Origin of the sequence: Collinsella aerofaciens (assembly GCF_015561195.1) — a bacterium.
GTDB lineage: Bacteria > Actinomycetota > Coriobacteriia > Coriobacteriales > Coriobacteriaceae > Collinsella > Collinsella aerofaciens_AC.
In genome coordinates this window covers 299,358-357,028 of sequence record NZ_JADMSU010000002.1, presented here as the reverse complement: position 1 = coordinate 357,028, position 57,671 = coordinate 299,358, and the positions used below count along the sequence as shown (strand labels likewise).

Here is a 57,671-nt window from a genome sequence, read left to right as displayed (position 1 = left end):
CGCTCGTGCCGGCGCAGGCGACGACGATGCGTCCGTTGCCGGTAGGGGAGGGCTTGCCGCCCACGAGGGCGAGCTGTGCGTCCGGGACATACCCCAGGTCGATGCCGTTGCCAAGAAGCTCAGCGGTGCGCGCGGCTTTTTCGGCATCCAGGCGCGTGACCAGGATGCGCTCCTGGCCGGCATCGTGCAGTGCTTCGATAATGGCGGCAATCTGATCGGCGGTTTTACCGGCCCCGTAGACAACCTCGCCGGCTCCCTGGCGCACCCCGCGCGAAAGATCGAGCTGCGCAAAGCCCAAATCGGCGGTCGGAGCCGTCTGGATGCGCGTGAGGGCGTCGGCAGGGGTGACTGCTCCGCCGGCAACATCGCTCAGCAATTGCTCAAGATCTCGCTTATCCATATATGTTCCCTTCGACGGCGCAAAGTCTAGCACTCAAAGGGTATATTTCCGAACACTAAGACAAAATTGTTCGGAAACTATAGGACAGACTGATTCAACTGTTAGACGGATCGACTAGTCGCGCAGGATGATGTCCATGGCGAGCATCAGGTTGCGCTCGTCGATGGTAAACGGGGCGGCCTCGCGCGTCTTGGGCTTGGCACAAAACGCGATGCCCGTGCCTGCGGCCTGGATCATGGGGATGTCGTTGGCGCCGTCGCCGATTGCCACGGTGTGTGCCATATCGACGCCGCACTCAACTGCCCAGTCCAGCAGCTGGATGAGCTTGGACTCCTTGGTCACAATGTCGGCAGCCAACTTACCGGTGAGCTTGCCGTCCACGACCTCCAGACGATTGGCCAGGCAAAAATCGATGCCCGTGGCAGCCACGATCTTGTCGGCGACCTCGTGAAAGCCGCCGCTCACCACGCCGACCTTCCAGCCCTTGCTGTGCGCTGAGCGCACAAGCTCCAACGCGCCGGGGGTAAATGTCACGCGCTCAAAGGTGCGCTCGAACACGCTCTCGTCCAGGCCGGCGAGCAGCCCCACGCGCTCCTCGAGCGCCTGCTTAAAGTCAAGCTCGCCGCGCATGGCGCGTTCGGTGATCTGTGCCACCTGCTCGCCCACGCCGGCCTCTTCGCCCAACAGGTCGATGACCTCCTGGTTGATGAGCGTGGAGTCGATATCCATAACGATGAGGCGTGCAGTCATGGCGGGCCTTTCCGAGTGCTGTTTTATTGGGGCATATTGTCGCACGCGGCGCGCCTTGGCGACGGCCACGGCGCGTCAATTGTTTCGTCTCCGTCAAGTCTTTGGGCAGGAGCTACTTTTCCGCGGCACATCGACACAGGTGCGATAAGATAGGACGCCATGTCTGGCTGCGCGGTTTACGCAGGCCGGGCAAATCTGTACGACGCCGCCCGGAACGACACGGGGCGGCACAGATCCATAAAGGAGGATCACTGGTATGAGCCAGACCCGTCCCATCGACGAGCATTCCATGCACACCCGTACCTGCGGCGAGCTTCGCCGCGAGAACGTGGGCGAAGAGGTCACCCTCACCGGTTGGGTGAGCCGTCGCCGCGACCACGGCGGCCTTATTTTCTGCGACCTTCGCGACCGCGAGGGCATCACGCAGCTCACCTTCGACCCCGAGCACTCCGACGGCGACGCCTTTAAGATCGCCGAGACTATGCGTCCCGAGTGGCCCATCAAGATCCATGGCGTCGTGCGCGCCCGTGGCGAGGAGACCACCAACACCAAGCTCGCGACCGGCGAGATCGAGGTCCTGACCGATCATGCCGAGGTGCTCAACACTTCCGTCACCCCGCCGTTCCAGATCGAGGACGGCATCGAGACCAGCGAGGACACCCGCCTGCGCTATCGTTATCTGGACCTTCGTCGTCCCGAGATGATGGCCAACCTCAAGCTGCGCTCCGACTTCACCTTTGCCATTCGCGAGGCGCTGCACAACCGTGAGTTCATGGAGGTCGAGACGCCCTCCCTGTTTAAGTCCACGCCCGAGGGCGCTCGCGACTTCATCGTTCCCAGCCGTATTCAGCCGGGCAACTTCTACGCCCTGCCGCAGTCCCCGCAGCTTCTGAAGCAGCTGCTCATGGTCGGTGGCGTCGAGCGCTACTACCAGGTTGCCAAGTGCTTCCGCGACGAGGACCTGCGTGCCGACCGTCAGCCCGAGTTCACCCAGGTCGATATCGAGATGTCCTTCGTGGACCAGAATGACGTTATGAGCGCGCTCGAGGAGGTCCTGGCCGACGCCTTCGGCCGCATGGGTGTCGAGATGCCCACGCCGCTGCGTCGCATGGACTACTGGGAGGCCATGGACACCTATGGCTCCGACAAGCCCGATACTCGCTACGGCATGCACCTGGTCGACCTGACCGACATCTTTGCCAACTCCAAGTTCAAGGTCTTTGCGACTGCCGCAAACGAGGAGGGCTCTGTCGTCAAGGCCATCAACGCCAAGGGCGCCGGTGCCTGGGCACGTGCCAAGATCGATAAGCTCGCCGGCGTGGCCTCCACGTTTGGCGCCAAGGGCCTGGCCTGGATCGCTTTCCGCGAGGATGGCTCCATCAACAGCCCCATCGTCAAGTTCTTCTCGGACGAGGAGATGGCGGCTCTGCGTGAGCGCATGAACGTCGAGCCCGGCGACCTTGTGATGTTCGCCGCCGGTCCGCGCCTGCTCTCTGACGAGATCCTGGGCGGCATGCGTTCCCACATGGCTAACGCGCTCGAGATCAAGCGCGAGGGCCACGACTTCCTGTGGGTCGTCAACTTCCCGCTGTTCCACTGGGATGAGGACCGCAAGGCCTACGCTGCCGAGCACCAGCCCTTTACCCTGCCGACCGAGACCGACATCGCCAAGATCGAGGCCGACCCGCTGGCAGCCGGTTCGTGCACCTACGACTTTGTCATGGACGGCTTTGAGGCCGGCGGCGGCGGTATGCGTATCCACAACGCCGAGATGCAGATGTCCATGCTCAAGCTCCTGGGCTTTACCGAGGAGCGCGCCGAGTCGCAGTTCGGCTTCCTCATGGAGGCTCTCAAGTTTGGTGCGCCCCCGATGGGCGGCTTCGCCCTGGGCCTGGACCGCGTGTGCATGCTGCTCACCGGCTCCGACTCCATTCGCGACGTCATGGCGTTCCCCAAGACGGCCAGCGGCTCCGACCTCATGTCGGGCGCTCCGAGTGCCGTTTCCGGCGCCCAGCTCAAGGACGTCAGCCTGCGCTTGATGTAGGCAAGCGGCTACCTATTGCCTGTAACGAGGGAAGGACGTGTGCCTTCCCTCGTTTTTTGTGGGACGGGGGTGCGCCGGTAACGTACAATAACTACCACGTGGCTGGGTTTGCCGGCCGAATGTGCGATGCCGCGGGAGGGGACATGGTCGAGTTTACAAAGACGATTAAAGATCCGTTGGGACTGCATGCCCGCCCGGTTGCGCTGCTTTACGACATCATTGCCAAGCATCGTAGCAACGTATCGGTCAGTATCGGCGATCGCCATACCGACGGCCGCGATGTAATGGGGCTCATGGCTCTCTACGGCGAGTGCGGCGAGGACATCATCTTCCGCGTTTCGGGCGTAGACGAGGCTTCCTGCGTCACATCGATCAGAAACCTCTCGCTCTAAGCATGACAGGGCGCGGCAAAGGACAGCTCTTTGCCGCGCCTTTTTGTTTCGTATAGGAAACTTTTTCGAAATCTAAATGGGGACCCTTTCCAAAAAGTTAACCACGTGCTAGTTTACTATAGCGAACATAGACGTGGTTAACTTTTGCTGCGTCGATGTTGAGGACGAACTGACGTTAGGAGCTCACTCATGTCTTGCGGACCGCAGATGCCGGCTATGCCGCTTTCGATGGTAAAAGCGGGCGAAACCGTGCGCGTGTCTCGCGTAAAGGGCAATGAGGATATGAAGCACCATCTCAAGGACCTCGGCTTTGTCGAGGGCAACGAGATCCACGTGGTGAGCTCGAGCGGCGCCAATATCATCGTCACGGTGCTGGGCGCACGCTTTGGCATCGATTCCAAGGTTGCCATGCACATCATGACCGTCGGTTAGTCCGCAGCATTTCATAAAAACCGAAAGGGGGACAAGAGGATGAAGACGTTGGGTGACGTTAAGGTGGGCGAGAGCTCTACCATCGTCAAGCTTCACGGTGAGGGCGCGCTGCGCCGCCACCTTATGGACCTGGGGCTCATCAAGGGCACTTCGTTCAAGGTCGTAAAGGTTGCACCGCTCGGTGATCCGGTCGAGATCAACGTGCGCGGCTACGAGCTTTCCATCCGCAAGGAGGAGGCTGCCGTCGTCGAGGTCCAGTAAGGGCCGACGGCGAATATTTCTGCAGATAAAGTTAGGTTTTTCTAACTCAAACTTGCAGCGTTGAAGCACATTATCCAGCCCGCGCGGAGAAGGTACGCGGGCATACAAGGAAGAAGGATTGAATGGCGGATTCTCAGATCCATGTCGCGCTGGCGGGTAACCCCAACTGCGGCAAGACCACGCTTTTCAACCTGATCACCGGCGCCAACGGCTACGTTGGCAACTGGCCGGGCGTCACGGTTGAGAAAAAGGAAGCCAAGCTCCTGAGCGACAAGAGCGTCACGATTACGGACCTCCCCGGCATCTACTCGCTTTCCCCCTATAGCCCCGAGGAGCAGTGCTCGCGCGACTACCTTATGAGCGGCGAGCCCGACGTCGTCGTCCAGGTGGTCGACGCTACCAACTTGGAGCGCAACCTGTACCTGGCGCTTCAGGTTATCGAGACCGGCCTGCCCGTGGTCGTTGCCCTCAACATGGCCGACCTGGTCGAGAAGAACGGCGACAAGATTGACACGGACAAGCTTTCCAAGAAGCTCGGCTGCCCGGTCATGATGATCTCGGCCCTTAAGAACAAGGGCATTAAGGAGCTGTTCGAGCAGGTCAAGAAGTCCGCTGCTTCCAAGGGCCAGGTGCCGGAGCATAAGTTCGATTCCTCCATCGAGGACGTTCTGGACCACATCGAGAACAACCTGCCGGCGAGCGTTTCCGCCAACAAGCGTCGCTACTACGCCGTCAAGCTGTTCGAGCGCGACGCGGACGCCTGCAAGCTTATTAACCTCACCAAGGAGAAGGCCGCTCGCGTGGAGCAGCTGGTCGCCCAGTGCGAGCAGGACTGCGACGACGATGCCGAGTCCATCATCACCGGTGAGCGCTATGGCGTGATTGCCCACATCATCGACGAGTGCCTCACCAAGGCTCCGGCCAAGATGAGCACCTCCGAGAAGATCGACCGCGTGGTTACCAACCGTATCCTGGGCCTGCCGATCTTCGTGGTCATCATGTTCTGCGTGTACTACATCGCCGTTTCCACCCTGGGCGGCACGGTGACCGACTTCACCAACGACCAGCTCTTCGGTACCGACGGCTGGTACGTGCTCGGTCAGGGTCGCGACGCCTATGACGCAGCTGTTGAGGCTGCGGGCGACAATGCCGACTCGGTCGACCCGGCACAGTACGGTCCCTATGTCCCGGGTATCACCACCATGGTGCACGACGCCCTCGTGGCGGGCGGCACCGAGGACGGCGGCCTGGTCGATTCGCTGGTCTGCGACGGCATCGTCGGCGGCCTGGGCGCCATCTTCGGCTTTGTGCCGCAGATGTTCCTGCTGTTCGTGATGCTGTCTTTCCTGGAGGACTGCGGCTACATGGCCCGCGTCGCCTTCATCATGGACCGCGTGTTCCGCCGCTTTGGCCTGTCCGGTAAGTCCTTTATCCCCATGCTCGTGTCCTCGGGCTGCGGCGTCCCCGGTGTCATGGCCACCAAGACCATCGAGAACGAGAAGGACCGTCGCATGACGGTCATGACGACCACGTTCATTCCCTGTGGCGCCAAGCTGCCGATCATCGCCCTGCTCATGGGTTCCATCATCGGCGATTCTTCCACCACCGCCGCGTGGATCAGCCCGCTCTTCTACTTCCTGGGCGTCTTTGCCGTCATCGCCTCGGGCCTCATGCTCAAGAAGACCAAGCTCTTCGCCGGTCGTCCGACGCCGTTTGTTATGGAGCTTCCTGCCTACCACTTCCCGGCGATCCGCTCTTGGGCGCTGCATGTATGGGAGCGCTGCTGGGCCTTTATCAAGAAGGCCGGCACGGTCATCTTCGCCTCTACCGTCGTGGTTTGGTTCCTCTCCAACTTTGGTAGCTACAACGGTTCCTTTGGCTTCCTGCCTGCTATGGACGGCATCCCCGAGGAGTTCATGGACTACTCCGTGCTTGCCATGCTCGGCAACCTGGTCGCCTGGATTTTCGCCCCGCTCGGCTTTAGCACCTGGCAGGCAACTGCGCTGACTGTCTCTGGCCTCGTCGCCAAGGAGAACGTCGTCGCCACTGCCGGCTCGCTGCTGTCCGTTGCCGACGCTGCCGAGACCGACCCGAGCCTGTGGACCGCGTTTGCCGGCATGTTCCCGACTATGGGCGCTTGCGTTGCCTTTGGCGCCTTCAACCTGCTGTGCGCTCCGTGCTTTGCTGCCATGGGCACCATCCGCAACCAGATGGACTCCGGCAAGTGGACCGCGATTGCCATCGGCTACGAGTGCGCCTTTGCTTGGGTGATCGGCCTGTTCATCAACCAGTTCTACAACCTGCTTGTCCTTGGCCAGTTTGGTATTTGGACGGTTGTAGCCATCGTTCTGCTGGTTGCGATGCTCTTCCAGATCTTCCGTCCCATGCCTAAGCACGCCTGGACCGATGAGGACGAGACCAACACCGCTTCCGCCGCAGTTTCCGCTTAAGTCCGAATAAGGATTAGCCCCTTTCCACGAGCCCGGGTGTCCCAGCGACACTCGGGCTTTTTGGTGGGGGAGATGTGACGTTTCCGCAGATAAAACCGACCAAAATAAACCTGTCCCTTTTTGGCAGGTGGAGAATGGGGTAAAGTAAGTGGTGGTTAACTAGAGGAGGCTTGCTATGGCACCTATCGATATTGTTGTACTGGCCGTTATCGCCATTGCGTTTGTCGCCGTGTGCGTGCGCATTTATCGCAAGGGCACCTGCGCCGACTGCGCTCAAGGTGGCGTTTGCACAGGACATTGCTCCAACAAAAAGACCTGCGCCGCACTTAAGGGCGTAGACAAAATCGCCGAAGACTTGGGCCGCGGCATCAAATAAAGGTCCAGGCACCCAAGCGCCTCGCGAGCATCCGTTCGCGGGGCGCTTTGCACATTTGGGGGAGAGCGCGGCGAGTTGAAGAGTCATTTTGGGGTATCGTTACCTGTACTGTTAATTGGCAACTTATCTATAACGGAGTAACCCCATGAGCGCTCGCGTAACCATGAAGGACATAGCCGCCGAGCTTGGCGTTTCCATCAATACCGTGCACAAGGCCCTGACGGGTAAGGCCGGCGTGAGCGAATCCGTGCGCTCCAAGGTGAATGCTAAGGCCGAGGCCATGGGTTACCACCGCAACACAAGTGCCTCGAGCCTGCGCCGCAAGGATATCAACCTGGTGTTTTGCCTGCCCCGCGCATCGCGCGAGGGGGCGTACTTTTTCCGTTACCTGTGGGAAGGCTGCAACCGCTTTGAGCAGGAGGTCATCGACCGGGGTATTACGGTTGAGCGTGTTGAATTTGGCGTGGGCGGCTACGCCGATGCGCTCGAGCAGATTGATGAGCGCCTGCAGGTAGGGGAGAAAATCGACGGTCTGCTTGCCTATGTTCCGGGCGATGACCGCGCGACCGAGCTTTTGAGGCAGATTGCTGAGGCGGGCGTGGCGATCGAGCTCGTCGACGGCGATCGCCCGCACCTCGATCGCCTGGGTGCCAGTTTGGCGGACTATTCCACGGCAGGCAGCCTTATGGCAGAGCAGGCGGCTAACCTGGTCCACGCTTCTGGGGCTGACGCCCGCGTGCTCCTGTTGGCGGGCGACCCTTATACCGACTCGCACTATCTGACCGCCCGCGCCTTTCATAATTACCTGCGCGAACACGATATTCCATGGCAAGTTGAGGACCTTGCCGGCGCCCATGCGCAAGTCAAACAGCTCGAGCGGGAGCTTGAGCAGCGCTTGAGTGCGCCGGATGCTCCCGAGCTCATCTGTAGCGTTTTTGCCGTTGGTTCCGAAGTGGTCGCCGACGCGCTTGTTTCGAGCGGCAAGGCCGGCCAGGTCATGGTAATCGGCAACGACCTGTTCCCCGAGAGCGCCCTGGCCTTACGCCGCGGCATTTTTACCAATATCGTCTATAAGGACCCGGTGAGCTTGGCCTACCGTGGTGCCAAGACCTTGGGCGAGTATCTGCTGTGGGGTAAAACTCCGGCGGAGCCCGTGCAGAAGGGTGCTGTGGAGATGGTGTTTGCCAGCAACGTCGACCGCTACTGCGAGCTTGCGGGAATTTAGCTGTTTAGTCAGGTACCCCCTCTTGCGACGTGCATTTATTGGAGTATTCAGCAATGGCGTGTCCCGAAAGAGGCTAGGACGACTGTTTTCAGTGCCCCCGATGGCGTAATTCGCCATCGGGGGCACTTATTTATGCCGATTGGGCGCAATATGAGCATCAGATAGGGCTTCGAAGACGGTGCGCGGTGCGCTCCGATGCTGAATACTCCCAAAAATGCACGGCGGAACATGACCCACCTGGCCAAAGCGCTCAAGTTCGGTATTCGGGGACCCCTGCCAATTCGCAATACATACAAGTCACGGCTCCAGTAACCGTTGAACGGGCAAAATCGACCGTTCACCCCATGGTGGTTAGGTGAACGTTCACCTTTTAAGTCGCAATGAATTAGTATAGTGAACGTTCACCTAGAGGATAACGAGCGCATCGTGCGCCCGCTCCGCCAACAAAGGGGTTGTTTGATGAAAAACTTCATGGACGATCAGGATTTCCTGCTGAGCACCAAGACCGGTGAGGAGCTGTTCCACAACTTTGCCGAGGGCATGCCCATCGTTGACTACCACTGCCACATTTCTCCCAAGGAGATCTGGGACGACAAGCGTTTTGAGAACATCACCGAGGTTTGGCTGGGCGGCGACCACTACAAGTGGCGTCTGATGCGTGCCAACGGCGTTGACGAGCGCTTCATTACCGGCGATGCTCCTGCTCGCGAGAAGTTCCAGAAGTGGGCCGAGACCCTGGGCCGCTGCGTGGGCAACCCCGTCTTTGAGTGGAGCCACCTGGAGCTTAAGCGTTACTTTGGCTACGAGGGCGTCCTGAACGGCAAAACCGCTCAGGAGGTCTGGGACCTTGCCAACGCCAAGCTCGCTGAGGCCAGCTTTACCTGCCGCAACCTGATCAAGCAGTCCAACGTCCGCATGATCTGCACTACCGACGACCCCGCCGACAGCTTTGAGTGGCACAAGAAGATTGCCGCCGACGACAGCTTTGACGTCCAGGTCGTTCCCGCCATGCGCCCCGATGCCGCCCTGCGCATCGAGCGTGGCCAGGAGTTCGCCGACTACTGCAAGCATCTCTCCGAGGTTGCCGGCGTTGAGATCAGCGACTTCGAGGGCATGAAGGCCGCCATCTCCAAGCGCTACGACGTTGCCCACGAGCTGGGCTGCCGCGCTTCCGACCACGCGCTCGACTACGTTATGTACGTTCCGGCTACCGCCGACGAGATCGAGACTATCTTTGCCAAGGGCCTTGCCGCCGAGCCGCTTGCCGAGGACGAGGTCCTCAAGTACAAGACGGCCTTTATGCAGTTCGTCGCCGGCGAGTATGTCCGTCTGGGTTGGGCCATGCAGCTGCACTTTGGCTGCAAGCGTGACAACAACCGCGCTATGTTCGCCAATCTCGGTCCCGACACCGGCTACGACTGCATCTCCAACTACACGCCGTCCGACCAGCTGGCCGATTTCCTCAACTCCATCCAGGAGTCCACGGGTCTGCCCAAGACCATCCTGTACAGCCTGAACCCCATCGACAACACCATGATCGATACCGTGATGGGCTGCTTCCAGGAGGCTCCGACTGCCGGCAAGATCCAGAACGGCTCTGCCTGGTGGTTCAACGACAACGAGGTCGGTATGCGCGAGCAGCTCACGGCTCTGGCTAACGAGGGCGTGCTGGGCAACTTTGTGGGCATGCTTACCGATTCCCGCTCCTTCCTGTCCTACCCGCGTCACGAGTACTTCCGTCGCGTGCTGTGCGGCGTGATCGGCGAGTGGGTCGAGCAGGGCAAGTATCCGGCCGACATGGAGCTGCTGGGAGCCATCGTGCGCGACATCAGCTACAACAACGCGGTCCGCTACTTTGGCTTTGACCTGGATACCGTCGAGGCCTAAACCCGCATCGAACCACACCGAACTCGGAAGCGCCGTTGCCACACGCGGCGCCCCCGTTTTGCCTGCACGCTAACAGCAATCTAAGGAGAGACATCGATGGAGAACATCAGCTACGAGACGCTCGAGAAGATTGGCTACAAGGGCTACCTGCTGCCCAAGGACGCGCCCGAGAAGGTTCTGCAGTTTGGCGAGGGCAATTTCCTGCGCGCCTTCGTCGACCGCTTCTTTGACATGGGCAACGAGGCAACCGGCTGGAACGGCAAGGTTGTCATGGTCCAGCCCATCAGCGGCGCCTTTGGCTTTGCCGATGGCATTAACTCTCAGGATGACCTGTACACCGTGCTGGTGCGCGGCAAGGAGAGCGGCAACACGGTCGACGAGTCCCGTGTGATCAGCGCCTGCAGCCGCTGCCTCAATCCGTATCGTGAGGACGACTACCGCGCCATGATGGAGGTCGCCGTCTCCGACGATTTGGAGATTATCGTCTCCAACACCACCGAGGCCGGCATTGCCTACGACCCGTCCTGCAAGGCCGACGACATGCCGCCCGCGAGCTTTCCCGCCAAGCTTGTCCAGGTCCTTCACACTCGCTGGGCTGCCGGCAAGCCGGGCGTCATCGTGCTCGCCTGCGAGCTCATCGATCACAACGGCGAGGAGCTGCTGCGCATCATGAACCAGTACGTGAACGACTGGGGCTGGGAGGACGAGTTTGCGCAGTGGATGGCCAACGACTGCACCGTCTGCACCACGCTCGTCGACACTATCGTCCCCGGCCGCATCCGCGACCCCAAGGAGGCCGCTGCCGTGGCCGAGCGCCTGGGCTACGAGGATCCTTTCCTGGCCGTGCGCGAGCCCTTCCAGATGTGGGGCATCCAGGGCGACGAGTCGCTTGCCGAGAAGCTTCCCTTCGTGAAGGCCGGCCTGCCGGGCGTCTTTGTGACCCCCGATGTCACCCCGTACAAGAAGCGTAAGGTCCGCATCCTCAATGGTGCCCACACCGCCTTCGTTCCGGGCTCCTGGGTTGCCGGCTTTGATATCGTGCGCGATTGCATGCACGACGAGACCGTTCGCGGCTTCATGAACACCATGCTCTACGACGAGGTCATCCCGACGCTTGCCGCCGATCTGGATGTCGAGGACTGCAAGGCCTTTGCCGCCGCCGTCGAGAACCGCTTCGACAACCCGTTTATCGACCACGCGCTGCTCTCCATTTGCCTCAACTCCACGGCCAAGTGGCGCGCTCGCGACCTGCCCACGCTCAAGGACTATGTTGCCGAGACCGGCAGCCTGCCCAAGTGCCTGGCCACGAGCCTCGCTACGCTCATCGCCTTCTATACGCAGGAACTTGTTGCTCGCGAGGGCGATGGCCTGCACCTGCGCCGTGCCGACGGCACCGAGTACACCGCTCAGGACGACGCCTTCGTGCTCGACTTCTACGCCGCCCACGCCGGTGCAGACGATGCCGAGCTGGTGCACGACGTGCTCAGCAACGAGCAGATGTGGGGCGAAGACCTTACGCAGATTGCCGGCCTTGAGGAGTTTGTCGTCAACGCGCTTGCCGTCGTGCGCGTCGAGGGCGCCATGCAGGCCTTCGCCAACGCCCAGGCCTAAATCCTTCTGTGCGCCCGCCGGGTAACTGGCGGGCGCCCGCTGACTTCTGCTCAACCTGTAGGGTTAGGACTCTTTGTAATGAATACTATCCAGATCAATCCGGCCGACAACGTGATCGTTGCGCTGTCGCCGCTTGCCAAGGGCACCGCCGTCGCGGTTCCCGGGGTGGGCGAGGTCGTGGCCGCGGAGGATATTCCGCAGGGCCACAAGATGGCCGTGCGCGCCATTGCGGCGGGGGAGGACGTCGTCAAGTACGGTCTTCCTATCGGCCACGTGACGGGCGACATCCAGCCCGGTCAGTGGCTTCATACACATAACGTCAAGACCAACCTTTCGGGCGAGGTCGAGTACGCTTACAACCCGACGCATCCGGTCGTTGAGCCGGTTGAGCCCGAGACCTTTATGGGCTTCCGCCGCGCTGACGGCCGCGCCGCCACGCGCAACGAGCTGTGGATCATCCCCACGGTCGGCTGCGTCAACGAGGTCGCGCGTGCCATGTGCGAGCAGGCCCAGGATCTGGTCGAGGGTTCGCTGGAGGGCGTCTACTACTTCCCGCATCCCTTTGGCTGCTCCCAGACCGGTGCCGACCACGCCCAGACACGCCGTCTGCTGGTGGCGCTCTCGCGTCACGCAAACGCTGCGGGCGTGCTGTTCCTGTCGCTCGGTTGCGAAAACTGCACGCACCAGCAGGTGCTCGACGAGCTCGGTGACTTCGATCACGAGCGCGTTCGCTTCCTCACCTGCCAGGATGTTGCCGACGAGCAGGTCGAGGGCCACAAGATTCTGTCCGAGCTGGCCGACCTGGCCAAGCAGGCCAAGCGTGAGCCCATTCCGGCCTCCGAGCTGGTCATTGGCCTTAAGTGCGGTGGCTCTGACGGTCTTTCGGGCATTACCGCCAACCCCACGATCGGTCGCGTGAGCGATATGGTTGTCGCTCGCGGCGGCACGTCGGTGCTCACCGAGGTTCCCGAGATGTTTGGTGCCGAGAGCATTCTGCTCGATCGCTGCGAGAACGAGCAGGTCTTTAGCGCCGCCTCCGACATGCTCAATGGCTTTAAGGACTACTTTATCAGCCATGGCGAGGTCGTCTATGAGAACCCGAGCCCCGGTAACAAGGATGGCGGCATTACCACGCTCGAGGACAAGAGCTGCGGCTGCGTGCAAAAGGGCGGATCTGCCCCCATCGTCGACGTACTGCCGTATGCCGGTCAGGCTACCAAGCATGGCCTGAACATGCTGTGCGGTCCGGGCAACGACATGGTATCCACCACGGCCCTGACGGCTGCCGGCTGCCACGTAATCCTGTTCTCGACCGGCCGCGGCACGCCGTTTGGCGCGCCGGCGCCCACGCTCAAGGTGTTCACCAACCAGCGTCTGTGTGACCACAAGGCCAACTGGATGGACTTTAACGCCGGCGTGGTGGCTACGGGCGAGCGCACGCTCGATGAGGCTGCCGACGATCTGTATCAGATGGTGCTGGACACGGCGAGCGGCAAGCTTACGAGTGCCGAGCGTCGCGGCTGCCACGAGATCAGCATTTGGAAGGATGGCGTCTGCCTGTAGCGGTAAATGGGTTCGCATAGGGCGCTATTGACCATGGCCCCGTCGGGAGTGTTCCCGGCGGGGCCATGTTTGTTCTGTCTGTTCGGGCGTGTCTTTCTGAGGGTACGGGAGCGGCGAAAACAATAAACGTTCACCTAATCGACCTCAAATTTAAACCCACTCAATACCCATGTAATCGTGATTTTTTTTCAAGTCAGATGTCCGTTTAACGGCAAAAAACGACCGTTCAAGGATAATATACAAGTGAACGTTCACCTTTCATAAGCAATCGCGCATAATCTAGCTAAACGTTCACCCTGAACGGCATGCAGACAGACGTCGGTATGGACTCCAATGTCTTGTTCCAAGACAATCGAGAAAAGAGAGGGAGCTCGATGACTAACAAGATCGGTAAAAAGCGCAAGATCACATTCTGGACGCGCTTGGGCTTTGGTATGGGCGGCATGCTCAACTCCGGTGCCCTGAGCTTTACGCACAGCTACATGGTGCTGTTCCTGTCCACGGAGTGCGGTCTGTCCGCAGGCGAGGCTGCGCTGATCAGCTCGTTCGCCATCTATCTCAACGCCATTCTGTGCCCGCTCATGGGCTTTGTGGCCGATAACTTCTATGCCACCAAGGTCGGCCGCATCTTTGGCCGCCGCCGTTTCTGGATCTTGCTGGCTATCCCGATGATGGTCGCCGAGCCGCTCATCTTTGTGGCTACGCCGTTCGGTTTCCCGTACTACTTTGTGCTGTACCTGATCTACAACGTCGCGTACACGTTCTGCACCGCCAACCTGTCGCCGCTTACCATCGAGATGACCGATGACTTCAAGGAGCGTACGTACCTCACCGGCTACAAGCACCTCTTTGGTAACGCCGCCGGCTTCCTGATGGCAGCTCTCGTCGGCTTTGGCTTTGGCACCTTCGGCGAGACCAACCCGTTCAGCTACTTCATCATCGCTACGATCAACGCTTCGGTCATGGCAATCTCGCTGCTGTGCGTGTACCTGTCCACGTGGGAGCACACCCCCGAGGAGGTCGCTCAGGAGAAGATCGAGAGCGTCGGCGAGGGTATCAAGAAGTTCTTCATCGACGTTGTCTCCACCTTCCGCAACAAGTCCTTCCGCAAGGTCCTGTATGCACAGGTCTCCACGAAGCTCGCTGCTGCCTGCTGGTCTGCCTGCCTGTCCTTCTTCATCGTCTACTGCCTGCAGATTCCTAAGTCCTACGAGTCTGTGATGGAGATGCCCGGCAAGGTCGTCGCTATTGTCTGCACTGCCATCTGGGTCGCCCTCATGGCCAAGAAGGGCTTCCACAAGTCTTGGTACCTGGCAAACGTCGGTTGCGCCGCGTGCATCATCGCCTACAACTACTTCGCCTTTGGTCAGATTAACGGCACCTCCACGGTCGCCATCGCCATGATCGCCTACCCCATCATCTTCGCCATCTGGAAGTTCTTCTACGTTGGCTTCCAGTATCTGCCCGATGTTCTGCTCAACTACATCCCCGATGTCGATGAGCTCATCACCCTGCGTCGTCGCGAGGGCATCTACAGCTCCGCACAGCAGCTCTGCCAGCAGATTGCCCAGGCTGTTGCCGTCAACGCATGGGCCATCGTCCTTGCTGCCTTCGGCTTCATTCAGACTGCCGGCAACAGCGACGCCGTGACCCAGCCCGCCACCGTGCCTCTGTACATCTGCGGCTACATGCTCATCGGCTGCGCCGGCTTCTTCCTGCTCGCGGCCGTCCTTGCCCGCGGCATCAAGATCGACAAGGAGCAGTGCGACGTCCTTTGCGACGAGATTCGCCGCGTCAAGGAGGGTGGCAAGATGGCCGACGTCAAGCCCGAGGTCAAGGCGCTTTGCGAGGAGCTCTCCGGCTTTAAGTACGAGGACTGCTTCGCCCACAACAATGTTGGCTTCCAGGACGGCAGCGTAATTCCCGCCGAGTAGGGCAGGCGCATCGTCCAAACCACAGGGCCGTGCCACCGGAGATCCACCGGCGGGTACGGCCCTTTTTTAAAAACGAGTAGTATGAACTTCTGATTACATTTGAGGGAGAGACCCATGGAGACGAACGTTATCTGGCGCAATGCCCGCGCGGCCGTTATCGAGCTCGACGATGGCGGCTACTTTACCTGTGCCGATACGTGGGAGATCTTTGTCAACGATGAGCCCGCCGGTACCACGAATACGGTCGAGACCTATGTTGACGGCCTGGTTCCCGGCAAGCGCAACCTGATCCGCTTTGTCTGCGGCGAGCGCGAGTTGAGCGTAGGCGTCACCACGCCGGCGGAGCCCTTTACCATCAACGTTCGCGACTGCGGAGCCAAGGGCGATGCCGAACACGACGACACCACCAATATCCAGGCTGCTATCATGGCCTGCCCCAAGGGCGGGCGCGTGCTGATTCCCGCCGGTAGCTATCGCATCAAGTCCCTCTTCCTTAAGAGCAATATCAACATCGAGCTTGCCGAGGGCGCGGTGCTGCTGGCCCGTCACGACCGCGCGGCGCTTGCCTACATTCCGGGCACGGTCACGGGCGACGAGGGCGCCGGGTATGCCGGCACCGACATGCTGCCCCTGGGCCGCTGGGAGGGCGAGAGCTTCTCGACCTACTGTTCGACCTTTACGGGCCTGAGCGTGCACGACGTGTGCATCTATGGTCGCGGCGCCATCGACGGCCAGACCGATTTTGCCGAGGACAACTGGTGGAACAAGGACTTTAAGAACATCTTCCGTCCCGAGGAGGGCCGCGAGGTCGCCCGCCCGCGCATGATCTTCCTGTCCGAGTGCGAAAACGTGAGCCTTGCCGGCTTTACCGTACGCAACAGCCCGGCGTGGAATATCCATCCTATCCTGTGCGAGCACGTCGATGCGCTCTGCCTGTCAATCGAAGGTCCCAAGAACTCCCACAACACCGACGGCTTCGATCCCGAGAGCTGCGGTTTTGTCCGCATCCTTGGCTGTCAGTTCTCGGTGGGCGACGACTGCATCGCCATCAAGAGCGGCAAACTGGGCATTGAACCCGAGCTCCGTCCCGCCACGCACGACGTGCTGATCTCGCACTGCTACATGCACGACGGCCACGGCGCCGTGGTGCTGGGATCCGAGGCCGCCGGCGGCATCAAGGACCTCACCGTGAGCAAGTGCCTCTTTGAGCGCACCGACCGCGGCCTGCGCGTCAAGACACGCCGCGGACGCGGCAAGGACGCCGTCAACGAGGGCATCACCTTCGAGCACATTCGCATGGATAAGGTGCTCACGCCCTTCGTGGTCAACTCGTTCTACTTCTGCGACAAGGACGGCAAGACCGACTACGTGCAGTCTCGCGAGGCGCTGCCCGTCGACGACCGTACGCCCGGCTTTGGCGCCACGACGTTTTGCGATATCGAGGCCACCAACTGCCATGCGGCCGCGGCCTATATCACGGGCCTTCCCGAGAGCAAGGTGACGCGCCTGACGTTCCAGGATGTCCATGTGACCTTTGCCGCCGATGCCGAGCCCTTTGTGCCGGCCATGGCCTGCGGCGTGGAGCCCATGGTGCGCCAGGGCATCATCGCGCAGAACGTGAAAGTCCTCGACTTGCAGAACGTGCGCATCGAGGGTCAGGATGGCGACGAGCTGCAGCTGCAAAACGTCGACAAGGTTATCCGCGCGTAGGGTAGTGCTCCTGCACAAGTGAATACGGCATGTTGAGGCGTGCGACGGTCGGGTCTGCCCGGCTGTCGCACGCAATCTATAGGTGCCGGTATTGCATGGTGGGTGTTCTGTAACAGAAAGCGTAATGACAGATGAGTGGTAAAGAACAGCTCTTTGAGGTATCGCTCGAACGCGAAGGCGCGTATCGCAGCATTTCGGCGGCGCTTGAGGCGGCGGAGCGGTGCGTGCCCGATACGACCGTGCCGGTACGCGTGCTGGTGGCGCCGGGTGAGTACCGCGAGCAGGTCGAAATTCGTCGTCCGCATGTGACGCTCGAGGGCGAGACGGCCGACAGCGTGCGTATCGTGGGAGGCCTGGGTGCCAAGATGCCTTCGGAAGATGGTAGCGGCCAGGATGGAAGACTCGGCACCTTCCGTACGTACACGGTGCTGGTCGATGCCGACGACGTGACGCTTGCGGGTCTAACAATCGAAAACAACGCCGGTGATGGGCGCGAGGTCGGCCAGGCGATTGCCCTGTATGCCGATGGTGACCGCCTGGTTGTCGATGCCTGCTGCATTAAGGGACACCAGGACACGCTCTTTTTGGGGCCGCTGCCGCCGCGCGAGGCCAAGCCGGGCGGCTTTATAGGCCCCAAGCAGTTCGCCCCGCGCCGTGTGGGGCAGCAGTATTTTCGACGTTGCCGGATCGAGGGCGATGTCGACTTTATCTTTGGCGGCGCGCGTGCCTACTTTGAGGGGTGTGAGATTCGCTCGCTCAGCCGCGATATGGATGTCAACGGGTATGTAACGGCAGCCTCCACGCCTCAGGGCGAGCCGTACGGATTTGTGTTTCATGGCTGTTCGTTTACAGCCGATGAGGGCATTGCCCTCGGATCGGTCTATCTGGGTCGTCCATGGCGCGAGTGGGCCCAGACCGTTTTGCTCGAATGCTGGCTGGGCCCCCATATTTCACTCGAGGGCTGGTGGGATTGGAATAAGCCAGCGGCACATGACGGCACCCTGTATGCCGGCGGTACCCTGTTTGGCCCGGCGGGTGATGCTGCCGCTTGGGTGCCGTGGGCGCATTGCCTGACCGGTCAGGATTCCGAACGCTATGCGCGTGACCGAGTGCTTGCCGGCACGGATGGTTGGGATCCCGAGGGCGGCGACGGTGATGCAGTAGAGACGGCCGGGCTATCTGCCAATGGCCGCACCGTGCACATCGAGACGTACTACGAGGACGAACCTGCGCTGCGCGCCCGACTGAGGCGCGAAGGGCGCTCGGCCGCATTTACGGGCAAGACTCCCACAGACTTTGAGGCATGGAAGGCTGCGACCAGGACTCGTCTATACGATATTTTGGGTCTTTCGCTTATGGACCGCGCCCCGATTGAGATTCGTGAGCTCAATCGCGTGCGGGTTGCCGGCAGCATCGTGCGTACTCATGCGGCGTTGCAGGTTGAGCACGATGTGTGGATGCCGTTTTACCTGTTGGAGCCGTCCCGCCCCAAGCTTGACGAGCGGGGACTCAAGTGCTGCTATATCTGCCCGCATGGTCACCAGGGGGCGGGTGCTGCAAGCATAGCCGGCGTTGCGGGCGTGCCGGCGGTCGACGATGCCGTGCGTAGATTCAATTACGACTACGGTCTGCGTTTGGCGCGCATGGGTTACGTGACCGTCTGCCCCGATGCGCGTGGTTGGGGATACCGTCGTGACTGGAAGGGTCAGGGCGACGACGAGAACAGCTACCTGCGCGGTACGTGTCTGAATCAAGCACGTATGGCCGAGCCGCTGGGTCTTACGGTCGCGGGCCTCAACGCCTGGGACAACATGCGCTTGATTGATTACTTGGAGACACGCGGTGACATTGCCATGGACGACCTGGGCTGCTTTGGCTTCTCAGGCGGTGGGTACATGACGCTCTATCTGGCCGCGCTCGACCCGCGCGTGCGCAAGGCGTTTGTCTCGGGCTATCTGTACGGTGTCGATGATTCGCTGCTGCACCTCAACGGCAATTGCAGCTGTAATTACACGCCTGGACTTTGGCGTCTGCTCGATATGGGCGACATTGCATCGCTTGTCGCGCCACGGCCGTTGTTGGTCCAAAGTTGCGAAGAGGATCATCTGAATGGGGTACGCGGGCTCAAAAATGTTGACGAGCAACTCAAAATCGTGCGCGATGCCTACGAGTTGCTGGGCCGCAGTGGAGGTCTTCGGCACGAGGTCTGCCCGGGTGGACACCATCTTGGCGTGGCGCATCTTGCCGAGGATATCGAATGGCTCGATTCGCAAGTTGCGGAATGCGCCCACGCATAGCCCCTCGGCATGTTGCGAATGAACGGTATGTACCTGTATGACCGCCGGTGTGCGGGTGAGGAGAAGAATGTGGAAACGAAAAACCTGAGCGAATCGACCATCTGTGCCTTTGGCGACTCGACCACCTGGGGCGATAACGGATGCGGCGGGGGAGGCAACGACATCTCTTGGACCTCGCACCTGGGTGCGCTGCTGGGCGGCGCTACGATCGAGAACTTTGGTATTAAGGGTTCGCGTATTGCCGTCAAGGCCGACCGTAGCGATTCGTTTGTTGAGCGTTTGGACGGCATCGATGATGCGGCCGATATCTACATCGTCTTTGGCGGCGTCAACGACTTTAGCCGTAACGTGCCGCTTGGAGAGCTGGGCAGCACGGACGTGCACGAGTTCTATGGCGCGCTCGATTATCTCATCCACACCATCACGGCGCGCTCGCCTCGGGCAAAGCTGGTGTTTATGACGCCATGCAAGACGAGTGGTAAGCACGAGAAGGATATTCCGGCAAGCAACGAGGCCAACCATCTGGGCCTGACGCAAGACGCCTATGTGCGCGCGATGCTGGAGGTTTGCGATTGCTACTCGGTGCCGGTGATCGACCTGTATGCGCAAAGCGGCATCAGCCCGTTTTTGCCGGAGCACCGCGAGCTCTACATGCCGGACGGTCTGCATTACAGCCCTGCCGGCTATGAGCGCCTGGCGCATCGCATCGCCGCGGGCCTCACCGCCGTTTGCCGTTAAAAGTCTGCCGTTTACGGGGATTATAGGGTTAACGTTCACCCTATAATCCCCGTTCGCGTTACACTAGGGTTAACGTTCACCCATCAATAACGTCAGAGGGGACAGCAATGGGTTGCAATCAGATTCTGGACCGTTATATCGAGCAGTTGATCGAGACCTCTACGCCTCAGGCGCCGGCCTGGAACATCGAAAAGCTTCGAGCCGGCAAGGAGAACACCTGGAATTACATTGACGGCTGCATGATCAAGGCACTCATCGAGCTGTACGAGATCACCGGCGAGCAGCGCTACCTGACTTTTGCCGATGACTACATCGATTTCTTTGTCCAGGACGATGGCACCATCAAGCATTACAATCCCCAGGAGTACAACCTCGACAACGTCAACGCGGGCAAAACCCTCTACAAACTCTATGACCTGGTAGGCAAGCCCAAGTACCGTGCCGCCATGGATACCATCTATCGTCAGCTTGAGACCCAGCCGCGTACCAAAGAGGGTGTGTTTTGGCACAAAGCCGTCTACCCCAACCAGATCTGGCTCGACGGCATGTACATGGCGCAGCCGTTCTACATGCAGTACGAGCTGAGCTTCCACAACCGCCGTGCCTGCTCGGATAGCTTCCATATGTTCCAGGTCGTGCATGACCTGATGCGCAACCCCCTCAACGGTCTGTACTATCACGCCTACGACGCGAGCCGCAAGCAGTTCTGGTGCGATCCCGTCACCGGTCTTTCGGCCAACTTCTGGCTGCGCGCCGAGGGCTGGTTCGCCATGGCGCTCATCGATACCTGGGAGCTCATGCCGCCCTCGATGTCGGCCGAGAAGGACGAGATCCGCAAGATGTTCCACGACCTGATCGACGCCATGCTGCCGTATCAGGACGAGAAGACCGGCATGTGGCACCAGGTCATCAACCTGCCCAACATCGCCCCCAACTATCTGGAGGAGTCGGGCAGCGCCATCTTCGCCAACGCCATCATGAAGGGCGTGCGCCTGGGCGTGCTGGGCGAGCGCTACTACCAGTACGGCCGCCGTGCGTTTGACGGCATCTGCGACACGTGCCTGTCCGAGCGCGACGGACAGCTGGCGCTCGACAACATCTGCCTGGTGGCGGGTCTTGGCAACACCGCGCACCGCGAGGGCACGTTTGGCTACTACATGAGCGAGCCCGTCGTCAAAAACGACGCGAAGGGCGTGGCGCCGCTGGTGCTCGCCTATATCGAGACCATGCATCATGACAAGCTTGCCGGTAAGCGCGATCCGCTCGCCCCTTCGGGCGTGTGCTCCATCGATGACCCGTTTGGCGGCTACACCCCGGGCATCAATGCGTGCAAGGAGGTCTAGGCATGGCACAGTCGAAAGGCGCGTTGAGCGTCGGTGTGCGCCTGCACGACCTGCCCGAGGGCACGGTCGAGGAGCGCATTCGCATGGCGGGCAAACTGGGTTTCTCGTGCATTCAGCTGCCGAGCAAAGTACTCTACAAGTCCTTTGGCATTAACCGTTCCGGCCTTACGCACGAGCTCGCCGACCATCTGCGCGAGGTGCTCGACGCCAGCGGCGTGCAGGTGGCGGTGCTCGGCTGCTATAAAAACCTGGCAACGCCCGATCAGAATCAGCTGGTGGATACCTATGCCGAGTACGAGGCGTGCCTGAGGTTCGCGCGCTGGCTTGGGGGCTGTCCGGTAGGGACCGAGACGGGGCGCCCCAACGCGCAGAACAAGATGGCCGATGACCGTTTTTCGGCCGCTGCGCTCGATACGTTTTGCAAAGGACTCGCACGCGTGTGCTCGATGGCCGAAAAGGAGGGCGGCGAGCTTCTGATCGAGCCCGGCTGGAACGAGATCGTCAATACGCCCGAGCGCAGCCGCGAGGTTCTGGAGCGCGTTTCGAGCACTGCACTCGGTGTGATCTACGATCCGGTGTCGCTGCTGCATCCCATGATCGTCGGTGAGGCTTCCGAGCAGGTGTCGCGCATGCTGCATTTGTGCGGCAGCAAGATTCGCGTGCTGCATGCCAAGGACTACGAGATCGTAGACAACGAGGACCAGGATGGCTGGTGTGATGGCTCGGGCTCTCGTTTGGTATGCCACGGCGCCTGTACGTGCGGAAACTTTGATTTTGAGGCTATTGCCGCTTGGGCCGCGGCCGCGCGACCGGGCATTATGACCGTTATCGAGAACAGCACGCCGTCCACGGTCGAGCGTTCGCGCGACGAGCTGCTGCGCATGGGGCACAGCGTGATGTGCGAGCACGTGATTCTGTAACAAAGCAGGCTGGGCGAAAGAGATTGCCGTAGAGGTCAAAGAGGGGTACCGATGGCTATTCATATTGTTGAGGAAGCGAACCGCTGTCTTGGGTGCAAAAAGGCGTTCTGCCAGCTTAAAGGCTGCCCGGTGCAGACGCCTATTCCGCAGGTCATTGACTTGTTCAAGCAGCGTCGTCTGGAAGAGGCGGGTGAGCTACTGTTCCAGAACAACCCCATGAGCGCGGTCTGCTCCATGATCTGCAACCATTCGGGCCAGTGCGAGGGCGCGTGCATCCAGGGCCGCAAGGGCACACCGGTGCATTTTTCGAGTATCGAGAACTATGTCTCGACTGCATATTTGGACCGCAAGGAGTGGAAGCCCGCGCCGTCGTGCGGCAAGCAGGTTGCCGTGGTCGGTTCCGGTCCTGCCGGCATTACCGTGGCCATTAAGATGGCCCAGCTGGGCTGTGCCGTCACGGTGTTTGAGCAGCGCCCCGAGATCGGCGGCGTGCTGGAGTACGGCATCCCCGAGTTTCGCCTGCCCCGTGCGCTCGTGCAAAAGTACCGTCACGTGATGTGCTCGCTTGGCGTACGCGTCCGTCCCTCGACCACCATTGGCGGCGCGCTGCATATCGACGACCTGCTGCGCGACGGCTACGATGCGGTCTTTGTCGGTACCGGTACCTGGCGCGCCCGCAAGCTGGGTATTCCCGGCGAGTCGCGCGGCAACGTGCTGTTTGGTATCGATTACCTGGTCGATCCTACGAGCGTGGCAATCGGGCAGAACGTGGCGGTTATCGGCGCCGGCAACGTGGCCATGGATGTTGCCCGCACGGCTCTGCGTTCGGGCGCTCGCAAGGTTACCGTGTATGCCCGATCGCGCCATATCTCGGCCATCGATGACGAGGTGGAGCTGACCGAGCTTGACGGTGCCGAGATCGTGCGCGGCAAGGCGATCTGCGCCATCGACGATAACGGTCCGGTGTTCGAGACGGCTATCTTTGACGAGGACGACAACGTGGTGGGCTACGAGGAAGAACTTGACCATGTGCCCGCCGACACGGTTGTGATTGCGGCCTCGCAGGTGCCCAAGGACAAACTGGTGCTTACGACGGGCGGCCTGGAGACCGATCATCGCGGCCTTCTTTCGGTCGATGAGCACGGCATGACCACCGTGCCGGGCGTCTTTGCCGCCGGCGACGTGGTCAACGGCCCGCTCACCGTGGTCCATGCTGTAGCCGGCGCCAAGCTCGCCGTCGAAGGCATGACCAGCTACCTGGGCATCTAACCCATCCCATCCATCAGTTGCGGTGAAATAGTTCCTGTTTGGCGCGCCAAGAGCCTCATTCAGGAACTATTCCACCGCAACTTTTTTGTGGGTCGAACAGAAGCTGGGGGAGCGCGTGCGGTCGGGTACTGTGCAGTTGCTGATACAATAGGTACGTTAGCAACTGCCGCCGAGCGGCTCAAACGAAAGGAACCCTGTATGGAGTCCTCCGCCTATCCAATGCTCTTTAGCCCGATCAAGGTCGGTACGACCGAGGTCAAGAACCGCGTCTTTATGCCGCCGGTATCTACCAATCTGGCCGATCACGGCTATGTGACCGACGACTTGGTCGATCATTACCGTGCCCGCGCCAAGGGCGGCGTGGGCCTCATCATCACCGAGGTCGTGACGGTCGAGTCTACCTATACCTATCTGCCGGGTGACATGTGCTGCTACGACGACACATTTATCCCTGGCTGGGAAAAGCTCGCCGCCGCCGTCCACGAGTATGGCTGCAAGATCATGCCGCAGCTCTTCCACCCCGCCTACATGGCCTTTAACATTCCGGGCACGCCGCGCCTCATCGCCCCGTCCTTTGTGGGCCCGTCCTATGCCCGTGAGGCGCCGCGCCCCATCACCATCGACGAGATCCACGAGCTCACGCATCAGTTCGGCGACGCTGCCGTGCGTATGCAGAAGGCTGGCGTCGATGGCGTCGAGGTCCATGCGGCGCACGCCCACGGTATGCTCGGCGGCTTTTTGACCCCGCTCTACAACAAACGCACTGACGAGTACGGCGGCTCGCTCGACGCCCGCATGCGCTTTTTGCTCGAGGTCATCGCCGAGATTCGCGAGCGCTGCGGCAAGGACTTTATCATCGACGTCCGCATCTCGGGCGATGAGTACACCGATGGCGGTCTGACCCTCAACGACATGATCTACGTTTCGCGTCGCCTGGAGAAGGCCGGCGTCGACATGATTCACATGTCGGGCGGTACCACCATCAAGCGCGGCTCCGCGATTCCCGCCGCTGGTACGCAGCAGGCCTCGCACGCCGCCTGTTCGCGCGAGATCAAGAAGCACGTCAACATTCCCGTCGCCACCGTCGGCCGCATCAACGAGGCCTGGATCGCCGAGGAGCTGATCGAGGACGGCGCCGCCGACATCTGCATGATGGGCCGCGCCAATCTGTGCGATGCCGAGTTCTGCAACAAGGCAGCCGCCGGCAACGCCGACGACATCCGCCCCTGCATTGGCTGCCTGCGCTGCCTGAACGGCATTATGTTCGGCAAGCGCATCTCCTGCACCGTCAACCCGGACGTGGAGCGCGACGAGGCCGGCTACGAGCCTGCCGCCGAGGCCAAGAACGTGCTCGTTGTGGGCGCTGGTCCTGCGGGCATGGAAGCAGCCTACATTGCCGCCAAGCGCGGCCACAACGTGGTGCTCGTGGATAAGCAGGACGAACCGGGCGGCGAGATGCGCATCGCGGCCGTTCCGCCGGCAAAGCAGGAGCTCACCCGCGTGATCAAGTATCAGTACCGTCGCCTGGCCGAGGCGGGCGTCACGTGCGTATTTGGCACCGAGCTTACTGCCGAGGACATTCAGCGCGACTATGCGGGCTACGAGGTTGTCTTGGCTTATGGCGCCGAGCCCATCGCGCCGGCATTCATGCAGGGCTTTAAGCAGGTTATGACGGCCGACGACCTGCTGGGCGGCAAGGCTTTCCCGGGTAAGAAGATCGTCATTGTGGGCGGTGGTACCGTTGGCTGCGAGACGGCCGATTACCTGGCCCCGCTGGTCAACGACCTGTCGCCGGCCAATCGCGATGTCACCGTCATCGAGATGACCAAGACACTCGCCGCCAACGAGGGCGGTGCCGGTCGCGCGGTGCTCGTCACGCGTATGCTTTCCAAGGGCGTTCACGTGCTGACCGAGGCCAAGGTGACCGAGATCACCGAGGACGCCATCAGATACGAGAAGGACGGCGAGGTCCACACCATCACCGGTGCCGATACGCTGGTGCTTGCCATGGGCTATCGTCCCAACACCAAGCTGGCCGACGATCTTGTCGCTGCCGGCGTTGCCATCCACGTGCTGGGCGATGCCCAGAAGTGCGGCAACATCCGCGACGCCATCGGCGATGGCTACAAGGTCGCCTGCGAGCTGTAGGCTCTTGGCAAATAGGGGAGCGGCCGCCTTGCGGTGACTCAAGCGATAGCCAATCTAAAAAGGCGCCGCGACACATGGATCGTCGCGGCGCCTTTTGTCTGGCGGTTTGTTGGGGGTCGGTGCGCCCCGTGGGCCTTATTACAGACCCAAGAGCTCCTTGACCTTGGCGATGATGGCCTCGTCGGTGGCGTTGGCAAAGAAGTACTCCTGGAAGTGCTCACCAGCGAGGGCGCCCTTCACCAGATCCTGATCGATCTCGCCCAGGACGTCGACGAGCGGACGCATGGTCACAGCGCGCACGCCGTCGAGGATCTTCTTGTTGCGCTGCTCGGGCTCAACGCGCTCGGCGGGGTAGCCGTTGCCCGAGCCAAAGCCAAAGAGCTTCTCGAAGGTGTACTCGAGGTTGAGCTCCTGGCCCCAGCCGTTCTTGAGCGCGAAGGGCATGGCGACGGCGTTGCCATCGTTGACCTGGGCAAAGGTGTAGGCATCCAGCGGGTCGGCAACATGGCCGCACAGCACGCCGGGGAAGGAGTTGCAGGCGAGCATGGCGCCCTCGCCGGTGCCGCAGCCGGTCACGACATAGTCGGCAGCGCCGGAGTTGAGCAGCACGGCGGCAAGGATGCCGTTCTGCACGTAGGTGAGGGGCTTGGAGTCGGCGTCGGCATACATGCCATAGTTAAAGACGGTGTGGCCCATGGGCTCGACAACCTTCTTAAGGGCAGCCTCGATCATAGGGTTCTTAGAGTTCTGAGAATTCTCGTTGATTAGAGCGATCTTCATTTGAGTTAACCTTTCAACCAAATGTTTCTTTTTTTGTTTCTGTATGCGGGCGGCGGCTAATCCGACCCGCGATGAGCTGTGCGGGCGGTCGGCAGTTAAGTCTGTCGCGAGTTCCGCACGCAAAGGAAAGCACTTAATGTGCTTTCCGTCTTGCGCAGGACTGTCCGAGCAGCAGACTTAACTGCCGACCGCCTCGCCCAGTTTCCTTACTGTGGCTGTTTGCCGATGTACGCGAGGATGCCGCCGTCCACGTACAGAATGTGCCCGTTGACGAAGTTCGATGCGTCGGAAGCCAGGAACACGGCGGGGCCCTTCAGGTCCTCGGGCGTGCCCCAACGGGCGGCCGGCGTCTTGGCAATGATGAACTGGTCAAACGGGTGGCGGCTGCCGTCGGGCTGCGTCTCGCGCAGCGGTGCGGTCTGCGGCGTGGCGATGTAGCCGGGCCCAATGCCGTTGCACTGGATATTGGCCTCGCCAAACTCGGAGCAGATGTTCTTGGTGAGCATCTTGAGTCCGCCCTTGGCGGCGGCATAGCCGGCGATGGTCTCGCGGCCGAGCTCGCTCATCATCGAGCAGATGTTGATGATCTTGCCGTGACCTTTGGCGATCATGCCCGGCAGGCAGGCCTTGGACACGATAAACGGCGCATTGAGGTCGATGTCGACGACGCGACGGAAGTCCTCGGCACTCATGTCGAGCATCGGCGTGCGCTGGATGACGCCTGCATTGTTGACCAGAATGTCGGGCGTGGTGCCAAAATCGGCCTCGATCTTGGCGATGAGCTCAGCGACGACGGCCTCGTCGGTGACGTCGGCAACATAGCCGTGAGCATCAAAGCCCAGCTCGCGGTAGTGCTTCTCGGCCTCGGCGACCTTGTCGGCATGACGGGCGTTAAAGGCGATCCTGGCGCCGGCTTCGCCGAGTGCCTCGGCCATGGCCATGCCGATGCCATAGGTGGCGCCGGTCACGAGCGCGACCTTGCCGTCTAGGCGGAAGCTGTCCATAAGATCAGACATAGCAATCCTTCCAAAAGAAACGTTCATCTATATGAGTCTTACTTCTAATACAAGCTCAGTATAGGAGAAGCAGAGGAATTAACGCTTAGTAATTCCTAGAATTAGATGAACGTTCACTTTTAAAAGGCGAACGGTTGCAATTGATTGTCACAATGCCCGCTATTCGCTTTTCGCCTGTGCGCCCTCCGCAATCATGTTGCGGTTGTAGACCAGGTGCAAATACATTGCATCGTGCGCTGCGGTGGGGTTGCGCGCGGCGACGCCGTCCTGGCCGAGCGCCGAGCCGCTTGGAAGCCCAAGGCCAATCGCTATACCTCCGGCACACTCAAGTCTTTACCGAGCATACAGTTTCCGCCATTCAGGGTGGCTACATGGAGTAGCGCCCGTGCGCATCACATTTCTCCTCTCATAGATGCGTGGCACAAAAGCTCCGAGCTCAATTTGTCCCGCTTCCTCATTTCGGCGCAATTTTTGGGAGCTCATCTATGGTCGCGGGAGTTTTTTGAGTACTTGTTGGCGCGATTTCGTTGGTCGCCATGATTGACAAGCTCGGCATCAAGCATTTTAGAGCCAAAGGGAATTCTCAAAACCGCAGCGTATAGCCGGTCTCGGGCCTAGTTTCCAAATGCGGCGCGCACAAAGTGCTGGGCGAACAGCCTGTTGGCGATGTAGATAGCGTGGCCCAAGAACAGTGCAGAGATAGCGGTGGTCACGCCAAAGCCGCCCAGGTTGTGCATAAGGAGCAGCGACAGCGCGAGCGAGATCGCAACATGCGAGCAGTCGAACACGACCTTTACGTCTCCAAAGCGGCGCTTAAGCTTTTCGGCAACGACCTGCACCAGGCCGTCGGGCGCGTTGGGAACGACGCCCATGTTGACCACGAGACTTACGCCTAATGCGGTGACAGCGAGGGAGAGCAGCATGGTCGCTACCTGTGCGGGGAGCGCCGTGGGATGCAGCGGGTTGACCGCCATGAACAAATCCGTGAAGCCGCCAATCAGCGTCGAGAAACAAAGCTCAAGCAAAATGCGCGGCTGAAATTCGCGTCGCAAGATGGCCAATTGCGCCACGATGTAAGCGACATAGGTAACGATAATCCAAAAGCCGAGCGTCTTGCCCGTGAGCATGGATAGGGTCGTGGCAAAGCAGGTGAGTGCAGCGACGCCCAGGCCAGATGCCGTCTGGAGGCTCATGCCGAGCGCCAGTACGGCAACGCCCGCCAGATACATCAGCATCCTGATGACGGTATGACGCCAATCGATGTTCTCGCCATGCATGATGATGAGCGGTCGCATGCTGCTGCATCCTTTCGATTGAAAGAAAGTTGAAAAGAAGTGTCTGACCTGGGCCGGCAAAAAGAGGGTTATCGGAGGCACTGCTTTAGAAGCAGAAAAACCGGCCCCATGGTCAGACGTCTAGCAATGTCTCGTTGCGCCGGAATGGGACTGAAGGGCTCAACAAGACGGGATGAAAGCAAATGACATGACGTGGGCAATAGGATGCCAAGATGGTAGGGTGCGTCTTGGCATCCTATTGCCCAGGCTCAACGAAATCGGTTTCGTTTGAAGTTTAGTATACGCGCAGGAATTCGTTTGCAAAGCCAAATGGAATAAATAAGGTGAACGTTCACCTAATTGCAACAACTTGCTGGTGAATGCCGAGTCCTGCCCTGTCCTCTCAAGCATCGCGGTGGGATGGACGGCCAATTTGGGGTGTGGCTGGCGCTGCGTCACAAAATGGCCCTATCTACTACGTTAAACTCGCCTAGGCCGACCATAACCGCCTTTCAGCGAAATCTGCAAGCCGACTACCTGCGGTTTTCTTTTATTGAATTCCGCCATGCTCGGGGGTATTCGCCTCAACGTAGTAGATAGGCCCATTTTGTGCAAGGAGGGCTGATCCGTGGCTTAGGGTAGCTAAAAAAGCCCCATCCCAAAAAGACTGGTTGGAAGTTGCGGTGAAATAGGGATTGTTTTGCGGTCTTGGCGACGCAGGCGGTCCCTATTTCACCGCAACTGAGGGGATGGGGGATGCGATAGTATAACGAGGTGATATTCGACAAACCGTGGGCTTCATCCGAGGGCTTTATGGAACAGCACCAGCATTATCAGAGCCTGCAAGACCAGGCATACAACGCATTGCGCTCCAAGATCATCTATGCCGAGCTCAAGCCCGGCACGCGCCTTTCGGCGATTGGTCTGGAAAAGGAGACGGGAATCGGGCGCACGCCCATTCGCGAGTCCTTTGTGCGTCTGCGTGAACAGGAGCTGGTGGAAACGCGTCCCAAAAGCGGCACCTATGTCTCAAAAATCAGCATGGAGCGCGCCGAGAACGCCTGCTTCTTGCGCGAGAAACTCGAGAGAAGCGTGCTCATTAAATGCTGCTCTGCCGCTACGCCCGAGCAAAAACTTCGGCTCGAGCAGATTCTTGCCGAGTCCGAGTCGCTCGACCACAGCGAAACGCGTCGCTTTTTTGATCTGGACAACCTGTTCCATGAGACATGTTTTGAGATTGCCGGACGCCACATGTTGTGGGATTGGATGAAGAGCGTCAACACGCATTTTGAGCGATACAACTGGTTGCGTATGGTGTCGCAGGATCTGGATTGGGAGCCGATTCGTCGGCAACATCGCCGGATTCTCGAGGCCATTAAGAAGGGCGATACCGACACGGCGAGCTATCTGGCAGAGACGCATTTGCATCTAATGCCCGAGGAGCAGGGTCCGGTTATCGCCTTACATCCCGACTATTTTGAGCTGTCCAAAGACTCGGCCATCTAATCCGTTCCCCTAATTAGTTGCGGTGAAATAGGGACTGTTTTGCGGCTTAGGCGGCGTAAGCAGTCCGTATTTCACCGCAAGTGCGGGGTGTGCTATCGGGGCATGAAAAAGCTGCGGCGCCGCTTGGAGGAAAAGACCGGAAGCAAGGGTTCATTCCTCCAGACGGTGCCGCAGCTGTTTTGGTGGCTCGGCTTTTGTCGAAGTGGCTCAGCTGGGCGCGACTGCCAGCCGAGTAGGCAAAGCGGCTCGGGGGCGTGTCGCTTCCGTCACGTTCTATCAGCATACAAGACGGTTTTGGTTCTTGTTCGTGACGGAAACGGCGCGCTTCCGAGCTGCTTTAAAAGAAAGGGGGCGAGGTCTAGGACACGCCCCCTTTCACGATAGAGAGCTAAACCTAGCCGCGGACCTTCTTGACGACGTCCATGGCCTCGCGGGCAATCTGCTCGACCTTGGAGAAGTCGCCGTCGGCGAACAGGGCGGGCTTGACCATCCAGGTGCCACCGCAGGCGATGATGGCGCTGGAGCTCAGGTACTCCTCGACGTTGGCGGTGCTCACGCCGCCGGTGGGCATAAAGCGATGACCGACAAACGGGGCGGCGAGGGCCTTGATGGTGTTCAGACCGCCGTACTGAGCCGCGGGGAAGAACTTGGTGATCTTGAGGCCCAGATTCTCGGCGGCAGTGACCTCGGAGGGGGTCACGGTGCCGGGAAGGACGGGCAGGTCGATGTCGATGCAGTGCTTCACGACGGCCTCGTTGTAGCCCGGGGAGACGATGAACTTGGCGCCGGCGGCGCGGGCCTGCTCAACCTGCTCGACGGTCAGGACGGTGCCGGCGCCGACGCACATCTCGGGCTCGGCCTCGGCCATGGCGGCGATGCACTCGGCGGCGCAAGCGGTGCGGAAGGTGACCTCGGCGGACTTCATGCCAGCTGCCATAAGGGCGTGAGCGAGCGGGGCGGCGTCCTCGACCTTGTCGAGCACGACGACGGGCACGATGCCCAGGGACTCAAGCGTGGTATAGAACTGATCGAACATGATGTTCCTTTCGATGTACGGCGCGCGCGGGCGCGTGATTGCCAAATATGCTGGTCATGAGCCGGTTTCGGATTGGTTATCGGAGGCACTGCTTGGGGTCACAAGCAATTCCAAAACCGGCTGCGCGACCAGTCGTGTAGGAAATGCCGGGCAAAACCGGAATGGGACTGGTGGTTTTGCCCGACCGGAGGAATCGGGGAGCGGGCCGCAGGGGTATGGGTATAAAAAGCTGCGGCCCGCGGAATAGGGACGGTTTAGCGCGCGACGCGAGTGCCACCGTCGGCGGCGGATGCCACAGCTGCGATCTCGTCTGCGGTCACCAGGTTGGAATCGCCCTTGATGGTGAGCTTGAGGATCGAGGCAGCGATGGCGTAATTGACGGCGTCCTGCGGGTCAAAGTCGTTGATGAGGGCATGGACGAGGCCGGCGTTAAAAGCGTCGCCGGCGGCAACGCCCTCGAGCACGTGCACGTCGTGAGCAGGGGAGAACCAGTGCTCGCCGCTCTCGGCGTCAAAGAGCATGCCCATCCAGATGGAGCGCTCGACGCAGGAGATGTTGCGGACGACCGAGGCAACCTTCTTGCAACCGTACTCGGCACAGATCTGACGGGCCATCTCGACGTAGGTGTCGCGCTCCTCGATGCCGTGGGCAAGGGAGCCGGAGACGCAGGTCATACCGAGGCCGGCAGGAGCGTCCTCGTCGTTGGCAATGCAGATGTCAACGAGCGGCAGGAGTTCCTTCATGGTGGCCTGCGACTTCTCGGGCGACCACATCTTGCCGCGATAGTTCACGTCACAAACGGTGGTGATGCCCTTGGCGCGGCAGGCGGTGAGGGCATCCTTGCAGGCGGCGGCCATCTCGTCGGAGACGGCGGGCGTCACGCCGGAGAAGTAGAAGACATCGACACCCTTGAGGATCTCATCCCAGTCAAAGACGTCGCGCTTGGCCATGTTGATGGCAGAGTACTTGCGGTCGTAGACGCAGCCGTTGCCGCGCTGCGAGGCGCCGACCTCAAACACATAGGAGCCGAGACGGTCGCCCTGGCGCACGACGCGCGAGGTATCGACGTCGTAGACCTTCAGCGAACGCAGGGCGCACTCGCCCAGACGGTTGGCCGGGACAACGGAGACGTAAGCTGCCTTGTCACCCTGGTAGGCCAGGGAAAGCGCGGTGTTGGCTTCGGCGCCGCCGTAGCGGACGTCAAACTCGGTCGCCTGCTCAATGCGCAGATGGTCTTTGGGCGAGAGCCTCATCATGATCTCGCCGAAGGTAAGAACCGTTTTACCCATGGTCGCGCAGCTCCTTCTTGCTCGTGCATACACCTTTGATATGGCGTTGGCACGGAGGTGCCAAGACGGTAGGGTGCATCTTTGCACCTCCGTGCCAACGCTTGCCGAAATCGGTTTACGAAATCGGTTTCGTTTCGAGTTGTAGTATACTCACCTACAGCGTTTTGCAAGCGAGATTTTTAAAAAAATGCCTAAAATGGCTCAGACTGCCGACAATTGGGAAACGGGGTGCGCTATGGCGCAGATGAGAATCAAGGACATTGCCGCCGAGGCGGGCGTGAGTCCGGCCACGGTCTCGCGCTATCTCAACAACCGCCCCGGGCAGATGACCGAGGAAACCCGTGCTCGCATCGCGGCGGTTATCGAGCGCACCGGCTATCGCCCACGTGCCGCCGCGCGCAATCTGCGCAGCTCGCGTACCAACCTCATCGGCGTGATCTTGGCCGACATTGCTAACCCGTTCTCCAGCGCCATGCTCGAAGGGCTTTCCGCCAGTGCCGCCGCGCGCGGCTGCTCGCTTATGACTGCCATTAGCGGCAATGATTCCGCTAAGGAAGCAGAGTCGCTCACCAGACTTATCGATGCCGGCGTGGACGGCCTGGTCGTCAACACCTGCGGCGGCAATGACGAGGCGATCGCCGCGGCAGCGGGACGCTTGCCCGTCGTGCTGCTCGACCGCGATATTGCCGCCGGCGGTGTCGATCTGGTGACCTCCAACAACTGTGAGCTGGTCGCCGGCCTGGTAGACGCCTTGGCTGTCGCGGGCAGTGAGCGCCTGTGCCTGCTCACCGAGGCAAGCGACGACAGCCCCGTGCGTCGCGAGCGCGCCGAGGCGTTTGCCGACGAGCTTTCGCGACGCGGCCTTGCGGGTGAGGTCATCACCCTGGCAGACGGTGGCGTCGAGGGTGTCAGTCGCCTGGACGAGACCATCCGCGGCTATGCGGGTAAAAAGCTCGGCCTCATTGCCGTCAACGGCCTGGTTTTCCTGCGTCTGACCGAGGCGCTGGCCCAGCTCGGCCCCTCGTTGCCGGCTGGCCTCAAGATTGCGACGTTTGACGATTACCCCTGGAACCACGTGCTCTTTGGCGGTGTGACCACGGCCGCGCAGGACACCCTCACCATTGCCGAGCGCGTAGTCGAGCGTCTGTCCGAGCGCATCGACGTCGTTACCACTACGGTGGGCGATGCCGCAAAGCTCGCCCCCAAGCGCATCGAGATACCCGGCCACATCGAACACCGCGCTTCGACCTCGCGCTAGCCTGTGTGATAATATATAGACAATGTCATACAGGAGGTATCCATGGCTGCGTCTGTGCTGAGTGTACGAGTGGACTCGTCAATTAAAGATTCATTTGCCGAGCTATGCGAAGAACTCGGCATGACTTCGTCTGTTGCGGTCAATATGTTTATGAGACAGATGCTGCGCGAGCGCTCACTGCCGTTTGTCCCTTCACTCGGTAAAAGCTCTGCGAGCGGAAGCGTCGCGGCGGGCATTTTGGATACCGCTCAGATTGAGTCCGCTGTCCGTGAGGCGGCCAGCCCGATTCCCGCCATCAAAACCGTGATTCTTTTTGGCTCGTATGCCCGTGGCGAAGCGCGTGCCGATAGTGACATTGACTTGCGTCTCGAAGTTGATCGCGAGCAGGGCTTTGGTCTTTTCGCGTTGTCGGCGTTTGGCGAGGCGGTGCGCAAAGAAACCGGGAGGCAGGTCGACCTCGTTTCGAGTGACGATCTTGATGACGATCTTGCCGCGGTAATCGAGCGCGAAGGAGTGATCCTTTATGATCGCGCAAAAGTCAGACTGTCTCCGCGCCCACGTTTTTTGAGCGCTTGATACGCTTTAACCCTGCGGAAACATTTTTCTGCGATAGTATCTGCGATAAAGACCAGTCGAAACCCGCCCGAAAGAAAGGGGAGCGACATGAACCAGCAGAACATCGATTACGTACTCCGCTCCGTAGAGCAGCGTGACATCCGCTTTGTGCGTCTGTGGTTTGTCGACATTCTCGGCCGCCTCAAGAACTTTGCCATTAGCCCCGAGGACCTCGAGGTCGCTTTTGAGGAGGGTATTGGCTTTGACGGCTCCGCCATCGAGGGCTTTGCCACGCCCGAGGAAGCCGACATGCTGGCGTTCCCCGATGCCTCGACCTTCCAGATCCTGCCGTGGCGCCCGAGCCACAACGGCGTCGCCCGCGTGTTCTGCGACGTGTGCACTCCCGATCGCAAGCCGTTTGCCGGCGACCCGCGCGATGCCCTGCGCCGCATGTTCCGCAAGGCCGAGAAGGCCGGCTATCTGCTCAACGTGGGCGCCGAGCTGGAGTACTACTACTTCCCCGACGAGCACACGCCCGAGCCGCTCGACAACGTGGGCTACTTCGATCTTTCGGTGAGCGATGCCGCCCGCGACCTGCGCCGCAACACGGTCCTCACGCTCGAGAAGATGTCCGTGCCCGTGGAGTACACCTTCCACGCCGCCGGCCGCTCGCAGCACGGCATGAGCCTGCGTCACGCCGAGGCCCTGAGCATGTCCGACGCCATCACCACGGCCAAACTCATCATTAAGCAGCAGGCCTACGAGAGCGGTTGCCACGCCTCCTTTATGCCCAAGCCGTTGGCGGGCGAGGACGGCAGCGCTATGTTCCTGTGCCAGTCGCTATTCGACCACGACGGCAACAACGTGTTTTGGGGCGAGGGCGACGAGAAGTACCATCTCTCCGACGTCGCCAAGCACTATATGGCCGGCATTCTGGCTCATGCCCGCGAGATCAGCGCTATCACCAACCCCACGGTCAACTCGTACAAGCGCATCACCACGGGCGGCGACTCCGTGCCGCAGTACGCCACGTGGGGCCTGCGCAACCGCGCGAGTATGGTCCGCATTCCGGTCTACAAGCCCGGCAAGCAGCTGTCCACGCGCATCGAGCTTCGCAGCCCCGACCCCATGGCCAACCCGTACCTGGTCAACGCCGTCACGCTGGCGGCTGGTCTGGACGGCATCGAGCGCAAGCTGGAGCTCCCGCCCGAGGCCACGGCCGAGACGCTCAAGCTCACCGACCGCCAGATGGTCGAGGCCGGCTACGCGCCGCTGCCGCGCTCGCTCAAAGAGGCGCTCGACGTGTTTGAGGACTCGCAGTTTATGAAGGATGCCCTCGGCGAGCACATCCACAGCTTCTTCCTCAAAAAGAAGCGCGACGAGTGGCATAAGTTTGAGTCTACGATCACCGAGTGGGAGATCAAGCATTATCTGGCGAACTCCTAATCGCACTGGTTTGTTCCAGTACGATTGAGCTCATTTCCTTGGAGGCCGATATGTCCGAAAAGAGTGCCCTGTTCATGGCGCGCACGACGCGCTTCCACGAGTTTGCCCGCAGCTTGACGACCACCCTGGGTGTCGAGGTGAGCCTGGCAACCCCCGACTCGCCGACTGCGGCGCACGACTTTGACCTGCTGATCCTCGATTCCGACGGCATCCGCAGCGACCGCATCGATCAGATTGCCAAGTGGCTTGACGATCGCGGCGGCGTCCCCATGTTGGTGATTGTCGACGACGAGGCACTCGGCACCCTGCGTCTGCCGAACCACGCGCATGCCGACTTTGTATGCCCCACGGCGACGCCCAACGAGCTCAAGGCTCGCGCGCAGCGTCTGATGGGCGAGGAGGAGACCGTTACCGCCGACGATGTGCTCAACATCGATAACCTCGAGATCAACTTGGCTACCTACCAGGTGACACTCGATAACGAGCCCATCGACCTGACGCTGATGGAATACTCGCTGCTGAGCTTTTTGGCGACGCACCCCAACCGCGCCTACAGCCGCGAGGTGCTGCTGCACCGCGTGTGGGGCTTTGAGTACTGCGGCGGTACGCGCACCGTTGACGTACACATTCGACGCATCCGCTCCAAGGTGGGCCCGCAGATCGCGGCGCACATCACCACCGTCCGCGGCGTGGGCTATCTGTTTAAGGACTAGATTTCCACCACAAAGGGGACAGGCACCTTTGTGGTGGTTTTGACGCAGGTGCGGGTTCCTTTCGAGTTTGCAGCAGAACTTAAGCCTTGCTAAAAGATTGCGTTCTCGTACACGTACGCCCGCATATTGGGGTACAACTCAACGTGAACAATGATGGCCCGCCACATGTTTGGCGGGCCTTTGGTTATTTGACGAAAGGACCGCAGCTATGAGCGAGAACGATTCCCAGCGTCCCCAGGATGCGGGCAACGCCGGCGAGACCCAACAGCAGCCGCGTGTGCAGGTAGAGTCGACGCCTGCCGATGGCAACAACATTCCTTACGTGCAGGCCTACGACACACAGACTGGCCAACCGCTGGGCAGCCAGCAGGTTGTAAACAAGCACACAGTGGTCAAGACCAAGACCAAAAAGCTGCCGATCTTTATTACAGCGCTTGCCGGCTGCGCCTGCGGCGCCCTACTGGTCATCGCGCTCATTATGAGTGGCACACTCAACATTGGCGGCGGCAAGAATGCCGTGACGGCGGGCGCTTCGGGTTCGTCGACGCAAAAGATTACGATTGATTCCGAGGACACCACGCTGGCCGAGGCCATTTCTGCCAAGGCCCTGCCCTCCGTGGTTTCCATTACCGCCACTTCGAGCGGCAGCCAGAATGGCTCACTTTCGCAGTCTGCCGACGAGTCGGACAACTCGGGCAGCGTCGGATCGGGTGTTGTGCTCGATACCGAGGGTCACATCCTCACCAACAACCATGTGGTCGATGGCTATGACCAGTACGTGGTTACCATGGACGACGGCACCACCTACGAGGCCGAGTTCGTGGGCAACGATGCCTCGAGCGACCTGGCCGTCATCAAGCTCAAGGACGCCGACGCCTCCAAGCTCACGCCGATCGAGATCGGTGATTCCTCCAAGCTCAACGTGGGCGAGTGGGTCATGGCGATCGGTTCGCCGTTTGGCAATGAGCAGTCTGTCTCCACGGGCATTGTGTCGGCGCTGTATCGCTCCACGGCCATGAGCTCTACCAGCGGTAACACCATCTATGCCAACATGATCCAGACCGATGCCGCCATCAACCCGGGCAACTCCGGCGGCGCGCTCGTCAACGACAATGGCGAGCTCGTGGGCATCAACTCGCTCATCGAGAGCTACTCGGGCTCCAGCTCGGGCGTGGGCTTTGCCATTCCGGTTAACTACGCCAAGAACATTGCCGACCAGATTATCGACGGCAAGACTCCGGTGCATCCGTACATGGGCGCCACGCTTTCGAGCGTCAACGCGCTCAACGCCCGTACCAACAAGCTGAGCAGCGATAGCGGCGCGTATGTGGCGAGCGTCGTTGAGGATGGTCCTGCCGCCAAGGCTGGCATTCAGGAGGGCGACGTCATCACCAAGCTGGGCGACGACGAGATCACGAGCGCCGATGGCCTGATCATCGCGCTGCGCAGCCACGAGGTGGGCGAGAAGGTCGAGATCACGCTCATGCGCGGCAAGGAAGAGAAGAAGGTCACCGTCGAGCTGGGCTCCGACGAGGAACTGCAGAACCAGCAGCAGGACGACAGTTCGACCGACACCGGCAACGGCGGTATTACCGACGAGCAGCTGCGCCAGTATCTGGAGGAGCTGCTGGGCCAGCAAGGTCAGGGTCAGGGCAACGGTCAGGGTTTCTAACGAGCCGTTTCGCACATGCCGAAGCCAGAGGGGCTGTCTCGCCAACGCGGGGCAGTCCCTCTTTTCGTACTGATCCCTTGGGGGCGGAGGAAAACGGATCACTTGGGGCTGACAAGAGGCCTGGTTCGGAATGGTCTGGACAGTTAGTTCAGATACGTATAAATCTGGGGCAGCTTGGGATGCGTTTTGAGCAATTTTTGATTGGGATGGGGCTCGAATTGGTGTTTGGAAGGGAGAGTGGGACGTTTACATGGTCTCAAGGAGCCCAAATTAGTCGAAACAGGGGTGTTCGTGTCCGATCCAGCTCTAGGATTTATACGTATCTGAACTAACTGTCCACCCCAGTCTGGCGGCTGCCGATTCGGTGCGGTTCGAAAGGGTTATTCGGCGCCATGGTGACCGGTGGTACTCTTGTATCCGTTTGAAATCGAGCGAAGGAGTGCCGCTATGGAGCAATCGAGCCTGTTTGGTGACGGTGTGGACATCGATACCGAAATGCCCGCGAGCACGGATGCCGCTGCACCGGCTGATGCCCGTGCCCAGGCGGCAGCGCGCGCGGCCGAGCTGCGCCACGAGCTCGATTACCACGCCTATCGCTACTACATGCTCGACGCGCCCGAGATCACGGACGCCGCCTTCGACAAAATGCTCGTTGAGCTGCAGGAGATCGAGGCGGCCTATCCCGACCTGGTGACGCCCGACAGCTATACCCAGCGCGTGGGCGGATACGTGAGCGAGCAGTTTACGCCGGTCACGCACATGGCACGCATGTATTCCATGGACGATGCCATGGATCTGGACGAACTCGACGCGTGGCTCCAGCGTACCGAGGATGCGCTCGGCGCAGGTAGCGTTACCTATACCTGCGAGCTTAAGATCGACGGCCTGGGCGTGGCGCTTACCTACCAAAACGGAACCTTCGTGCGCGCGGCCACGCGCGGCGACGGCACCACGGGCGAGGACGTGTCGCTCAACGTCCGCACCATCAAGGATGTGCCCATGCACCTGTCCGAGCCGGCGCTCGCCCACATGGGCGCCGACCGCGAGCGTACCATCGAAGTACGCGGCGAGGTCTATATGCCCAAGGGCAGCTTTGTCCGTCTAAACGAAGAGGCCGATGCCGAGGGCCGCGACCCCTTTGCCAACCCGCGCAACGCCGCTGCAGGATCCCTGCGTCAAAAGGACCCCAAGATCACGGCGCGTCGCGACTTGGCCACCTTTATCTATGCCATTGCCGATACCGACCCGTTGCACGTCCACAGCCAGCGCGAGTTTCTGGACTGGCTGCGTAGCGCCGGCTTTAGCGTCAACCCCAACGTGGCCCGCTGCGCCACGCCGGCCGAGGTTCACGAGTTCTGTGCCCAGGCGCTCGAACACCGCGGTGACCTGGATTACGACATCGACGGCGTGGTCGTAAAGGTCGACAGCTTCCAGCAACAGCTCGACCTGGGCTTTACCGCCCGCGCACCGCGCTGGGCCATTGCCTTTAAGTTCCCGCCCGAGGAAAAGCGGACCGTTCTGCGCGAAATTCGCATCCAGGTGGGCCGCACCGGTGTGCTCACGCCGGTCGCCGAGTTCGACCCGGTGACGGTCGCCGGCTCTACCATCGCGCGTGCCACGCTGCACAACATCGATGAGATCCGTCGCAAAAACGTGCGCGAGGGCGACACTATCATCGTGCACAAGGCAGGCGACGTAATCCCCGAGGTCGTGGGCCCGGTACTCGACAAGCGCCCGGCCGACAGCGTTGACTGGCAGATGCCCGAGGTCTGCCCCGTGTGCGGCAGCCCCGTGGTTCACGAGGATGGCGAGGTGGCCTACCGCTGCGTGTCCATCGACTGCCCCGCGCAGCTCAAGGAGCGCCTGCTCCACTGGGTGAGCCGCGGCTGCATGGACGTTGACGGCCTGGGCGACGAGATCGTCGACAAGATGATCGCCGCCGGCCTGATTCACGATGTCGCGGATTTCTACCAGCTCACGGTCGATGATATTGCCGGACTGGACACGGGCCGCACCTATGCCAGCTCCAACAGCAAAAAGGGCGTCAAGAAGGGCGATCCCATCCCGGTGGGCCTCAAGACGGCCGAGAAAATCATCGCCGAGCTCAACAAGTCCAAGAGCCAGCCGCTCGGTCGCGTGCTGTTTGCCCTGGGTATCCGCCATGTGGGCAAGAGCGTGGGCGAGGTCATCGCCGAGCGATTCCTGTCGATTGACAAGCTCATCTTGGCGAGCGAAGAGGACATCGCCGAGTGCGAGGGCATCGGTCCCAAGATTGCGGCGAGCGTCAAGCAGTTCCTGGCCGTGCCCGAGAACCTTGCCGTGCTGGAGCGCCTGCGCCAGGCGGGTCTGTCGCTCGAGGTCGACTTGGGCGCCGCGCACGCGCAAGCCGCGGCCGACGCGGGCGTGGCAGGCGAGCTTGCCGACGCACAGCCGCTTGCGGGTCTGACCTTCGTGCTCACCGGCACGCTCGTCAACCGCACGCGCGACGAGGCGGGTGCGGCGCTCAAGGTGCTCGGCGCTAAGGTTTCGGGCAGTGTGTCGAAGAAGACGAGCTATCTGGTTGCCGGCCCCAAAGCGGGCTCCAAGCTCACCAAGGCCGAGCAGCTGGGCGTACCCGTGCTGGATGAGGACGCGCTCGAGCAGATCTTGGCTACTGGTCAGGTGCCCCAGGCTTAGCGCATCGATAGCCAAATTGAAGAACCGCCCGGAAGCACGATGCCTTCCGGGCGGTTCTTACTTTGCTGGGGCAACCGGCACCGTGATCTGCGTTACGTAGGTCGCTGGGTCATCGCTGATGATGTCATCGATGAGGGCGATCTCGCGCGACGGGCCGGCGGGTGCCAGCCCGTGTTCGTGCATATAGCCGAGTAGCTGCTCGTAGCGCGAGCCCGCCTGCCCGTGCGTGCCGCGGAAACTTATGGTCAGGCAGTGCGCGGCAGGCCGCGTCTCAACGTCGCCCGAGTAATCATCGGTGTCATCGAGCAGCAGAAAGACCTCGTCGTAGCCATCAAAGTCGCCGGCGGCCAGGCGCTCGGGTGCGATGCCCACACCCAGATTGCCCAGATAGGCAAAGGTTTCGCGCTGTCCCTGCTGAAGCTGGCGGATATGCCATCCCAGCGAATAGGCGTCGGTGGGATTGACGCGCTCGTGCAGCGCGGCGCAGCGAAGTTCGGGTTCCTCGATTTCGCTAATGGTGTCGAGATCAGCATTCAAAGCGCCACGAAGCAGGGCAAGTCGCTGGTCAATCTTGCGCGACATGCGTTCCAGCTCACACCGCTTGCGCTCAATTAACTCCTGTTGCTTGGTCAGTTGCCGTTGTATCAAATCCATATCGCGCGTAGTGACAAACTCGCGAATCTGCGCCAGCGGCAAGTCGAGAACGCGCAGGTTGCCGATGGTGTTGAGCGTGGAGAGCTGTCGCGTTCCGTAGTAGCGGTAGCCACTCGCCTGATCGACATATGCTGGCTCTAACAGCCCCATCTGCTCGTAATGACGCAGTGTGCCCACGCTCAAATTGAGCAAGCGCGCCACCTCGCCAATGCGGAGCAGGCCCTCAGTATGTTCACTTGGCATGTCGGTCACAGGACCGCTCCTTTCAATAGGGTCGGGGAGGGGCGCCAGGCTCGCGTTGCCCCTCTACGCCACCAGCTTGTCAAAAGCCCCGCGGCGGTTGAGCACGGTAAACGCGACAACACAGATGACCGCCGACAAAATCGAACCGCACGGCGAGGCGATGCCCATGGGAAACAACGTATCGGAATAGGCGTTCGACAGCAGCCACGCGCCCGGCACGCGAATGAGCGCCACGGCCAGCACGTTGTGCGCAAAGCCGATGTAGCTCTTGCCATACGCAGCGAAAAAGCCACTAAAGCAAATGTGGATGCCGGCAAAAATCGCGTCGAAAATATAGCTGCGCATATAGCCGGTACCGGCCGCGACCACTGCGGCGTCCTTGGCAAAAAAGCCGATAAACGCCGGTGCCACCAGCCACATCAGCACCGTGATCAGGCAGCCGTACACCACCGAGATGGTCATGGCATCCTTGAGCACCTGACGTGCGCGGTCGCCCTTGCCCGCGCCGGCGTTTTGCGCCGTGAGCGCGCTGACGGTGGCGCCCATGGAGCTCGGCACAATGAACAAAAAGCTGATCATCTTCTCGACCAGGCCCACGGCGGCGGCGTCGACCAGGCCGCGGTGGTTGGCGATGACGGTGATAAACATAAACGCCACCTGGATGCAGCCGTCCTGTACGGCCACAGGCACGCCGATCTTAAGAATGCTGCCGAGCACCTCGGACTGGGGGCGCAGGTCGCTACGCTTAACGTGGATGTTCGTGCGGCGGCTCTTGAGCCACACGAGCGCGAGGGCAACGCTGGCCGTCTGGGCGGTCACCGTGCCGAGCGCCGCGCCCACGGGGCCGAGCCCCATGTGGCCGATAAACAGAAAATCAAGCGCGATATTAATGATGCATGCCACGCCAATCACGTACATGGGCGAGCGCGAATCGCCCAGGCCGCGAAAGATGGCGGAGAGGATGTTGTACGCGGCGATAAACGGAATGCCGACAAAGCAGATGCGCAGGTAGGCGGCGGTGCCTTCGACGGCTTCGGCCGGCGTGCCAATGAGAGCCACGATCTGCGGGCAAAGCGCGAGCAGGACAGCGGCCAGTACCACCGAGACACCCATAAAGAGCGTGATGGTGTTGCCGATGGCGGTCTCGGCGCGGTCGAAGCGGCGCGAGCCCACGGCGTGGCCGACGATGACCGTCGTTCCCATGGCCAGGCCCACGAGCGTCACGGTAATGATATAGAGCGTCTGCGCGCCGTTGCCCACGGCGGTGATGCCGGCGGCGCCGCTAAACTGTCCCATCATGTACAGATCGGCCATGCCGTAGAGCATCTGCAAAAAGTACGAGAGCATATAGGGTAGGGCAAAGACCGCGATGGTCTTGAGGACATTGCCGCGTGTGAGGTCGTGTTCCATGGGCGGGCGCTTTCTGGCTGGGTTCGTTTTGCTACCAGTGTAGTGAAAACCCTACAACGATTGTAGAGTCAAGGTTTGTGATGACGACGGGGCGAAAAAAGTCACGCTCCAAGCACGGTGCTTTGGCCCTCCGTGCCTCTCACCTCGTCTCAAACCATCACAACATTCGACGTTTTTTGCCAAAAACGGGAAAAGCATCGAATGTTGTGATGGTTTTTCTGCCACTCGATCGGGTGGAATCGCTTTCTTGCGCACGAAGGTGTGCGGACCCGTGGGCAGGGGGAATAAGGTTGGTTATCCGACTCCATTGGAGGGCTCATGGACCTGCCGATCGTCCTGTCCCATAAGACTGCCTGGCTGTACCACAACGTGGCGCGCCCGTCCGAGCCGCTCTCGCGAGCAAGCAGCCTATACGATGAGGACTCGCTTGCTAACGAGGCGGAGCCGACTGCGGGCCTGCCCAAATTGGGACTCGATGCCAAGGGGCTGAGGGCTTCAGCGGCAGTTGGGATCGTTACCGACTATCTGGTTTCGCTCGGTATTCCACGAGAAGAGCTCGATCATATCGACACGCTCGTCAACTTCGATTTTGAGCGCTCGACGCCGGCTGGATTTAGGTGCCACGTGTTTGGAGCGCCGGTGCCTCCAGGCCATCTTATCGAGGCGGCAGAGGGCCTTCTGGTGGTTGATGAGGTCATGTGCTTTGTCCAAGCGGGTTCGTGGATGAGCGAGCCCGAGCAGCTGGAATATGGCTACGAAATCTGCGCCCGATACCATTTGAATCATCTGTCGACAGGCGATTATATCGAGATGGGGCAGAGGTATACCGTTGCCGACATGATTGCCTATTGCAATGAGAACCGATCTCGTCAGGGGGCTGTACGCGCGGCCGCCGTGCTCAGGCGCGTACACGATGGCGCGCGATCGCCCATGGAGACGGCCACCGCAATCATGGTCGTAGCAAAACGTTCCCAGGGCGGGCTGGGATACGTCAAGATCGAGCTCAACCATCGGGTCGATGTTCCCAACGAGTTCAAGTATCTCGCAAAGGCCGGGTATTTCGAGATCGACGTATATGCGCCTGCGAGTGGTACGGGGATTGAATACAACGGCTCGGACCATCTTGATAAACAGCGTAGCGCGTCGGATGCGGAGCGTATGACCGTGCTGAGCGCGCTGGGCTTTAGGATGATCGTCCTCACCGGGACTCAGTTTGCCCACCAGCTGCAATTGCACCGGGCGATGAACGCCATCGCGCTCGCTATGGGCCTCAAGTGCGACCGAAGCGAAGCGTTCCAAAAGCGGCAGAACGACCTGCGAGAATTTGTGATTCGGCACTGGGACGGCGGTTTTTAGGGGCGTTTCGGCCCTTCTACGGGGTGCTGTGGGCAGGCAAACCATCACAACATTCGACGTTTTTTGCCAAAATCGGGAAAAGCATCGAATGTTGTGATGGTTTGTGTGTTGAGGATGGGCTTGGAAAGTCCGTTTTGCTCGAAGTGACCTGTCCTGTCGTACGGGTGTCGGCATGATTCTCCCGTGCGGTATTATGTTTTCCGAAGAATAAAACGCCGCGTGAGGGGAGGGCTGCGTGGACGGGCACGTGCAACATGACGGCTTTGGCCGCGATATCAACTACCTGCGCATTGCCGTTACCGACAAGTGCAATTTCCGCTGCATTTACTGCATGCCGGCCGATGGCGTGGCGCCCCGCGCGCACGACGAGCTGCTCAGCGCCGAGGAAATCGCCCGCTTTGTGCGCCTGGTGGCGGGGGAGGGCATTCGCCGCGTACGCCTGACGGGTGGCGAGCCACTGGTCAGCCGCCGTATTATTCCGCTCATTCGCGACATCCGCGCGATTCCGCAGATCGAGGACATCTCGCTCACCACCAACGGCGCCCTGCTGCCCAAGCTGGCGCCGCAGCTCAAAGATGCCGGTCTTAACCGCGTCAACATCTCGCTCGACACGCTCGACCCTACGCTCTTTGGAAAGATCACGCGTCTGGGTCGGCTCGAACAGACCATGGCTGGCATCGACGCGGCGCTGGCCTGGGGCTTTGAGCCCGTTAAGGGCAACTGCGTTGTGGTGCGCCGGCTCAACCAGGATGTGGCGGCCCTTGCGCGGCTCACGCTCGACCGCCCCATCCACCTGCGCTTTATCGAATACATGCCCATTGGCGACGAACACACGAGCTCGCATTGCGCTGTGGACCCGCATGCGCCCGCGCTCAATCCGGCGCTGTGGGATGCGAGTGACACCGTTCCGAGCGACGAGCTGCGGGCGCGCATCAATGCCGGGGCCGCCGCGGCGGGACTGGGCGAGCTCGAGCCACTCGACATCAACGACGCTCCTGCCGGCGCGGGTCCTGCGCGCTATTGGCACTTTCCGGGCGCGGCGGGAACGGTTGGCTTTATTAGTGCCATGTCCAACCATTTTTGTGCGAATTGCAACCGTCTGCGCCTGACGGCCGATGGCAACGTGCGTCCGTGCCTGTTCAGCGATGCCGAGTATTCGGTGCGCGATGCCCTGCGCCGTGGTGATGATATGCAGGTACTTTCGATTTGGCGCGATGCCGTGGCCCACAAACCGCAGGAACACGCGATAATTGAGGGCACGCAACGATTTATGTCCCAAATCGGAGGATGATCATATGGCCAAGAGCAGGTACGCCGATGCCACCAAGGCCGCTCGCAGGGCCGCGATGTCTGCCCACAAAGTCACGGCTGCGGCGAATGCAGGCAACGCCGACGCGTCCGCGCAGCCGACTGCCAGCGCTGCCGCCGAGCCCGCCCGCGACGCCCGTCGCGACGAGCTGACGCACGTGGACGCCAAGGGCGAGGTACGCATGGTCGACGTATCCGACAAGGCCGAGACCCATCGCATCGCCATCGCCGAGGGCACCATCCTCATGCATCCCGAGACGCAGGCCATGGTGCTGCAGGACCGCGCCAAGAAGGGCGACGTGCTTGCCTGCGCGCGCGTGGCGGGCATCATGGCCATCAAACGCACAAGCGACATTATCCCCATGTGCCATCCACTGCTCATTACCAAGAGCAAGTGCGACATTGCGCCCATCGCTGCGGCGGGGACGCCGGCCGATGACGTGCCCGAGGGCTGGGCGCCGGCGCGCACGGACGGGCAGGTTGGCTTTCACGTGCTGGTTACGGCCGGCGTGACGGGCAAGACGGGTATCGAGATGGAGGCGTTGACCGGCGCGAGCGCTGCGTGTCTGACCATCTACGACATGTGCAAGGCCGTCGATCGCGGCATGGAGATCGTTGACGTGCGTCTGCTGCACAAGGAAGGCGGCCGCTCGGGCGTGTGGGACCGCGCCGAGCGCCAGGCCGCTGCTACTGAGGCCGTGCCCGCTGACGGTGCCGCACCCGCGAGCGCACCCGTCGCCGTCGCATCCGCAGCCCCGACACCGGCCGTCCCCGCGATCGCGTTTATCGGCTACCAAAACTCGGGCAAGACCACGCTCGTCGAGAAGGTCATCGCCGAGCTCACGCGCCGCGGCCTGCGTGTGGGTTCGCTCAAGCATCATGGACACCACGGCTTTGATATCGACGTGCCCGCTAAGGATACGTGGCGCCATCACCAGGCCGGATCCAAGCACGTGGGACTCATCTGCGCCACGCGCTGGGCGGAGTACGCCGACACGCGCGAGGAGGACGAGATGCCCGCGCGCGAGCTGCTGTCGCGTTACAACGATGTCGACGTGGTGATCATCGAGGGCTACAAGACCGAGGGCTTCGACAACATCGTCGTCGCGCGCTCCGGTGTCGACCGTCTGCGCGGCAAGAGCTCGCTCGACCTGGTCGACGGTCACACGCTGGCCCTTGCCTGCAACGAAGCCCTGGCGCGTCAGGCCTTCGATGCCGGATTTGCGACCCGAGCCATCAACATCAACGACGCCCGAGCCATCTGCGATCTTATCCAAGACCATCTGGCCTAAAACCTGCCAAATAGGGACAGGTTCATTTTGGCAGGTTTTATCTGGGCAAACGCCATTTCCACCACAAAGGGGACAGGCACCTTTGTGGTGGTTTTTGCTTTGGTAGATGTGTGGGACATGCCTTACAATCTACCAAGTAGTTCATGACGGGCGAAAAACGGAGAGAAGGGGCTCGATGCGTCCTTAATGTTTCATGCGGATAGATTGATTTGACAGACGGTGGCGAATGCCCGCCGTCCGCATTCGTACGAAACAAGGAGTCTCCATGCTCGCCTCTCTTTTCTCGAAGCCTCAATCATCGCTGTCCGTGCAGGCTAAGCGCCTGGTGGCAATGCGCTTCCTCATCTACACCGGTTTTCAAACCAGCTACTTTATCGGCGTCATCGGAACGCTCACCTATGCGGACGATGCCTCGGTCGTCGCAACATCGCTGGCCGTCCTTTTTATGAACGTATTCGTGATCTTGGGATCCTTTGCGGGTGGCGCGGCGCTCGACGCCTGGGGCCCACGCCGTCATTTCTTGCTGAGCATCGTGGGCACGCTGGCAACCGGCGCGGCGATCATTGCCTTTGGCAGCGCGATCGGCATCGTCCTGCTCGGCGCGGTGCTCCTGGGCTTTGTGATGGGGTTCGCCCAGCCCATCGCCACATCCTATCCGGCTTACCTCACCGACGATCCTGTCGAGCTCAAAGACATCAACTCCGCCATCGCCATGTTCTCAAACGTGAGTATCATCGTTGGCCCCACGCTGGGCGGCTTTGTTGCGGCAGCTGTGTCGTCGCGCACGGTGTTCGTGCTTATGATGCTCTTTACCGCGTTGGCGCTCATCGCCGGTTGGGGCTTTAGGCCGCGGACGGGTCTGGCCACCGCGCACGAAGGCAAACCCGCGATCGGTGACACCACATCGGACAATACCAGCCAATGTCCCGACCCCAACACATCTTCCCGCGCCACCTTCGCGACCAGCATCAAGACGGTCTTTACCAACAGTGTTCTCGCGCTACTTTTCTGCATCATCTTCCTCTCGAACTTTGGCTACGGCGCCTTTGACCCGCTTGAGTCGTTCTTCTACCGCGATATTCTGCATGTCGGTGTCGAGTGGATGGGCTGGCTCTCGTCGGCCAGCGGTGTGGGCGCGGTGCTGGGCGCTGTGGCCGCGCTCCGCTTGCCGCCGCACCTGGTCAACCTTAAAACGCTGCTCGTGGCACTTATGTCCGTGGGCCTGGGAAGTCTGCTCTATGTGGGGACACCGTACGTGGGCGTGGCCCTCATCGGCCAGATCGCCCTGGGCATAGCTTGGGGTGTCGTCAACCCGCTCCACAACACCATCGTGCAAACGACGGCTCCGCTCGAGCAACTCGGTCGCGTCAACTCGGTCATGGGCTTTGGCAATATGTTCGCTGGCGTGGCGCCGCTGGCGATTGCCCCGTGGCTGGCGGCGACATTTGGCGTGCAGCAGACGCTCGTAGGGGCGGGCATGGTCGTGACGGCGGTTCCCGCGGCGTTACTGCTGTTTGGACGCCGGCATTTTGATCGTGCCGCAAGGCAGTAAAATCCATCACAACATTCGATGAAAACTGCGATTTTGCCGAAAAACATCGAATGTTGTGATGGTTTGGCCCGCAAACGTCGCAACCACCACAAAGGGGCCAGGCACCTTTGTGGTGGTTTTTGCTTTGACAGGCCGCGCCTGCGCCTTGGTATACCATGTACGCCGTTCACGAATACGCCCCACACCGCCGCACAACCCAGAAAGGCCCCCATGGACGCCACCTTCAGCCACATCAAAGCCGTGTTTTGCGATATCGACGGCACGCTGCTCACGAGCCGGCACACGGTGTTCCCGCGCACCGTGGCGGCGATCCGCGCCCTGCGCGAGCGCGGCGTGCTCTTTGGCCTGTGCACCGGGCGTGACGCCCACGCGACCGAGGCCATGTACGAGCTCTGGGGCATCGAAGGCCTGGTGGACGTGCTCGTGGGCTGCGGTGGCGCCGAGGTCATCGACCGCGCGCACGACATCAACGAGCTGAGCTATCCGCTGCCGGGCGAGACCATCGCGCGCATCTGCAGGCACATGGCGGACCTTCCGGCAACGCCCGTCTGCCCCCGAGACGGCGTGTTCTACGTGCCCGAGAGCAACGCGTGCGTCGAGCACCTGTCGCGCGTCGACGGCGTGCCCTACCAGGTGGTCGATTTTGTCGAGTTCTTGCGCGAGCCGCAGCCTAAGGTGATGTTTACCATGGCGCCCGAGGTAATGCCGCGGGTGATTGAGCGGGCGTCGACGTTTGCCGATAACACCGTTAAGGCGGCGGCTCTGCAAACCACGCAGCGGCTCTACGAGTTCATGGATCCGCGCGTGTCCAAGACGCGCGGCCTTGTGCGCGTGGCGGAGCTCAACGACATGGAGCTCCAGAACATCTGCGTGTTTGGCGATGCGGACAACGACACCTGCATGGTGGCTGACGCCGGCGTGGGCGTGGCCATGGCAAACGGCAGCGACGCTACCTGTGCCGTCGCCGATTTTGTAACCGCCAGCAACGACAAAGATGGCATCGCGATCTTTATCGAGGAACATCTGCTGTAGCGCCGGGGGAGAGCCACCACAAAGGGAATAGGCACCTTTGTGGCGGCCTCAGGCGATTTGGGCGAAATGATGCCTAAAATCTGCGCGAAAATTCAAATATAGTTGTCTGAACATCACGCTTCTAACTACCGATGGGTTAAAGATATTCTCATCAGTTTGGTAGGATATTCCTTCCGGTTAATGACCTACCGCTCACGGTCGATTTTCGACCGTTCACAGGATGTTTGCTCTTGAGCAAAATGTTGTGCAAATAAATCTAATGCCATTAAAAAATAATACGCAACTAAATTACCAGCAGAAACAAAAAATAGATAGCGAATAAACGAAGGTAAATCTGAGCAAATGTCAAGAGAATTGAGAACTCGCTACAAAAATGTCGGTTTTGTTGCTCAGATGTTTAAACAATCGTTATAATTGCATTACTAAACGAGCGCAATTACAGATTGCGCAGATACGTTTGATGGTGAAAGAGCAAGATCGCGGTCTCTTGGGGAGGAGACATCGATGAAAGCGAATTCGGACAAATCTAAGCAGAGTAATAAAGCGACGCGCCGTGTACTGGCAGGCGTTTTGTGCGGAGCCTCCGTTTTGAGCCTGGTACTGTCGCTCGTCATGCCCCCGATCTCGCAGGCCATTGCCAACGACGCCCAGACAGATTCTACCGAGAAAACTGTGATGGGGGGGGGTTCCTCAAGTGAGTCTACTGATGTAGGCAACATCAACAACGGGGATACCGAAAACCAGAACAGTGACGAGGTCAAGGGTGACGAAACCTCTGGTGACGCTGCTTCCGAGGCGGTTCCGTTGTCTGATGACACGGAAGCCGATGGTGCTGCGCAGCCTGCGGATGATGGAGAGCCTGTCTATAAGGTCGCTACTATTGCAAATGAAGGTGAGGCTCAGGGACTTAAAAAAGATGCGGACGATTACACGCTGCTGAAGAGTGACGATGATTTGTCTACCTATCTTGACATGGAGAATAAGCCCGAAAAACTGCGTCTTGCGGCTGATATTAGTTCGAGTACATCAATCACCATCAGCCAAAACACCACGATTGACCTTGCGGGTCACAAGCTTTATTACCGCACTGGCAACAACGACACGTTCATTACGGTAATGAGTGGTGCACTTACTATTGAAGACAATATTGAAGACAACACTGCCCAGGTAAGCGATGCACCTTCGGTCGTTGCTAACGATCCTGGCCAGCTCGCAATCATAAAATGGACCGGTGACAAGAACGATACTCCTCAGAGCCTAACCTATTACGAAACCACGAGCACGCCTAACGAAGATGCTCTCGGCACCACTGAAACCACGACACAGCATGTCGTCAGCGGTTTCGGTGCAATTGTCGGTGCATCCGAAGGCGGATCGGTTCAACAAGTCATTTCTGTTGAGGACGGCGGTACGCTTAACCTCAACGGAGGCATGATCACAACGCCTCGTACCCTGGGCAACAACGGTCACGTTATTTTATCTCAAGGCACTGTCAATATTTCTGGCGGCTATGTCACCAACGGTAACGGCGGCGGCTGGGGCGGTGGCCTGTGCGTGACGGGCGCAAATGCCAAGTTCAACATGACCGGCGGCGTAATCGCGGCAAACAAGGCAGCATCTGGCGGCGGCATCTATGCTGACAATGGCGCCAAGCTGAATCTCTCTGGCGGTGTTATCTCTGGCAACGCTACGTATGGGAAACCCTATGACAACCTCTACAGTCCCGATAATGGCTATGGCGGCGGCGTCTTTACCAAAAATGCCGACGTTACAATCAGCGGAACGGCAAACATTACCAACAATCGTGTCGACTCCTATATCACTACGTCATACAACAATGGTCTGCTCGGCGGGGGCGGTATTGCGTCTGTCAACGACGGCAAGCTGACCATGACGGGCGGCTCCGTTACTGCCAATTACTCCCACGAGGCTGGCGGTGGCGTTTACGCTGGCTTTTGGAACCAGGCGATTACGTTCAAAATGACGGGCGGTACGATCGCTGGCAATAAATCCGACAATGCCGAGGGCGGTGGTCTCCGTATTTCTGAAAATACCACCGGCTTTATTGAGGCGGCAAGTGCGTCCAGCAAGGTTTACATCACCAACAACAAGACCATGACGGGCAGCACTACCGGTCGCGGAGGCGACTGGGGCGGCGGCGGAGTCTTTGTCCAGACGGCTGGTACGCTCAACCTTCGCGCAGCACTTGTAACCAGAAATGAAGCTGGCGGTTGGGGCGGCGGCATCGGTGCCTGCCCTACTGGTCAAACGATTGTGACGCATACTAATGGCTCAGCAATTTATAGCAACACCGACCATGGCGAGAATTTCTCTGCCGGCGGTAATGGTAAGAACGAGGACAGCCAGTCCAAATATATTACCGGTACCTTCAAAGACGCCGGTCATCAGGACTTCTTCCTGGTGCGTAATAAAGATAATGCGAGCTCGACAATTGCCGTTGTTCTTGGCAAGATGCTCGGCGGCGAATCGGCTGGTTGGCAGGGCACTTGCGACGGAAATCCGATTACCATCGACCCAAATGGCGGTGCCGAGGCCAAGTACATGTTCGGTCTTGAGGCCCATCCGACTGATGAGGCCATGAGAAAGGCGCAGATAGCGGCTACGACCATCATCAGTGGTAACTACTCCTACACCCACGGTGGCGGCATCATGACCAACGGCGACCTCATCGTCGGCGATGTTACTAAGGGGCTGAACGTTTATCCGAACATGAAGCTCAATGCCAGTAAGGTTCTTAAAGATGCAATGGACAAATCGCTAAAACTTGAAGGGCACAATTACAAGTTTAAGTTGCTGCGCCAGGATGGTACCAACGAGCCTTCTTGGAAAGCTGACGGCACGTTTGACATGGGCGATTGCATTGTTGCGGGCGAGGCGCCTGCTGACCAAACAGACGGCAATATCACCTTCGACTCTGGCAAGGACTATTCTTCGGGACAATACGTTTTCTATCTAGTTGAGGAACCTGTCAGCGGCGAAAACGAGATAGACACCAAGTTCGATAAGACGATCTACAAGATTGTGGTGACCGTTGAAGACAGTCCATACAAGACCGATTCGCTCATGGCGATTCCTATCAAATATTACAAAGTAAAAGAAGTAGCTGTCTGTAAAAAAGCGGATACAGACAACAGCTTTGTATCACTAGATTCCGAAAGCTATTCCGTTGCGCCATCGGAGGATAACACGGAGGCTACGGTGACTATTGGTGACAGGAACACCAACCCGACCTTTACCAACAAGATCGTGCCTTACACCTCCACTGGTTCCTGGACTCCTAAGGCGACTAAGGTCGTCGAGGGTGGCGAGATGAAGGAGTTTACGCTTCAGCTTGCGACCGATGTCAATTTTCAGAAGATTATTCAAGAGGCCAAAACTACTGGCGACAAAAAGAAGCAGACGCTTTCGTTCGTAGATGCCTCTGGTAAGGGGATTGAGTACTCGCTCTCTGATATCACTGCGAATCCTGACACCGCTGGTGACTCAACCGGCCGTGGTGCTTCCAAGACCTTCACGTACTATGTGCGCGAGAAAACCGACGGCTCGTTGTTCTCGCACTATAAGTACGACAAGTCGGTCTACAAGCTTACGGTTGTTGCAACGGACAATACCAAAGGAACCATCAACTGTAAGGTGACCTACAGGAAGGGAACCGTTGGCTCCGATGGCAAGTGGAAAAATGCTGATAGCGCCGACCACGAGCTCACCGACACTGACACCCCCACCTTCACCAACACCTACTCTACCTCTTTGCCCCTTTCTGGTATGTCGGGCGTCACTCTGACGTACCTTGCCGGCGCGGCGGTGCTTTGCGCTGCTGCGGCCTGGATGCACATTCGTCGCAAGGCGAATGCGAGGGGAGGTGAGCGTCGTGAATAAGAAAGTTTGCTCCTTCCCGATCTTGTTTGCGCTGCTTGCCCTCCTGATCGGCACCTGCGCGGTTGTGTTCCCCGCTTCCGCGCAGGCCGCGCCGACCTCGACCGGTTCCATTACGGTGAGCGGCACCGTGGCGAGCAGCTACGACGCCTACCAAATCTTTAGCGCCAACGTCGTCGACGGCGACAGCGACGCCAAGATCGCCGCCGACCTCGCTTGGGCAAGTGACGCCGTGCGCGACGCCGCGCTGCCTGTGCTGCACAGCGCCGGTATGCCCAATTCCCAGACCACCGCGCAGGAAGCTGCCGAGTGGCTCAACACCGATTCCCACCTTACGAGCGCGCTGAGCGCACAGCTCGCTCGTTCCCTCCAGAGCTCTGGCGCCAAGTTCGTGGCCCTTAACGCGGGCACGACGGCCGGGCTGCCCTGTGGCTACTGGCTCATCGTCTCCGACGACGACGCCATCTCCCAGAACGAGGCCGGCACCGCGCCGATCATGGTTCTGGTCGGCGGCAGCGCCGTCACCGTTAAGCCCAAGGCCGCCACTCCCAAGGTCGCCAAGCACGTGCTGGAGGACAGCACCGCCGCTTGGGGCAAGGCCGCCGACGCGACGGTCGCCGACGACCTGTACTGGCGCCTCTCGGCCACGGTTCCCGCGGGCCTTTCCGCCTATGACACCTACGCGGTGCAGTTCGTCGACACCATGAGCGCGGGGCTCGACCCCTCCAAAGTCGCCGCGAGCATGCGCGTGTACGTGGCGGCGGGCGCGGACGGCGGCTTCGACGCCGTCTCGGCCGGCAAGGACGGCCGCGCCGGCACCGAACCCGCGAAGGGCTGGACCGATATCACGGCCCAGTGCACCACCAAGGTGGCGGCGGACGGGACTTTCACCGTGCGCACCGGCGACCTGATCGCCGCGCTCGGCGGGGCAGACGCCTTCACCGCGGGCGCCCGCGTGGTCGCCGTGTACAGCGCGCCGCTCAACAGCGCATGCAACCACGGCATCGCGAAGGGCAACCCCAACGAGGTCTACCTGCGCTACCCGCGCTCTCCCTTTGCCGACCAGTCCGGCGACGCCGGCTTCACCCGCACGCCGAGTGACGACGCGTGCGCCTACACCTGGGATCTCGCGCTCACCAAGCGCAGCAGCGACGGCGACAAGCCGCTTGCCGGGGCGGTCCTGAGCATCGCCGACGACCGCGGTCGCACGCTAGCGGCTGACGGCACGTGGGATGCGGAGGGCAAGGCCACCGTCACCACGGGCGAGGACGGCCGCGTGACCGTCTCGGGCGTGGACTCGGGCAAGCTGGAAGTCCGCGAGCTCAAGGCGCCCAAGGGCTACACCGCCTTTGAGGGCACGCGCTCCGTGACGGTCAAGGCCGAGGGTCTGGACGTCGACCAGGTGGCTGCCGCCAAGCCCAAGCTCACCATCACGGCCGAGTCGCCCCTGCGCGCCGACAGCGCGGACGGGTCGACGGGCAGCCTGGAGGCGTCGCTCATCAACACGCCCACCGGCACACCCCCTAGCATTACCACCGGAGGCTTTATGCCCTCGACTGGCGATATGGCAATGTACGCCGCGGCCGCCGCAGCGGTCGCCGGAGCCGCGCTCATCGTGGTCGCGCTCCTGGTCAAGCGGGGAGGTGGCAGCCATAAAGAGTAGCTGGCAGCCCCACAGAGAGCGGGGCGAGACGTAGCGAAGTAAATGCTAAGACACAGACAGACAGATTTAGATCAAATGGACTTCAAGCAGAAAGCAGGGGAAAAGAAGATGAGCATGAGCAAGAACATCGCACGCCTGGCAGTAACGGCAGGCCTCACAGCGGCGTTGAGCTTCGGCGGCGTCATGGCCCCGGTCACGATGGCGTTTGCGGCGGGCACGCCGACGGTGGCCACGGAGAAGGGTAAGGTGGCTATCACCGACGAAACATACACCGGCACGACATTCAAGGGCATTCAGATCTTCACCGCGAAGGTCACGCAGGATCAGAAGGGCGATGGGAGCTGGGATGGCTCGGCCGCTAAGACTCTTTCCGATATTCAGTGGGCTCAGGGTAATGTGAAAACCCTCGTTACGACTGCGCTCAAAGACGTTACTGGAGCACCTGACGAGGATGCTGACGCCCAGACGTGGGCGGAGTTCATCAGCAAGGCTCAGGGCTCTATTTTTGGAGAGGCTACGGCGGTTGATACTGGCACAACTCTTGACTTGATTGCCAAGGCCTTGGAAAGGGACGGGAACCTCACGTGGACAACGCCAAGCGATTCCACCAAAGGTAGCTTTAAGGATCTTGATCATGGCTACTGGCTTTTCGTGACCGATACGCCCAGTACGACCAGCGGTGCTAATGGCAATACTGATGCGTATACCTCGCCGATTTTCACCATCGTCGGTGGCTCTGACGTTAATGTGGCCCCCAAGAAGGACGTCCCCAACGTAACCAAGGCCGTCAAGGATGACAAGGACGGCAAGTTTGTTACGGACGATAGCAAGAATGTTTTCACTGCAGCCAACAAGGCCGCCGACTCCGCTGCTGAACAGCTTGTTGAATATCAGCTTGCCGGCACTGTGGCTAGCAACATTAACACATACGTCAAGTACAGCTACGCTTTCACCGACAATCTTCCCTCCACGATGGTGCCGAATCTTGATGGAAATAAACCGGTCGTTGAGGTCAAGATTAACGATTCAGTCGTAGATCCCACTTGCTACAGTGCGACCTATGTCCCGGGGGAAAGCACGAATGCGCTCACTGTTTCCTTCGAAAACCTCAAAGAAGCAAAGGATAAGACTGGCAATCCTATCACCGTTGACGGTAGTTCGACAGTCTATGTGAACTATAAGGCAAAACTTGTTGCTGGCAAGATTAACGCGGATATGCTCGGCAAGGCCCAGGTGAACAATGTCAAGTTGACCTATTCCAACAACCCGCACACCAATGGCACCGGTACCACGGTTGACCATCCGGCCTACGACTACACCTATGGTATCGATGTTACCAAGGTCGGTAACGACGAGGACGAGACTGGCAAGCTCAAGACCCTCGAAGGCGTTCAGTTCACGCTGCAGGAGAAAGACTCCAACGAATTTATCAAGGCCGACGGTACCACGACGACAGATAAAGATGGCGCAATACTGACCACCAGCAACGAAGGTAAGATTAACGTTGTCGGTCTCGATGAGGGCACCTACATCCTTAAAGAGGTAACTCCGGCACCTGGTTACAATAATTCTGCCTCCAATGGTGTCACGTTTACTATTGCCCGCAACGCGCTTAAGCAGGATGGCACCGAAGTGATCCCTGACATTAATTCTGCCAATGTCACTGCTGCTGCTGGTGTTGTAAAGGCCGATTCTGCTGTCGCTTCCACCGGCAAGCTCAGCTTCACCATCGTCGACAAGAAGGGTTCCGGCCTCCCGCTGACCGGTCTTAACGGTGTGACCTTCACTTGGATCGCTGGTGGCGCGGTGCTGTGCATCGGCGTGGCGCACCTCATCCGCAGCCGTAAGCAGGCTGAGGAGTCCGAGCAGGAGTAGCGCTCGCTCACCCATCCCTTTGGCAGGTGGGATGTGATGGCCATGAGACTTGCGGACACTTTTCTCGTCCATCGACGTTCTTGCTTTGCCATTCTCTTTTCGGGGCAGACTCCACGCTGGAGTTTGCCCCGTTCTTTTTGGACAAAGCAGCCAGCCTCCATCGTCCGATGGGTCAAGCGTATGAATATCGAACAGATGTTTGCAATTATTGCGTTTACCAGCTGTTGGTGCATACACTCGCAGTAAAATGGCTTTGCGACGCATCCCGTGCGCGGGCGGCCGAAGACTTGATCGGAGGTCCCCAAATGCTGAAATTCCTTAACGCCCTCGCCGCCCTCGCTGCGGTGGGCTCGTTCGTCATCGCGTTTCTTGACTCGTATGAAGTTCGGTTTAAGGTCCGTAGGCGCACGCGCGGTGC

At 60.1% G+C, this 57,671-nt stretch carries 42 protein-coding genes (1 of these 42 only partly in view); 33 read left to right on the top strand and 9 right to left on the bottom strand.

The window, feature by feature from the left end; genetic code table 11:
- On the bottom strand, nt 1–400 hold the 5' portion of the coding sequence (gene larB, locus I2H81_RS03920; RefSeq protein ID WP_195644623.1) for a nickel pincer cofactor biosynthesis protein LarB. 383 nt of this gene lie to the left of the window's left edge; the window shows 400 of its 783 coding nt (coding positions 1–400); it begins with the start codon at nt 398–400; its stop codon lies off the left edge, out of view.
- 114 nt (nt 401–514) lie between these two features.
- Entirely contained in the window at nt 515–1,150 is a 636-nt protein-coding gene (gene serB / locus I2H81_RS03915; RefSeq protein ID WP_117655517.1) for a phosphoserine phosphatase SerB, read from the bottom strand.
- 256 nt (nt 1,151–1,406) lie between these two features.
- Here serB and aspS point away from each other — a divergent pair, with 256 nt between their 5' ends.
- The 18 genes from aspS to I2H81_RS03825 all read left to right on the top strand — a co-directional run bounded on the left by aspS (nt 1,407) and on the right by I2H81_RS03825 (nt 25,750).
- Nucleotides 1,407–3,194, top strand: coding sequence for an aspartate--tRNA ligase (aspS, locus tag I2H81_RS03910; RefSeq protein ID WP_099432650.1), 1,788 nt, complete (start codon nt 1,407–1,409; stop codon nt 3,192–3,194).
- A 143-nt stretch (nt 3,195–3,337) separates the two neighbouring features.
- Nucleotides 3,338–3,586, top strand: coding sequence for an HPr family phosphocarrier protein (locus I2H81_RS03905; protein ID WP_158559602.1), 249 nt, complete (start codon nt 3,338–3,340; stop codon nt 3,584–3,586).
- Between the two features lie 189 nt (nt 3,587–3,775).
- Nucleotides 3,776–4,018: a FeoA family protein gene (locus I2H81_RS03900; protein WP_022094360.1), complete on the top strand. Its 243-nt coding sequence runs from the start codon at nt 3,776–3,778 to the stop codon at nt 4,016–4,018.
- 39 nt (nt 4,019–4,057) lie between these two features.
- On the top strand, nt 4,058–4,279 hold the full coding sequence (locus tag I2H81_RS03895; RefSeq protein WP_006234774.1) for a FeoA family protein: 222 nt from the start codon (nt 4,058–4,060) through the stop codon (nt 4,277–4,279).
- Nucleotides 4,280–4,401: 122 nt separating this feature from the next.
- Nucleotides 4,402–6,729 (top strand): ferrous iron transporter B, encoded by a 2,328-nt coding sequence (gene feoB, locus I2H81_RS03890; protein ID WP_195644622.1) that lies wholly within the window; start codon nt 4,402–4,404, stop codon nt 6,727–6,729.
- 175 nt (nt 6,730–6,904) lie between these two features.
- Complete coding sequence (locus I2H81_RS03885; protein WP_117637971.1) at nt 6,905–7,105, top strand: hypothetical protein; 201 nt, start codon at nt 6,905–6,907, stop codon at nt 7,103–7,105.
- A gap of 145 nt (nt 7,106–7,250) precedes the next feature.
- On the top strand, nt 7,251–8,330 hold the full coding sequence (locus tag I2H81_RS03880) for a substrate-binding domain-containing protein (RefSeq protein ID WP_195644621.1): 1,080 nt from the start codon (nt 7,251–7,253) through the stop codon (nt 8,328–8,330).
- Between the two features lie 459 nt (nt 8,331–8,789).
- Nucleotides 8,790–10,217: a glucuronate isomerase gene (gene uxaC, locus I2H81_RS03875; protein ID WP_195644620.1), complete on the top strand. Its 1,428-nt coding sequence runs from the start codon at nt 8,790–8,792 to the stop codon at nt 10,215–10,217.
- Between the two features lie 96 nt (nt 10,218–10,313).
- Nucleotides 10,314–11,828, top strand: coding sequence for a tagaturonate reductase (locus I2H81_RS03870; RefSeq protein WP_195644619.1), 1,515 nt, complete (start codon nt 10,314–10,316; stop codon nt 11,826–11,828).
- A 78-nt stretch (nt 11,829–11,906) separates the two neighbouring features.
- Nucleotides 11,907–13,391 (top strand): UxaA family hydrolase, encoded by a 1,485-nt coding sequence (locus I2H81_RS03865; protein WP_195644618.1) that lies wholly within the window; start codon nt 11,907–11,909, stop codon nt 13,389–13,391.
- A gap of 374 nt (nt 13,392–13,765) precedes the next feature.
- Nucleotides 13,766–15,325 (top strand): MFS transporter, encoded by a 1,560-nt coding sequence (locus I2H81_RS03860; RefSeq protein ID WP_195644617.1) that lies wholly within the window; start codon nt 13,766–13,768, stop codon nt 15,323–15,325.
- Between the two features lie 114 nt (nt 15,326–15,439).
- Complete coding sequence (locus tag I2H81_RS03855; protein ID WP_195644616.1) at nt 15,440–17,035, top strand: glycoside hydrolase family 28 protein; 1,596 nt, start codon at nt 15,440–15,442, stop codon at nt 17,033–17,035.
- Between the two features lie 131 nt (nt 17,036–17,166).
- Nucleotides 17,167–19,332, top strand: a complete 2,166-nt coding sequence (locus tag I2H81_RS03850) for a pectinesterase family protein (RefSeq protein ID WP_195644615.1) — start codon at nt 17,167–17,169, stop codon at nt 19,330–19,332.
- A 69-nt stretch (nt 19,333–19,401) separates the two neighbouring features.
- Nucleotides 19,402–20,070 (top strand): SGNH/GDSL hydrolase family protein, encoded by a 669-nt coding sequence (locus tag I2H81_RS03845; RefSeq protein ID WP_271817457.1) that lies wholly within the window; start codon nt 19,402–19,404, stop codon nt 20,068–20,070.
- A gap of 107 nt (nt 20,071–20,177) precedes the next feature.
- Nucleotides 20,178–21,413 (top strand): glycoside hydrolase family 88/105 protein, encoded by a 1,236-nt coding sequence (locus I2H81_RS03840; protein ID WP_195644613.1) that lies wholly within the window; start codon nt 20,178–20,180, stop codon nt 21,411–21,413.
- Nucleotides 21,414–21,415: 2 nt separating this feature from the next.
- Nucleotides 21,416–22,333: a sugar phosphate isomerase/epimerase family protein gene (locus tag I2H81_RS03835; RefSeq protein ID WP_195644612.1), complete on the top strand. Its 918-nt coding sequence runs from the start codon at nt 21,416–21,418 to the stop codon at nt 22,331–22,333.
- Between the two features lie 51 nt (nt 22,334–22,384).
- Nucleotides 22,385–23,602 carry an FAD-dependent oxidoreductase gene (locus I2H81_RS03830; RefSeq protein ID WP_195644611.1) on the top strand — a complete coding sequence of 406 codons (1,218 nt, stop codon included), beginning with the start codon at nt 22,385–22,387 and terminating at the stop codon, nt 23,600–23,602.
- A 198-nt stretch (nt 23,603–23,800) separates the two neighbouring features.
- Entirely contained in the window at nt 23,801–25,750 is a 1,950-nt protein-coding gene (locus tag I2H81_RS03825; protein WP_195644610.1) for an NAD(P)/FAD-dependent oxidoreductase, read from the top strand.
- A gap of 138 nt (nt 25,751–25,888) precedes the next feature.
- Here I2H81_RS03825 and I2H81_RS03820 read toward each other — a convergent pair whose 3' ends face one another.
- The 3 genes from I2H81_RS03820 to I2H81_RS03810 form a co-directional block, all read right to left on the bottom strand.
- Nucleotides 25,889–26,530 carry an RpiB/LacA/LacB family sugar-phosphate isomerase gene (locus I2H81_RS03820; RefSeq protein ID WP_117563655.1) on the bottom strand — a complete coding sequence of 214 codons (642 nt, stop codon included), beginning with the start codon at nt 26,528–26,530 and terminating at the stop codon, nt 25,889–25,891.
- A gap of 206 nt (nt 26,531–26,736) precedes the next feature.
- Entirely contained in the window at nt 26,737–27,546 is an 810-nt protein-coding gene (locus I2H81_RS03815; protein WP_117855330.1) for a gluconate 5-dehydrogenase, read from the bottom strand.
- Nucleotides 27,547–28,160: 614 nt separating this feature from the next.
- A complete protein-coding gene (locus tag I2H81_RS03810; protein ID WP_195644609.1) occupies nt 28,161–28,841 on the bottom strand; it encodes a YczE/YyaS/YitT family protein in 681 nt (226 codons plus the stop codon).
- Nucleotides 28,842–29,633: 792 nt separating this feature from the next.
- Here I2H81_RS03810 and I2H81_RS03805 point away from each other — a divergent pair.
- Nucleotides 29,634–30,326, top strand: coding sequence for a GntR family transcriptional regulator (locus I2H81_RS03805; protein ID WP_195644608.1), 693 nt, complete (start codon nt 29,634–29,636; stop codon nt 30,324–30,326).
- Between the two features lie 394 nt (nt 30,327–30,720).
- Here I2H81_RS03805 and eda read toward each other — a convergent pair whose 3' ends face one another.
- Both eda and I2H81_RS03795 read right to left on the bottom strand, forming a co-directional pair.
- Nucleotides 30,721–31,362, bottom strand: coding sequence for a bifunctional 4-hydroxy-2-oxoglutarate aldolase/2-dehydro-3-deoxy-phosphogluconate aldolase (eda, locus tag I2H81_RS03800; protein ID WP_195644607.1), 642 nt, complete (start codon nt 31,360–31,362; stop codon nt 30,721–30,723).
- 254 nt (nt 31,363–31,616) lie between these two features.
- A complete protein-coding gene (locus I2H81_RS03795) occupies nt 31,617–32,651 on the bottom strand; it encodes a sugar kinase (protein WP_195644606.1) in 1,035 nt (344 codons plus the stop codon).
- 235 nt (nt 32,652–32,886) lie between these two features.
- Here I2H81_RS03795 and I2H81_RS03790 point away from each other — a divergent pair, with 235 nt between their 5' ends.
- The 6 genes from I2H81_RS03790 (at nt 32,887) to ligA (ending at nt 40,971) form a co-directional block, all read left to right on the top strand.
- Nucleotides 32,887–33,909 carry a LacI family DNA-binding transcriptional regulator gene (locus I2H81_RS03790; protein ID WP_195644605.1) on the top strand — a complete coding sequence of 341 codons (1,023 nt, stop codon included), beginning with the start codon at nt 32,887–32,889 and terminating at the stop codon, nt 33,907–33,909.
- Between the two features lie 42 nt (nt 33,910–33,951).
- Nucleotides 33,952–34,485: a type II toxin-antitoxin system RelB/DinJ family antitoxin gene (locus I2H81_RS03785; protein ID WP_195644604.1), complete on the top strand. Its 534-nt coding sequence runs from the start codon at nt 33,952–33,954 to the stop codon at nt 34,483–34,485.
- 87 nt (nt 34,486–34,572) lie between these two features.
- Nucleotides 34,573–35,910 carry a glutamine synthetase family protein gene (locus I2H81_RS03780; protein WP_195644603.1) on the top strand — a complete coding sequence of 446 codons (1,338 nt, stop codon included), beginning with the start codon at nt 34,573–34,575 and terminating at the stop codon, nt 35,908–35,910.
- Nucleotides 35,911–35,960: 50 nt separating this feature from the next.
- Nucleotides 35,961–36,623 (top strand): response regulator transcription factor, encoded by a 663-nt coding sequence (locus I2H81_RS03775; RefSeq protein ID WP_006234733.1) that lies wholly within the window; start codon nt 35,961–35,963, stop codon nt 36,621–36,623.
- A 208-nt stretch (nt 36,624–36,831) separates the two neighbouring features.
- The gene (locus I2H81_RS03770) at nt 36,832–38,295 is read left to right on the top strand and encodes a S1C family serine protease (RefSeq protein WP_195644602.1); all 1,464 of its coding nucleotides are present in this window, start codon (nt 36,832–36,834) and stop codon (nt 38,293–38,295) included.
- Between the two features lie 447 nt (nt 38,296–38,742).
- The gene (gene ligA / locus I2H81_RS03765; RefSeq protein ID WP_195644601.1) at nt 38,743–40,971 is read left to right on the top strand and encodes an NAD-dependent DNA ligase LigA; all 2,229 of its coding nucleotides are present in this window, start codon (nt 38,743–38,745) and stop codon (nt 40,969–40,971) included.
- Between the two features lie 57 nt (nt 40,972–41,028).
- Here the strand turns inward: ligA and I2H81_RS03760 are convergent, their stop codons facing one another.
- The gene (locus tag I2H81_RS03760; protein ID WP_229108062.1) at nt 41,029–41,868 is read right to left on the bottom strand and encodes a MerR family transcriptional regulator; all 840 of its coding nucleotides are present in this window, start codon (nt 41,866–41,868) and stop codon (nt 41,029–41,031) included.
- A 63-nt stretch (nt 41,869–41,931) separates the two neighbouring features.
- On the bottom strand, nt 41,932–43,278 hold the full coding sequence (locus I2H81_RS03755) for an MATE family efflux transporter (RefSeq protein ID WP_195644599.1): 1,347 nt from the start codon (nt 43,276–43,278) through the stop codon (nt 41,932–41,934).
- A 318-nt stretch (nt 43,279–43,596) separates the two neighbouring features.
- Between I2H81_RS03755 and I2H81_RS03750 the strand changes: the two genes are divergently transcribed.
- The 8 genes from I2H81_RS03750 to I2H81_RS03715 all read left to right on the top strand — a co-directional run bounded on the left by I2H81_RS03750 (nt 43,597) and on the right by I2H81_RS03715 (nt 57,253).
- The gene (locus I2H81_RS03750; protein WP_195644598.1) at nt 43,597–44,634 is read left to right on the top strand and encodes a hypothetical protein; all 1,038 of its coding nucleotides are present in this window, start codon (nt 43,597–43,599) and stop codon (nt 44,632–44,634) included.
- A gap of 235 nt (nt 44,635–44,869) precedes the next feature.
- On the top strand, nt 44,870–45,925 hold the full coding sequence (gene moaA / locus I2H81_RS03745) for a GTP 3',8-cyclase MoaA (protein ID WP_271817456.1): 1,056 nt from the start codon (nt 44,870–44,872) through the stop codon (nt 45,923–45,925).
- 4 nt (nt 45,926–45,929) lie between these two features.
- Nucleotides 45,930–47,234: a molybdopterin-guanine dinucleotide biosynthesis protein B gene (gene mobB / locus I2H81_RS10600; protein ID WP_271817455.1), complete on the top strand. Its 1,305-nt coding sequence runs from the start codon at nt 45,930–45,932 to the stop codon at nt 47,232–47,234.
- A gap of 265 nt (nt 47,235–47,499) precedes the next feature.
- On the top strand, nt 47,500–48,786 hold the full coding sequence (locus I2H81_RS03735; RefSeq protein ID WP_195644597.1) for an MFS transporter: 1,287 nt from the start codon (nt 47,500–47,502) through the stop codon (nt 48,784–48,786).
- Nucleotides 48,787–48,996: 210 nt separating this feature from the next.
- Complete coding sequence (locus I2H81_RS03730) at nt 48,997–49,818, top strand: HAD family hydrolase (RefSeq protein ID WP_195644596.1); 822 nt, start codon at nt 48,997–48,999, stop codon at nt 49,816–49,818.
- Nucleotides 49,819–50,322: 504 nt separating this feature from the next.
- Nucleotides 50,323–53,718, top strand: a complete 3,396-nt coding sequence (locus I2H81_RS03725) for a Spy0128 family protein (RefSeq protein WP_195644595.1) — start codon at nt 50,323–50,325, stop codon at nt 53,716–53,718.
- Nucleotides 53,711–55,378 carry a SpaA isopeptide-forming pilin-related protein gene (locus I2H81_RS03720; protein WP_195644594.1) on the top strand — a complete coding sequence of 556 codons (1,668 nt, stop codon included), beginning with the start codon at nt 53,711–53,713 and terminating at the stop codon, nt 55,376–55,378. Before I2H81_RS03725 ends, I2H81_RS03720 begins: the two co-directional genes overlap by 8 nt.
- Before the next feature lie 114 nt (nt 55,379–55,492).
- Nucleotides 55,493–57,253, top strand: coding sequence for a SpaA isopeptide-forming pilin-related protein (locus I2H81_RS03715; RefSeq protein ID WP_195644593.1), 1,761 nt, complete (start codon nt 55,493–55,495; stop codon nt 57,251–57,253).
- Nucleotides 57,254–57,671 lie beyond the last annotated feature (418 nt).

What these genes read in the sequence shown, in the direction of transcription:
- I2H81_RS03760 (WP_229108062.1), bottom strand. Translation starts at nt 41,868, where the DNA reads ATGCCAAGTGAACATACTGAGGGCCTGCTCCGCATTGGCGAGGTGGCG.
- I2H81_RS03905 (WP_158559602.1), top strand. Translation starts at nt 3,338, where the DNA reads ATGGTCGAGTTTACAAAGACGATTAAAGATCCGTTGGGACTGCATGCC.
- I2H81_RS03900 (WP_022094360.1), top strand. Translation starts at nt 3,776, where the DNA reads ATGTCTTGCGGACCGCAGATGCCGGCTATGCCGCTTTCGATGGTAAAA.
- I2H81_RS03880 (WP_195644621.1), top strand. Translation starts at nt 7,251, where the DNA reads ATGAGCGCTCGCGTAACCATGAAGGACATAGCCGCCGAGCTTGGCGTT.
- I2H81_RS03870 (WP_195644619.1), top strand. Translation starts at nt 10,314, where the DNA reads ATGGAGAACATCAGCTACGAGACGCTCGAGAAGATTGGCTACAAGGGC.
- I2H81_RS03730 (WP_195644596.1), top strand. Translation starts at nt 48,997, where the DNA reads ATGGACGCCACCTTCAGCCACATCAAAGCCGTGTTTTGCGATATCGAC.
- ligA (WP_195644601.1), top strand. Translation starts at nt 38,743, where the DNA reads ATGGAGCAATCGAGCCTGTTTGGTGACGGTGTGGACATCGATACCGAA.
- I2H81_RS03770 (WP_195644602.1), top strand. Translation starts at nt 36,832, where the DNA reads ATGAGCGAGAACGATTCCCAGCGTCCCCAGGATGCGGGCAACGCCGGC.
- I2H81_RS03825 (WP_195644610.1), top strand. Translation starts at nt 23,801, where the DNA reads ATGGAGTCCTCCGCCTATCCAATGCTCTTTAGCCCGATCAAGGTCGGT.
- I2H81_RS03830 (WP_195644611.1), top strand. Translation starts at nt 22,385, where the DNA reads ATGGCTATTCATATTGTTGAGGAAGCGAACCGCTGTCTTGGGTGCAAA.
- I2H81_RS03865 (WP_195644618.1), top strand. Translation starts at nt 11,907, where the DNA reads ATGAATACTATCCAGATCAATCCGGCCGACAACGTGATCGTTGCGCTG.
- eda (WP_195644607.1), bottom strand. Translation starts at nt 31,362, where the DNA reads ATGTTCGATCAGTTCTATACCACGCTTGAGTCCCTGGGCATCGTGCCC.
- I2H81_RS03850 (WP_195644615.1), top strand. Translation starts at nt 17,167, where the DNA reads ATGAGTGGTAAAGAACAGCTCTTTGAGGTATCGCTCGAACGCGAAGGC.
- I2H81_RS03895 (WP_006234774.1), top strand. Translation starts at nt 4,058, where the DNA reads ATGAAGACGTTGGGTGACGTTAAGGTGGGCGAGAGCTCTACCATCGTC.
- I2H81_RS03795 (WP_195644606.1), bottom strand. Translation starts at nt 32,651, where the DNA reads ATGGGTAAAACGGTTCTTACCTTCGGCGAGATCATGATGAGGCTCTCG.
- I2H81_RS03815 (WP_117855330.1), bottom strand. Translation starts at nt 27,546, where the DNA reads ATGTCTGATCTTATGGACAGCTTCCGCCTAGACGGCAAGGTCGCGCTC.
- I2H81_RS03855 (WP_195644616.1), top strand. Translation starts at nt 15,440, where the DNA reads ATGGAGACGAACGTTATCTGGCGCAATGCCCGCGCGGCCGTTATCGAG.
- serB (WP_117655517.1), bottom strand. Translation starts at nt 1,150, where the DNA reads ATGACTGCACGCCTCATCGTTATGGATATCGACTCCACGCTCATCAAC.
- mobB (WP_271817455.1), top strand. Translation starts at nt 45,930, where the DNA reads ATGGCCAAGAGCAGGTACGCCGATGCCACCAAGGCCGCTCGCAGGGCC.
- I2H81_RS03750 (WP_195644598.1), top strand. Translation starts at nt 43,597, where the DNA reads ATGGACCTGCCGATCGTCCTGTCCCATAAGACTGCCTGGCTGTACCAC.
- I2H81_RS03810 (WP_195644609.1), bottom strand. Translation starts at nt 28,841, where the DNA reads ATGCGACCGCTCATCATCATGCATGGCGAGAACATCGATTGGCGTCAT.
- I2H81_RS03820 (WP_117563655.1), bottom strand. Translation starts at nt 26,530, where the DNA reads ATGAAGATCGCTCTAATCAACGAGAATTCTCAGAACTCTAAGAACCCT.
- feoB (WP_195644622.1), top strand. Translation starts at nt 4,402, where the DNA reads ATGGCGGATTCTCAGATCCATGTCGCGCTGGCGGGTAACCCCAACTGC.
- I2H81_RS03715 (WP_195644593.1), top strand. Translation starts at nt 55,493, where the DNA reads ATGAGCAAGAACATCGCACGCCTGGCAGTAACGGCAGGCCTCACAGCG.
- I2H81_RS03780 (WP_195644603.1), top strand. Translation starts at nt 34,573, where the DNA reads ATGAACCAGCAGAACATCGATTACGTACTCCGCTCCGTAGAGCAGCGT.
- I2H81_RS03785 (WP_195644604.1), top strand. Translation starts at nt 33,952, where the DNA reads ATGGCTGCGTCTGTGCTGAGTGTACGAGTGGACTCGTCAATTAAAGAT.
- I2H81_RS03735 (WP_195644597.1), top strand. Translation starts at nt 47,500, where the DNA reads ATGCTCGCCTCTCTTTTCTCGAAGCCTCAATCATCGCTGTCCGTGCAG.
- I2H81_RS03805 (WP_195644608.1), top strand. Translation starts at nt 29,634, where the DNA reads ATGGAACAGCACCAGCATTATCAGAGCCTGCAAGACCAGGCATACAAC.
- I2H81_RS03835 (WP_195644612.1), top strand. Translation starts at nt 21,416, where the DNA reads ATGGCACAGTCGAAAGGCGCGTTGAGCGTCGGTGTGCGCCTGCACGAC.
- I2H81_RS03885 (WP_117637971.1), top strand. Translation starts at nt 6,905, where the DNA reads ATGGCACCTATCGATATTGTTGTACTGGCCGTTATCGCCATTGCGTTT.
- uxaC (WP_195644620.1), top strand. Translation starts at nt 8,790, where the DNA reads ATGAAAAACTTCATGGACGATCAGGATTTCCTGCTGAGCACCAAGACC.
- I2H81_RS03860 (WP_195644617.1), top strand. Translation starts at nt 13,766, where the DNA reads ATGACTAACAAGATCGGTAAAAAGCGCAAGATCACATTCTGGACGCGC.
- aspS (WP_099432650.1), top strand. Translation starts at nt 1,407, where the DNA reads ATGAGCCAGACCCGTCCCATCGACGAGCATTCCATGCACACCCGTACC.
- I2H81_RS03755 (WP_195644599.1), bottom strand. Translation starts at nt 43,278, where the DNA reads ATGGAACACGACCTCACACGCGGCAATGTCCTCAAGACCATCGCGGTC.
- I2H81_RS03725 (WP_195644595.1), top strand. Translation starts at nt 50,323, where the DNA reads ATGAAAGCGAATTCGGACAAATCTAAGCAGAGTAATAAAGCGACGCGC.
- I2H81_RS03790 (WP_195644605.1), top strand. Translation starts at nt 32,887, where the DNA reads ATGGCGCAGATGAGAATCAAGGACATTGCCGCCGAGGCGGGCGTGAGT.
- I2H81_RS03775 (WP_006234733.1), top strand. Translation starts at nt 35,961, where the DNA reads ATGTCCGAAAAGAGTGCCCTGTTCATGGCGCGCACGACGCGCTTCCAC.
- I2H81_RS03840 (WP_195644613.1), top strand. Translation starts at nt 20,178, where the DNA reads ATGGGTTGCAATCAGATTCTGGACCGTTATATCGAGCAGTTGATCGAG.